Source organism: Fibrisoma montanum, from assembly GCF_003583365.1.
GTDB lineage: Bacteria > Bacteroidota > Bacteroidia > Cytophagales > Spirosomataceae > Fibrisoma > Fibrisoma montanum.
The window spans coordinates 343,794-401,184 of sequence record NZ_QXED01000007.1 but is presented as its reverse complement, the minus strand read 5'-3'; the positions used below and the strand labels follow the sequence as shown (position 1 = coordinate 401,184).

Here is a 57,391-nt window from a genome sequence, read left to right as displayed (position 1 = left end):
TAAAGTCGCTTAAGAATGGGCTTTCCAGGTCGCGTAACCGAATGGCGTATCGGTTGCCGCGCTTGATGACAAACCACCGCAGCGGCCCGTGCGATAACACCGGGCCGGGTTTCTGGTCGGGAACAAACAAGGGTTTCTCGCCTAAGACCGGCTGCCTGTCTTCATCCTGCACAACAACGCCCGGGGCAGCCGTAAACGTGACCGTATCGCCCCGGAGCCGGAACGTACCGAGTTGGTCGGGAGCTTTCCCGGCCGGAAACATCAGCAGGTTGTTTGGATCACTGCCCGCCGGGTTAGCGCCCGGCTGCAGCCAGAACAGGCCCGCCAGGTTGAGCCAGCCGCTTTCGCTTTTAAGGGATTCGATCCGTTTCTGATGCCACCGTTCCAACTGCTCGCGGTACGCCGGGTTTTCGGCCCGGAACCCCACCGTGACCAGCAAAGCCAGGCCCCAGAAACAGAAGAAAGCGAGGGCGTACCGGTTTAGTGGCTCAGGTCTCTGATGCAACGTGTTCATGATTATTAATTGATCTGTGTGATACTCACTAAACCTTTGACTGATTGTAGTCGTCTGGTAATCAGTAGAAAATGCTGCTGGTCATTGGTCTGTACGGTCAGGTGGCCGAACGCCCGCACACCATCCGCTTCGAACGACAGATTCAGGATGCGGCAATGCTCATCCTGCGGTATGGCGTTGGTTACGTCGCCCACGAAGTTCAACCGGTCAAAGCCCGTAATCTGAAAGACGGTCTGCCAACTGGGCAAGGTCGGTAGGTCTGGCTGCGGCTGTTCGTACATGATTAAACCAAGATTTACTATAAACCCCCAAAACCCTGTTATTAGATAGACTATTAGTACTTATAATCTATTGATTTAGTAGGTTTTGCAAATAAAGTGCATATTTGTGCTAGCTTCCAAATTTTACTGAAAAAATAGTAGTGGCAGCTGCGTTACAGGAAGCGATTCGTAGCGGCTTGACATCAAACGATAAGTCTCACTGAATCAATAAGAAGCAAGTAGCGGTATGATCTCAAAAAAAGCAAAATACGCGCTTAAAGCCATGACCCGCTTAGCGGAGCAGTACGGTCGGGGACCCGTTTTGACTCATCAGCTTGCCAAAGAAGGCGGAATCCCAAAGCGGTTTTTAGAATCGATTTTATTCGATCTGCGCAATCATGGTTTATTACAAAGTCGGAAAGGGAAAGACGGCGGGTACCAGCTGCGGATTGAGCCGGATAAGATCACGCTGGCGCAGATTCTGCGGATCATCGACGGACCGATTGCTCCCACGCCCTGCGTTTCCAAAAATTTCTACGTTCGCTGCGACGACTGCGAAGATGAGCAAACCTGCCACATTCGGCCCATCATGGAGCGCGTTCGGGATGCGAACCTGGCCATTTATGAAACGACGACCCTGGCTGGAATCAGAACGTGTCAGACCGGCAACGAAGCGGACCCTCGTCTGTAGATACGTGGGTCGCAGATGCCGCAGACAGGCCCGGTCGACGCTACGCGAACAGGGGAAGAGCCGGTAAACTCAGCCGAACGGATGTGCCGTCGCCGGGGCGGGAACTGAGTTGCAGGGTACCCTGGTGCATGTCAACGATCTTTTTGGCCAGCGTCAGGCCGAGGCCGAACCCGTGGATGTTGCCCACGTTGCCGGCCCGCATCATTGGCAGAAACACGTCGGTTACCTGCGTTGCCGGAATGCCGATGCCCCGGTCGGTAACGCTGATAATAACCCACGACGGTTCATACTGCACCTGGACATCGACGGGCTGGAAAGCTGAATATTTGCAGGCATTGTCGATGATGTTGATCAGGGCTGTCCGCAGCAGATTGGCGTTGCCCACCACACGGATGGTCGAACTAAGCTCGGTAAACTCATCGGTGAGCTGCAGATCAATCTGTTGCTCGGGGTACTTCTCGCCAAAGTACGTAACCGTATCCAGAATGGTATCCACTACGTTGAGGTCATCGATCAGCCGCGACGGCTTCAGGCCTTCAACCTCCGCCAGCCGTAGCAGCGCATTGGCCAGTTCGATGGCTTCTTCCAGCCGATGCAGCGCTTTGGTCATGCTTTGCTGAGTGGCCGGCAGCGTTTGATCGTAGGCCAGCGACGTTTCCAGCATGCCTTTCACAACCGTCAGCGGTGTGCGGATTTCGTGCGATGCGTAGGCAACGAAGTTTTCCTGACTCTGGGCGAGCTTCTGCAACTGGCTCAGCAGCTCATTGAATGAGCCGGCCAGGTAACTGGCTTCGTCCCGGTTGGACGCGTGGTTTAGCCGAAACGAAAAATCGTTGACCGTCGCGGAATTGATCTGGCTGATCAGCTGATCGAAGGGGCGCATGGCCCGCCGGGCGAACAGAAATCCCGCGAGCGCGATCACCACGAGGGAGAACACATTGCCCACACCCAGAATGAAGAGGAGGTTCCGGCTCGTCTGACGACCGCTCAGGTCGTAGGCCGTTACCACCGCTACGTACCGTTTGCCCTGATCCATAAACGACAGGGCAACGCCTTCCTTGGGCGATTCCCAGTCCGGGCTAACGTAAGTAAAATACACTTCCTGCCGGTGAGCTTCGTCCAGCTGCGCCGGGGTAGGGGTGTAGTCGTCGGGGCCGGACGATGAGTAGATGCGGTGGTGTTCGGCGTCGTACAGGACTTCGTGCTGTTCGGGCAGGGTCAGGTAGCTCGACTGAAAAAACTCGTTCCGGTTGCGAAAAAACGCCTGAGCCGAGAGGGCCCGCCGTTGCAGGCGCGTCTGCATCAGCGATCGGCGGTACGACTCATACGTCTGGTAGATGAAAAACGAGAACAACAGCAGTAACGTAGCAACCAGCAGTCCGAATCCAATGGTGATGCGCTGCTTGATACTCATGGCTCTGCCCGGAGCATATACCCTACGCCAAATACCGTATGCAGTAGTTTCGGCTCGGTAGTGTCGATTTTCCGGCGCAGGTAATTGATGTACACATCGACCACGTTCGTGTTGGTGTTGAAATGCACATCCCAGACGTTTTCCAGCAGATCCACCCGGTTAACGACCCGGCCCTGGTGGGTCATCAGATACTCCAGCAGCGCGTATTCGCGGGCGGTGAGGCTGATGCGCTGGCCACCCCGCCACACCTGATGCGATTCGGTGTCGACCGCCAGGTCGAGCAGTTCGAGCCGCTTCGGCAGCGGGGCACGGGACGGATGCCGACGGGCCAGGGCTTTCAGCCGGAACAATAACTCTTTAAAGGCAAATGGTTTGGTCAGGTAATCATCGGCGCCCGATTCAAACCCGATCACTTTGTTATCCAGGCTACCCAGCGCGGTCAGGAGGATAACGGGAATGGCCGGCCAGTTCTGTTTGATGTACCGGCACAGATCGTAGCCATTCAGCCCCGGCAGATTCACGTCGAGTACTACTACGTCGAACTGGCGTTCGTTGACCATACTGCGGCCGATAACGCCATCGAAGGCAGCCGATACGCTGATGCCTTCCGACTGTAACCCTTTCTGAATGAACTGTGCCAGTTCTACATCATCTTCAATGATTAACACATGCATGCGTCGCAAACCAGTCTGTTTGTCAGGATAAAAGTACCAACAAAGCCGCAAACGTATACCGGCCCGAACGGCTCTAACCAGATTCTAATAACTCTCTCAGAGGGCTCTAATGACCTCGGTAGTTATTTTGATGATGACCACCGATCAGAACCTGAATGAACCCATACGCTCATTTGACCGTGTTTCTGGCTGATGACGACGAGGACGACGCCTATTTTTTCCAAAGAGCAGTCGAACGGACGTACCCCGGCTGCCGGCTTCGGCGGTTCGACAACGGAACGGACTTAGTCCTGACTCTTCAGGAAGCCGGGGCGGCTCTTAATGTGGTGTTTCTGGATCTGGCTATCCCCAGGCTCGACGGGTTTCAGGTACTCGAACAGATTCGGCAAATCGATACGTTGGCGGATCTGCCGGTGTTTATTCTGACCGTTTCCGAAGCTGACCAGGATATCCGGCGGGCTTACCAACTGAGGGCCAGTGCCTACCTGCTCAAACCCGCAGCGATGACCGAACTAACCCGGCTTGTACAGCCTGCTATCCGCTTTGCTATGAACCAATTTACTCAACGATGAAAAAAAGACAGTGGTTACTCTGTGTTCTGCTGACTGTCGGGTGCCTGCCGTCCGTCTGCGGGCAGGTGCTGACATTGGAAGGGGCCATCGACGCTACGTTTGCCCAGTACCCTACACTGGCCGCGCAACGGTCGGCGCTGGAAGCCATTCAGGCCAATGCCCGCGTTGTGCGCGACAACCGGCTGCCCAACGTGCGGCTTCACGATCAGGTTACGATCGGGACGGCCAATGGTATGTCCGGCTCCTACTTTTCGCTGGGGTTGATCGTACCGACCTCGGGCGCCCGTCGGGCCGAAAATCGCCCCGATCTGGCTACCGGCAACATTGCCCTGGCATCGATGGATTGGGAGGTTTATAACTTCGGGCGCTTTCAGGCCGAAAGCAAACTGGCCGTTGCCGACATCGCCGTCAGTGAAGCCGGGCTCGAACGCGAGCAGTTCGGGCTGCGGCAGGTGGTCATCAATACGTACCTGGATATGCTCTGGCAGGCCCGATACCTCGACATTGAGCAGCGCAACTTTGCCCGCGTCGACACGGTGCGCCGGATCATCACAAACCTGGTCCGCAACGGCATCAAACCGGGGCTGGATTCGTCACTAGCCGCCGTTGAATGGTCAAGGGCCAAAATAACCTACTGGAAAGCGCTGGAAAACTACCGCAAAACGGCCGTTCAGCTGGCAACCCTGACCGGTCGGTCGGCCAATGACCTGCGCGTGGATACTCTGTTTCGGTCGGAGCCTCTGCTGGCCCCCGTAGCCGGCGAAGTGCCGGCGCTGAACCATCCGCTGCTCCGTTTCCGCGACCGGTTCATCAGCCGCCAGGCCGCCGAAATTGACCTGATCCGGAAGTCGGCCCGGCCGCGCGTATCGTTGCTGACGGCCGCCTGGGCGCGTGGGTCGAGCCTGACGGTAGAGAATGCCTTTGGTCCGCTGGGGTCCGGGCTGGCGTATAGCCGAACAAATTTTCTGGTGGGGCTGGCCGCTACCATGAACCTGACCGACCTGCGCCGGGCCCTTCACCGCACGCAGCTTCAGCAGCTACGGGTGCAGGAAGCGACCAATCAGCTGGCCGTTGAACGCGTACAGTTGCAGAATGCGCTGACAACCGCCGACTCGCTGCTGACCATACTGCGGCTGGAACTGGGCGAATTGCCAAACGCCATTCGGTCGGCCAACGATGCGTATCAGCAGCGTCTGGCGCTGTATAACAACGGCCTGGAAACCATTCTGAGCCTGACCGACGCCCTGCAACTGCTGACCTCGGTCGAGAAGGAGTACGTCGAGACGCAGAGCCGGGCGGTGAGGCTCCGGCTGCAGAAAGCCGTTGCGACCAACAACTTCGACGATTTTTATACCATGTTCCGGCGATAACCGAACTCAACGTCAACCGACCTGCTTATGTCGCTCTTATCAACGTCATTAAAACGTCCAATTTCGGTGCTGGTGCTGGTGGCCGGTGTCGTGGTTTTCTCGGTGCTGTCGGCGCTTCGAATCCCGATCGATATCTTCCCGCGACTGAATTCCCCAACCATTTACGTCATCGAGCCGTATGGCGGCATGTCGCCCGCTCAGATGGAAGGGTTTTTCGCGACCCGGATGCAGGATCAGTTTCTGTACGTCGGCGGGATTAAAGAAATTTCCAGCAAAAGCGTGCAGGGGCTGACGGTGGTCAAACTGGTTTTTTACGAAGGAGCCGATATGGCTCAGGCTGCGGCCGAGGTAGCCATTCAGGTGAATCGCGCCATGAAATTCTTTCCGCCGGGGGCGCTGCCTCCGCAGGTAGTGCGGTACGATGCGTCGTCGGTGCCAATCGGCGATCTGGTTTTTTCAAGCAAAACCCGTGAGCTGAAAGAAATTCACGAACTGGCCGTAACCCGTATCCGGCCCCTGTTTTCGACCGTTCCGGGCCTGACGGCACCCCCCCCGATCGGCACCAACTCCCGCACCATCGTTATTAACCTCGATCCCGGTAAAATCCGGAGCATGAACATTTCGCCCGATGAGGTGGTCGAAGCGCTGGCGGCTAATAACACCATGACCCCTTCGGGCAACATCCGGGTCGACAATACGACCTACATCACGACGCTTAATTCGCTGGAAGATCAGGTCGCCGATTTTGGTCGTATTCCCATCGTTACGGAGGGCCACCGAACCGTTTTCCTGGGCGATGTGGCCACGGTGCAGGACGCGTCGGACGTAACGACCGGCTATGCCCTGGTGAACGGCAGCCGGTCGTCGTACATCCCGGTGGTAAAAACTGCCGATGCGTCGACCTGGGATGTCGTAACGCGACTGAAGGCGAAGCTGCCGGAAATGAAGAGTCTGCTGCCCGACGATATTGAGGTGGATTTTGCGTTCGACCAGTCGGTATTCGTGATCAACGCCGTGCATAGTCTGCTGTTCGAAGGTGGGTTAGGGGCCATCCTGACGGGCCTGATGGTGCTGTTGTTTCTGCGCGACTGGCGCTCATCGTTGATCGTTATCATCACCATCCCGGTTTCGGTGATCACGGCCGTACTGCTGCTTAACCTGGCCGGACAAACCATCAACATCATGACCCTGTCGGGGCTGGCGCTGTCGATTGGTATTCTGGTCGATCAGGCGACGGTTACCATTGAGAACATTCACCAGCACCTGGAAATGGGAAAGCCGAAGAAACAGGCCATTTTCGACGCCTGCAAAGAGGTTGCCCTGCCGCTGCTCCTGATTCTGCTGTGCATCCTGGCCGTGTTTGCGCCGTCGTTTATCATGACGGGCGTACCGAGAGCCATGTTTCTGCCCTTGTCGCTGTCGATCGGTTTCGCCATGACGGTGTCGTATTTTCTGGCGCAGAGTCTGGTGCCTGTTCTGTCGAACTGGATCATGAAAGACCATGATCACCCAGCGGATCAGGTTGACGCTGAAGAAACAAAACCGGCGTTTTTCGACCGGATACGGAATGGGTTTGTTGGGCAGACCCGGCGGCTGTTAACCCGCAACCAGCTCATTATCGGCTTCTATTTCGTCAGTATACTGGCACTGGCAGGGGCGGGTTTCGTGCTGATTGGTAAGGACATGCTGCCCCAGATCAACTCCGGGCAGCTGGTAATCCGGATGAAAACCCCCGACGGCACCCGACTCGAACGTACCGAAGAACGGGTGGGTGAGCTGCTGACGCTCGTAGACGAGGTGTCGGGCGGGAATCTGGCCGTTTCGTCGGCTTACGTGGGTGTCGTGCCGACCAACTACGCAACAACGAACCTGTACGTCAGCACCAGCGGGACCAACGACGCGGTGATTAAAGTGGCGCTCGACAAGGCTTATCATACCAACATGCAGGACCTGAAGGAGGCTATCCGCGAGGCTGTACGGGAGCAGATGCCGGACATCACACTGTCGTTCGAACCCGCCGACCTGACCGAGAAGCTCATGAGCCAGGGAGCCTACACGCCCATCGAGGTGCAGGTGGCCGGCCGCGATATGAAGCAGATTGCCCTCTACGCTAACCGGCTGGTCGATAGTTTGTCGACGGTGCCTTACCTGCGCGACGTGCGGATCATTCAGCCCCTGAACTTTCCGGTAATCAACATTAAACTCGACCGCCAGAAACTGGCCATGATGGGCCTGAGCCTGCAGCAGGCCGCCCGCTCCATCACGGCCTCTACGTCGTCGAGCCGGTATACCGAAAAAAACCAGTGGCTCGATCAGAAAGCTGCGTATACCTATCAGGTGCAGGTGCAGATTCCGGCGTACGCCATGCGAAACCTGACCCAGCTGCAGGAAATTCCGCTGGTGGCCGGACGGATGCGGCCCGTGCTGGGGGATGTGGCTACGTTTTCGGTCGATACGCTGCCCGGTGAGTATTCCAGGACGGGTCCGCGCCGGTTCGTGACGGTGTCGGCCAACATCCACCAACGCGATCTGGGTACGGCCACGCAGGCCGTTGAGTCAACCATCGCCCGACTGGGCGAACCACCCAAAGGGCTGGTCACGGAGGTGAAAGGTATGTCGTCGCTGCTGACCGAAACGCTCGACAGCCTGCAACAGGGATTAGGCATCGCCATTCTGGTAATTTTTCTCTTGCTGGCGGCCAATTACCAGTCGTTCAAGCTGTCGTTTGTCGTGCTGTCGACGGTGCCCGCCGTGATCGTTGGGTCCATCGCGCTGCTGCTGCTGACGGGCAGTACGCTGAACCTGCAATCGTACATGGGCATCATCATGTCGACGGGTATTTCGGTGGCCAACGCCATCCTGATTGTGACCAACGCCGAACGGCTGCGGTGGGAGTACCGCGACGTTCGGCGGGCGGCTATCGACAGCGCCGGCCTTCGATTGCGGCCGGTTTTGATGACCAGTTTTGCCATGATTGCCGGTATGATCCCGATGGCCCTCGGTACGGGCGAAGCAGGGGAGCAGGTGGCTCCGCTGGGCCGGGCGGTGATCGGTGGCCTGATCGCGTCTACGCTCGCGGCCCTGTACATCGTGCCACAGGTTTATGTCTGGTTGCAGCGTCGGACAAACTTCAACGAACCGTCGCTGTTGCCCGGTGATGACAAAGCCGCGCAGCCGTCTGTCGAACCAACCGAGTATGTGCATTAATCAGACCAACGGACCGCTATTGACTCAGAATCGTATGAAAACCATTGCCTCTAATTGCATCGTACTCCTGTTGTGGGCCAGCGCGTTGAGCAGCTGTTCGTCGTCGGAGCAGGCCGATGCCAGTCGAAAAAAAGCCGAAAAGCAGCGGCCCGCTAAACCGACGTTTCGCATCGCTGCGGTGTCTCAGCAGCGGGTCGGACAAACGATTCAGCTGCCGGGCGAATTCCGGCCGTATCAGGAAGTCAGCATCTATCCCAAAGCCGATGGGTTTGTTGAAAAGGTGCTGGTCGACCGGGGATCGGCGGTCCGCAAAGGCCAGGTGCTGATGATACTCGACGCGCCCGAAACCGAAGAACGACTCGTTGCGGCCCGTTCGAACACCTTAAAAGCCGAGGCCATGCTGGTGGCCAGCCGCGAACATTACCGCCGGCTGAAGGCGAGCAGCAAAATCCCGGGCTCGGTGTCAGCGCTGGATCTGGAAACGGCCTACGCCCGTATGAAAGCCGACAGCGCATCGGTGTTAGGTGAGCAGGCTAACTACCGGGCACTGGCAAGACTTAAATCGTACCTGACCGTGCGGGCTCCTTTTGACGGGTTTATCACTGAGCGCAACGTACACCCGGGTGCGTTGGTAGGGTCGGGCGCAAAAATGGACCGGCCGATGCTGGTGCTGCAGCAACAGAACCGTCTGCGTCTGGTAGCCGATATTCCCGAAGCCTACAGCGTTGGCCTGCGCGAAGGCGAAACCGTGGCCTTCATGGTCAGTGCGATGCCCGGCAAAGAGTTTAAAGGCAAAATCAGCCGGCGGTCGGGAAGTATGAACCAGCAGTTTCGTTCTGAAACGGTCGAGATCGACGTAAACAACGCATCCCGCACCTTACGTCCCGGCATGTTCGCCGAAATCATCCTGTCGGCAGAGGGGACGCCCGGCGCCCTGGCAGTACCCAACACGGCCGTCATCACCTCAACCGAACGGCAGTACGTGATCCGGGTGCAAAACGGGCGGGCTCAGTACGTGGAGGTAAAGCAGGGACAAAAATCCGGCGATATGACCGAGGTATTCGGCAACCTGCGGCCCGACGATAAAATCATCGTCAATGCCCGCGAAGACATCCGGGAAGGCGTCGCCGTGTTGTAGCCGATGTCAAAGCGGCATCGCCATCCGATTATACGGAATAGTGCCTTTGTAAAACAGCGCTCCGTCGGTATGCATACCAAAACGCCGGTAGAAATCAGCCGCATCGAGCCGGGCGTCGCACCAGAGGGTGGTGGCCCCCAAACGCCGGGCCTCAGCAATCACGTGATGTAACAGCTGCGTGCCGATGCCCTGGCGTTGCCGGGACGGGTTTGTTGCAAATTTGCGGAACCGGGCGTCGTGGTCGTTAACAAACAACGAAATGACGGCCACCAGCTCATCATGCAGGAATGCACCGTAGTGATAGCCCTCGGCATCGTTGTCGACTTTAACGTAGGCCAGCGGCTTGTCGGGCCAGAGCACCGCGTGACGAAGCGGATACGTCTGCTCAGGTGAAATGGGTTGAATCGTAAGCATGAAACACGACTGCATTCAGGGCTACTAATGTACAGCCCTGGTGAGAATGGATGACCGGCGTATACGTATAAACGTACTACCGTTTGGCGGGCGAACCGCTCTGCTGACATAGGGCTGTCACAGGCCGGAGCTATCTTTACGCAGTCAATCGTGGGGATTCCTCTCAAAAATCAATGGCTACAGATCCTTTCCTGCTCCGCCGGTTAGCGAATCAGCAACTGGATAATTCCTCCCGGAACTCGGTTCCGAAACTTGTAAGCTGGCTGGGGGCCGTGCAGTCGCAGGAATTTCATGACGCAACCTGGTCAATCGCCCAGCGCATAGAGAGTCTGACCCGCGATGCCTTTATGCAGGCGTTTAATGCGGGTACTGTTTTGCGAACGCACGTGCTACGTCCAACCTGGCATTTTGTAACGCCCGCCGATATCCGGTGGATGCTGATGCTTACGGCTCCGCGTATCAAGGCGTTCCTGCGAACCAACGACCGTAAGCTTGGCTTGGATGAGGCCGTGTTTACGCGGAGCAATGCCCTCATTGAGCAGGCGCTGGTAAAAGCTGGTCGGCACCTGACCCGAACGGAACTGGCCGAAGTCCTCAGACAGAACGCTATTCCGCTGGGGGCTAATGCCCTGGCTCACTTGTTAACCCGTGCTGAACTGGAGGGGATTGTTTGCAGCGGAGCCATGCGCGGTAAGCACCATACGTTTGCGTTGATGGCCGAACGGGTTCCTATTGCCAAAGCGTTTTCACGGGAGGAAGCTCTGGCTGAATTAGCAACCCGGTATTTCGCCAGCCACGGACCGGCCACGGTGCAGGATTTCAGCTGGTGGTCGGGGCTAACCCTGACCGATGCCCGAGCCGGACTGGAATCCATCAAATCGCAGGTGGTACGTGAGGGAACAGGAGAGAAAACCTACTGGTACGTACCAACATCCATACCGAACCGGTTGCCAACGAAAGCGCTGTTGCTTCCCAACTTTGATGAATACGTAGTTGGATACGCCGACCGGACTACGCTGCTGGAACCGACGTACACGGGCGAACTGCACCGGCAAGGGAACATCTTGTTTCACAAAACCATTGTGCTGAACGGGCAGATTGCGGGTACCTGGACGATGTGCCGGCAAAAGGGCAAAAACAGAGTAGAACTGCATCCGTTACGCGTTTTGACTGAGCAAGAGGAAGCTCAGATCGGAGAGGCTGTTCAGCACTACGTTCGGTTTACTGAACACGCAGGTTTGTAGGGTAAGACCCGTCTGGAATACGTTAAAGAATAGTATAGGTGACCGGTTTTTATGAGTAGAAGTATATTGATATGTAAGGACTTATGTTATCTTCTCAACCTTTAATGCCTTAGACTATGAAACTTAAACATACTATCCTGACTGTATTGATCGGTTGTTTTGCGGGTTGTTTTATTGGATGTAACAAGGCCAGTAATGGCATTCCTCCAGCACCGACTGCTAATAAATTTCTCAACGGAGCAGATGGTCCATCTCTTTGGTTGGTTGATAACGTTGAAGTAGCCAATCCACAAGAGAAGGGCAGCTTTAAGGTTAGACCTGATGACATTCAGAATGTGACTGTTCTTTCACCGGCCTCAAACAGCGACTTAGTTAGCCGATACGGGATGAAAGGCAAAAATGGTGTCGTGCTTATAACAACGAAAAAAGCAAGCAGATAACTGAATATGACTTATCAGGTATCAAGATACCGTACAAAATGTCGTTGTGGCCAGCATAGTAGTGTGCTCTTGGGTTTATACAAAAACGGGTAGCGTCTCAGTTTGAATTCTGGCTTGTTCTGTCATTAAAAGAGAAGTTGTCAACGGCTGTTATTTTATAACTATTTAGAACTTATTGTGACATAATATTAGATTATACAACAAACAAGGAGAGTACGTTATGAACAATATAGTTGCTTGGATTACGGACAAGTGGGTAACAAACAGTGCCACTGAGGGCCAAGGATTTGTAGTTTAGTATTACGTTGCTAGATACAGTCACGTCGAAGAGGTACACATCAGACTTCGCTTTTATGAATCTTCTTTTCAACGCGAACATCACCCTCTTATATCTAAGGCTGATATAGAGTTTAGAATAAGAGCTGGTCTATCAGGCGAACGGGATAGCTATCACTTATTTTAGAAAGAAGAAAATGGGCTAAAGCCTATTCGGTCCTTCACCAAGGACATTGATCTATTGACTCATTTAGATACCGCTGAGAGATGAGTATTATCTAATTAGTTTAACATAAAAGCAGTGGCTGTTGCAAAGACCATTTACTAAGTCAATGGACGCAGCAACAGGAAAATAGCGATCTTGAAGAAACAATTCGAGAGCTGAGTTGCTCCGGAAAAAGTGTCAAAACACAGTTAGCTTCTATCTCCAGCTGACATGAAGTACTATTCACTCATCCTCTTCATTTGGCAGCTATCTATACAAACCCAATCATGGGCTCAGAAGACCGATTCACTCGTGCTCAATAATGCGGTTTTGTACTATCATACCTATGGAACCGGTACGCCAATCGTGGTATTAAGTGGCGGCCCTGGCATTAGTGCAGAGCAAGAGTCAGATGTCGTTGACAGCTTGGCTAAGTCCTATCGCGTCATCCTCTTCGAGCAGCGCGGGACGGGTCGCTCCTGGACCAAACCTATGGATAGCACCACGATCAATATTCATTCAGCCATCAATGATCTGGATGTACTGCGTAAGCGGTTAGGGGTCACTAAACTAAACATCTATGGCCATTCCTGGGGCGGCATGTTAGCCGCAGCTTATGCGGCTAGCTATCCTAACCGGGTTGGCCTGCTTATCTTGAATGGGAGTGGCGAAATTAACCTAGCACACACTCCTATTATTGACGCAAGTACCAAAAGAGGTTACCAACTTTCAGATACAAGTGCAATCAATTATTGGCTGGATTCCCCGATGGGCAAACAAAACCCTCAACTGGCCACCAGAGAACTAAGACGAATACGAGTCGCTAATTCCGTTTATGATCGATCGAAAGCCGCTCTTGTTTTTGCTCAGGTGGAAAAAGGAGTTAGAAATCAAGCTATGAATTCGCTGATGTGGCGTAGTTTACGACGGGAAGGCTTTAATTTAGAATCGACACTAAAAGCTTATAAGGGCCCAGCTCTGATTATTTATGGCTGGCAAGATCCCACTGGCGCAACCACCTTCTATCAACTAAGTCGCTCACTACCTCAAGCCGAGGTAAAGGGAATAAATGAAGCGGGCCATTTTGTCAACGTGGAACAGCCCACACTATTTTTCAGCGCGGTGAATGACTTTTTGAAGCGTCATTTATCCGACTCAAAGTCACATTAGGATAGCCATTAGTTAAGAAGCAACTGATTTGGATTAATCTGCTAACTCTGACTTAATTCGCTTTACATAAAATCTGTGGCTGTTGCAAAAGTCGATCCACCCGCCAATTTCTGGAAACTGACCAACTGAAAATGGCCGGTTCAGAGAGGCACCGTAAGCGAGTATCGACTTTTGCAACAGCCACAGCACTTATACAACAGATTTATAGTAAAAGATGGAAGATATTAGCCAAGCTCTGATCAACTACGAGACATTTATCCAAACTGAAGGTAATAAAGGGGAAAGAACGCAATTAGATAGAAAGAGCGTTAAAAATATTACAATCGAGAACCTTAATCTTTCATGTATAGGAAGTGCATACGCTACTTTTCAAAATGTCACTTTAAGAAAGGTAGATTTGTATAGCGCTCATTTAAATGAATCAGTTTTTAACTTATGTGTGTTCCAAGATATTACATTGATAAAGACTGTAATGCACGGTGCTATTTTCAATAATTGCCAGTTTAAGAATTGTGATTTTACTAGAGCCGAAGTTATCGAAGCTAAAATTTACGGCAGCCTATTTGAAGAATGTAATTTCAGTGGCATTATATTTTGTGAGTCAACGACGAAAGATTCTAGATTTATAAATATAAAAACAAATGAAGATAGCGTAATAGTTAACAATGAAGAGATAAATGTAGTTTGGGCTTAAAATCTTTCTTTTGAGACTTTTCTAATTTTGTTCATTTAACATTATTTTTCAATTTATAAGATTAGTCCCTTTACATAACATCAGTCACAGAACTTGTTTGAAAAAAAGGCAAATTTCAACCTGTCTGCTTGGTTGTATTCTGACTAGGTTGATTGCAACTGCCAACAGACCATACAGGAAATGCCGAAGTGATTGGCATTCAGACAGAGACACTACCCAAAAACGAATGTTTATTCAGGGTAAAATCGCAGATCCGTACGTATTATTTTTTGCCCTGTACGATCAGCTATATGCTGAGTACTCTGCCACCGATACACATGAAATTTGATTCCATTAGCGATCAAATAAGGCTTATCAAACTTCACTTCTGTACTTTGACAAGACGTGGCATACTTTAACGACTCAATACTTTTCTGCACCCAGTAAAACTGGACCTCCGTAGCAGGCAAGCTCGTGATTTCTTCTTTCAGGATGGTAAAGTGTTCGTCTGTTTCTGAATGATAATATTGATCCTTGTACAGCTGGTAAAGAACAGGACAAGGAGGGTAAAGATAAACGTAAGTTTTATAGTCTGTCTGTTGTATAAATTCCGTGACTATTGCCGAAGGCTCAGAACTACATGTTCAGGCAGCTACCCGGTTATAGACGGGTATTGTTGGGTTATTTGAAGGCCGCTGGAGCTGGAATGGCTCGGTTAAGTGGCTGACGGACTTTTACAACAGCCACTGCCGGAAGGTTCGGTCAGATTGACGATGATCCGGAGCTTGTTTTTTCAATCAGCGTACTAAGCCCGGTTAAACTGAGAGAAACGAGTAGAGAAGCTCCGTAGGCCCAATCTGGAAAGTAATCGGGTTGGAACCAACTCCATAAGGCTATGATAGCAAAGGGGGCAGCTGCATACCGAACGATGAGAGCAAAGCGGGATTTAGTCATAACAAACGCAGTTGAGCTGGTATTCGATCTGGTACAGGGTCTGTAGCCACTAATATAACTCGCACAACCCTGACCTACAAATCGGGGTGCCCGCTAAAACGGGGTTTTATTTATGGACAGTTGGTGCGCCTTCAGCATCCTGACATAGCGGCCATGCCCGTAAACGAAACAACATAGTTCAACCCGGCACCGCCGGGACTTCGACTTTCAGGTTTCCACTTCCCCGGGCAAAGCTGAGATTGAGCAGCACCGTACACTCGTAAGATCCGTTAGAGGGAAGGGGCTGGGCGTCTTCCAACTGAATTAGCTGTTGTAAATCAGTATGCAACGCCTGAATCTGATCGGCGGGGACTTCAATCACGAAGCTGGTTGCCAGATCCGAAAAGAAGTTGCTGTTAACCAGTGCTCCATGTTGATTAATGATTCGGGCAATCTGAGGAGTTGCCCTGAGCCGATCTTCTTCACAGTAGCCCACCCAATAGAATCGTTTCATTCAAGCTGAATTTTGCGGTAGCCTGGCCAAAGGCTAATCGGTCAGGTTACCGTAAAGATAGGTTACTTTTTTTGGGGAGGGGCATATGTAACCAGGTCAATGCCGATGCCGTTGGGGTCTTCAATGGCAAAGTGCCGATCGCCCCAGGGCTCGCTCCGTAAAGCTATTTTGATCGGAATGCCTTTCTGTTTCAGTTCCTGATACAGATTGTCGACGTCGTCTACTTCAATCGTCAGGTACAGGCCCTGACCGGTGAATGGTTTGTGAAACAGGGGCTGCTGGCTGGGGTGATTGGGTAGCAGAAAACTGAGTTCAGCCTGATGGTTTGGGGTGTGCATCAGCAGATAAAAATCATTCTCGAAGGTCGTACCGAAGCCCAGTACATTGGTGTAGAAGGCTTTCGTTTCTTTCAGTTTGGGCGTAATAATGCCCGCGTTCAGTTTCATCGTTTTTTGTTGTTTAATGCCGGTCGTTCCCTGGGCGTATACGTCCAGAACCAGCAGTGATAGACAGACTAAAACCAGGTGCTTTTTCATACCGGACTAGATCCGCTGTTACGTAACGAGTGGTACAAAAGTAGCCACCCCAATCCGGCCGGTATTGTAAAAATTGGACATTCGAAGGGAGAACAGGGGAGAGGTCAGGAACGCTTTATATCGACGTTTGACGCGTTGCTAGGTGTCTGCCCGTACAACGTCTTAAACTCTTTGATGAAATGCGCCTGATCGTAGTAACCCAGGTCGTAGAACACCTTGTCGTGGTGCAGCGCCTGAACTGAGGGCCTAGCAGCCAGCAATTGCTGAAAACGGACAATCCGGCTAAATACTTTAGGCGTATCACCCACGTATTGCTGAAACAGCCGGCTCAACTGCCGATGGCTGATGGCCACGTCCAGTTCCCTCAATACGTTCAGCGTTCCGCCAGCGGTCAGAATAGTCGCAAGAGCCTGCATGAGTCGGCGGTCTGGGTCAGGGTTGGTCGTTGCAAACTGCTGCGTGAAGTGGTTGTCTAACAGCGGTTTGATGGTTTCCAGTGCGGTATGGCCGGCAATCAGGCTGGTTAGCTGCCGGGCAGCCGTTGAGGCAACATCCCGGAAGGCTTCAACCTGATTGGTCAGTTCAGACGCATCGATGCGGTAGAGCAGGGGGAAGGCCGTGGGCAGGAACCGGACGCCGGCGTAGTTGAAGCGCCCGGCCAAAGGGAACTCTGTGTACGTAGTGGCTAAGCCCATGACGAAGCTGTCGTCGGGCACCATCAGATCGAAAAAAAGATCGATACACCCATCGGCAACCACCCGGTACACAAAAGGCTGGTTCAGCGGCTGGTTGGTAGCCAGCTGCCAGTAGCAGTGAATCCATGGGGCCAGGGTAGGGGCAGGTGGCTGCTCTATGTAACGTACCGCTCCCGTCTCACCGCTTACGGTCGGCTGAAGCGGTTTGAAAAGCTGATGGATCGTCGTGAAAGCCGGGGTTGACAGCAAGGCCATAGTGTTCACGCTCATTTATGCAGCCGGTCGGTCAGCTCCCGCCGGAACGTGATACCAACCGGCAGTTCTGAGCCGCCGATGTGCAGGGTGTTGCCGCTCAGTCGTTCAATTTTATTACGTGCCACAATATAGGATTTGTGGATGCGGATGAACTGATCCGTCGGGAGTCGGCTCTCCAGTTCGGAGGTCGTTAAGGGAGTGAGCAGCATCCGGCCCGGCAGAAACAGCTTGACGTAATTGCCCCAGCTCTGGACGTAGAGCAACTCGTCCAGCCGGACCCGAATCCAGTCGGCATCTACCTTCACCATAATCGAGTCGGTGGGGATCACCGACGCGGGTGCCGGTACGGCCGGTGCCCCCACCAACGCCGGCTGCTGGGCCAGCACGCGATCGACCGCTTTCAGAAAGCGCGGGAAGGGAATCGGTTTGACTAAGTAATCCGTCACGCCGTAGTCATAGCCCTGCAACGCAAATTCGGTGTAGGCCGTCGTCAGGATCGTACGGGGGGCGTAGCTCAAACTACTGAGCAGCTCCAGACCCGTCAATTCGGGCATGTTGATATCCAGAAACAACAGGTCGACTGGTTGGCGGTGCAGAAAGTTGAGGGCGTCCAGGGCGTTGTAGCACTGTCCGGCCAGCACCAGCCGATCCATGCGGCCAATGTAATTTTCCAGGACGTAGTGAGCGGCTATTTCGTCGTCCACAATCAGACAGCGTAGTGGCTCAGCCATAGGTGTAATGCGTTAAATGAGGGTAGACCACGCTTTCAAGAGTAATGCGTCGAATCAGGCAGCGTTTCGGTGGTTAGGCTTCGACCAGTTCCGTACCGATGGGCTTTCGGTCTGACAATCGCTGGAGCGGCAGCGTCAGATCGACCACGTAACGATCTGGTGAGGACTGAATGTCAAGTTGATACGTACCAGGATACAGCATATCCAGGCGTTGCTGGGTATTATCGAGGCCTACACCCGTCGAAACGGGCGCTTTGGCCCGGCCCGGCACCGAGTTCACTACGTGCAGGTGCAGCTTTTCGTCGCAAACGGTGACCGCTACTTTAACCTCGCATACGTTAATGCCAGCCGTACCGTGCTTAAAGGCGTTTTCGACGAAAGGCATCAGCAGCATCGGGGCTACAACATACCCATCCGGCTCCTGATTCGTCAGGCCGCTGACCTGCACCCGGCAGCGGCTACCGACTCGCTCCGTTTCCAGCGCAATGTAGCTGGTTAAAAAGTCGAGTTCATCGGCCAGCGGTACCCACATCCGACGTGTACTGTCCATCTGATACCGCAGAAGCTGGGAAAGCTGCATAATCAGATCCGGGGTTCGGGTGGGTTCGTGCAGACTGACGCCGTACAGGTTATTCAGCGTATTAAACAGAAAATGCGGGTTCATCTGCGACCGCAGCACACTGAGTTCCATTTCCTGCATGCACCGATTAAACTGCTCCTGCTGCTGACGTTGCTGGTAGAAGCGGTTGACCACCAGCGGAACGTTGAAGAGCAGTAAACTCACGGTTGCGCAGGCTACTGTGTAGAGATAGATAAGCCCCGGCGCAAACTCCTTCTTGATTTCTTCGGTACAAAGCCATTCATTGACCAGCATCAGGATTACCGAGAAAAGCAGCAGAATCAGTACAGACAGCGCGGCATATCGACGCGTTCGGTGTCCATCGAGGAGTTTTGGCAGTATGAAAAATCGCTGAATCTGAGCGTGACCATAGAGCAGACAGAAGTACACGAGCTCCTGCCCCAGCAACGACCGGGAATTGATCAGTTCCCAGGAGGTCAGTGAGTTAAGCGTGAAAAAGCCCAGAAACAGCAAAATTTCCTGAAGCCAGCGCTGTTTGGGGTACGATTGAAGGGATTGTATCATACGCACGGGCGGGTAAAAGCCGGTGAATGAACAAAGTAAGGTTGATCAGGTGTAACTGGCAAGTTTAAATGATCAATTGCATTCGTCCGGCTTTTGACCGACTATGTCATCCAGTACGTCCGGCGTGATTTTTAACATCCGTCACTTACGATTAGTTACACTACGTTCATGGGTATGCTGACGAAAGAAATGCTGTTTGAAATAAAGGCAATCTGTATACTGTTCATAGGTGTCGCGGACACGAGTTGGTTTGGGGTATAATGGGTAATTCGCCTATAACCTGATCTGGCCTGTGTTTGGTTTTGTTTACTCATATTTACTCCTTTGCGCTAAGTAGTCACTAGACTATCTCGTATTCTTACCCCTGGATCATGACTATGCTTTCGGTTATGCTTTTCTGGCTGTTTGGCCTTTCGTCAATAGATTCTTTTCCAGCCGATAAAAGGATACCGGCGGATACCATAACGATCAGCGGAGTATGCTGGGACGTCACTACCGGAATGGATTTAAAAGCCAGTGTAACGGCTTTAGTGAACGGCAAAAGACGGAAGGTTGGTGAGAGTAATGCCGCCGGTCATTTTACGTTCCAGATCTCGGATTCGACTCAGGCGCTGTCGTTTGAGGTTGACGGATATCCTACGAAAACCATACCCGTGACTAGGGTTGGAAAAATGAATGCGAACGCTCAATTCATGATTTCGGTACCGGTGATCAACCGTGATTCGCAGCAGGTAGCCAGGACGTACCAGCTTATTGATAAGCCCGCTGACAAACCGCGCAGCTTGGGCAAAACCCGAAACGTGTATTTCCGGGTACTGCACGCCCGAACGTTCAGACGAATACCCGCAACGATCTGCTTCATGGATTCCCGGCGAGGGCGTACCGAGTGCGTTGAGCTCGACTCGGCAAAAGTGCCATCCTTCGTCAGGCTGAATCCGGGTGAGAAGATGACGTTCGACGTCCGCGCCGATGGCTATCAACCCTACCGTGGGGAACTGGTGGTCGGGCAATCGGGAGCAGCCGACGACTTATACCAGATTAAGTTACTGCCCCTTTATAATGTACTGGCGGTTTCGTACGATATGCCTGCTAACCAAAAATTTCGATATGAATTTCGGTATGCTACCAATAAGCATTTCATGTCTCGCCTGAACGTACCGATCCGCTTCTTTGATTGGGGTACGTTCAAACCGGGGCAGGACTATAAATTTCTGACTACAACGCTGGATGGGCACGTCGTGGCAGATGAAACATTCAGGATGGGGCCAGGCCTAAATCTGGCGATGTTTCGGCTAAATCGTCCCGGGCAGTCACCACTGATCGGGACCGAAGCGCAACCATCAACGTTCTTCGACAGTACCATTTTATACTTTGACCAAAGTGATTACTCGTTGCGCAGTGAGGTTAAGGGTAAACTCGACACCGTTGCCTGGCGAATGATTAACCGGCGTACTATGTTGGGGCGGATTACCGGCTACACGGACAACGTTGGCGAGCGGGGTCTGAACATGACGTTGTCAGAATACCGAACGCGGGTAGTCGCACAGTATTTACGGCAAAAAGGAGTTGGGGCGAATCAGCTTTCTTCGTCGTGGAAAGGCTCCGATGCACCGGCCGCTCCCAACGATACGGAGGAAAACAGGGCTAAGAACCGGCGAGTTGTCATCCGGTTTTTCACCAGATAGCAGACAACCAAACATCGACTTCTGTTGCTTACGGCCAGGCATGGCAGCGCGGTTGATGGTAACGATCTGAGTTTCGGTAAATCGTGTCTTTTTCATGGCAGTCTAAAATTAAGTGTTTCTCTAATTTTAGACTGTCCGAATTTTAGGGACACTTACAACACCCACCGACCACCCCTGGAACACCCATATGTACAGTGCAGTAACCGAATTGCTGGCCCAAAATCTGAACCAACTGCCCGATGTAGAGGCTATTGTATCTCCGGACTATGGCTGGCCGCGCGACTCGACCCTGCTCGAAGGGGTTTCGGCCATCGTGTATTATTCAGGTCGGGCGGGCGATACGCTGATGGAAAAATATCAGGCTCAGTTTGACCGGCTCATGCGGGCGGGCGTCGGGTTTACGGCCCTGCATTACGCCACGGGCGCAACACCCCGGAACGGAGCCCGGTATATGGGTTATGCGGGTGGATGGTGGAACCGGCCACCGGGAGCGCTCAATCTCGACCCGACTAGCCTGCAGTTGGTAAAACCTGGCCACCCGATTTTGCGGGGGCTGGAATCCCGGCCCATCATGGAGGAAATCTACGTCAATCCGCAACTGAGCGAAAAAGCCGAACCGCTGATTCAGGTACCGGTTGGGGACAAGTCCGAGGTGGTAGCCTGGACACTCGTACGACCCAGCGTGGCCGGAGTGCCTTCGGGCCGGAGTTTCGCCAGTACGCTCGGTCATTTTCACGACAACTGGCTGCACGAACCGTTCCGGCGGTTGATGCAGAACGGTATCCTCTGGACCATTCATCACGAGCCGCTAACGGCGCCGGGAGAGGCAAAATAGAAAATGAACGCCTAAATTAGGAGCCGAACAACTCCATAAATTGGGGGAACCATGCACCTGTTTTAATGCTCCTATCAACCTTTTTTATGAAAAATTGGCTTTTCCTGCTCCTCAGTTTTCTTGGTTCACTGCCCAGCGTTGCCCAGCAAACATATTTAGGCATGCCTATTAATTACCAGGAAGAAAACGTTGGCTCCTACACGTTGCTCGCAGTGCTTAAGGCCGACTCCAGACATCCGGTTAAAACGGCGAAAGATTGGGAACGCTATGGCCGACCGGCCACAATGAATTTATTCAGCCAGTGGGTGTATGGAAAAACTCCGCAAACGACTGTTCCGATGCGGTTTGAAGTCCGAAACCAAAACCCTAATGCCCTCAACGGGAAAGCACGCCGAAAGGAGATTGTAGTGCATTTCGGTCAATCATCGAAACACCGAATGACTATCCTGATGTACCTGCCCAAGGCCGCCAAACCGGTTCCGGTTTTTCTGTCTCTGAATTATTTCGGTAACCAGGCGGTCTACCCGGACCCTGAAATCACTATCACCGACCAATGGGTACGGAATGACACCGCCGTTGGGACAAAAGACAACCGGGCTACGGCGGTCACACGGGGCAAGCACGCCCGGCGCTTTCCAGTCGATACCATTCTGGCGCGGGGATACGGCCTTGCCACAATCTACTATGGTGATCTTGACCCCGATAACAATCAGGGGTTTCAGAACGGCATCCACCCGCTTTTTTACAAAAAAGGTCAGACCGAGCCCGACAGCAGCGAGTGGGGCACTATCGGGGCCTGGGCCTGGGGGCTGATGCGGGCGATGGATTATCTCGAACAGGACCAGGAGGTTGATGCTAAACGGGTTGCAGTGATTGGTCACTCCCGGCAGGGCAAAACGGCGCTCTGGGCCGGGGCACAGGACCCCCGCTTTGCCCTGGTCATCGCCAACGATTCGGGTGAAGGGGGAGCGGCTATCTGTCGGCGCAATTTTGGGGAAACGTTCGAGCACGCTCTGACAAGTAACGCCTTCTGGTACTGTAAAAACATGATGCTGTTTAAAAAGGACATCGCGCGCCTGCCCGTTGATTTTCACCAGCTTCTGGCCTGTATAGCTCCCCGGCCCCTGTATATTGCCAGCGCATCGAAAGATTTACTTGCCGATCCAAAAGGCGAATATCTGTCAGCGTACCATGCCAGCGAGGTGTACCGTTTGTACGGATTAAAGGGACTCGATTCAAATAAACCGCCCGCTGTCGAGCAACCCATCACCGGACGGCACATCGGTTACCACCTCCGCAATGGCATACACGACATCCTGCTCTACGATTGGCTTCAGTTCATAGCTTTTGCCGATTTTCATTTTTATGGCAAAGGCCGCTAGCCCGGAAATTGACAATCTGATTCGGAGTCTTTCCAAATCCATGAGCAGTCTGTCGTGTTTGGAGAATTAAATTGAAAATTTGTATACGACACCTGAATTACTTGAAGTGCCCGCAAAGAATTTGGCCGTGCTAAACGGACCTCCAAAAGCGCTGTTGCTCGAAAACATTCATCCCAAAGCCGTTCGGGCTCTGGAGCAGGAAGGATTTGCGGTTGAACTGGTCAAAGGGGCGCTCGATGAATTGGTTCGCGGGCGGCTCAGCAGCAGGGCATTGCCGTTTTTCACGCGCCGTACAGCAACACCCGGTCGAGTTGGCGCTGGGCGAGATGATTCTGCTCATCCGAAATATTCCCGACAAGTCGGCCCGGATGCACCGGGGCATTTGGGCCAAATCGGCCAGCCGCAGCTATGAACTGCGCGGCAAAAAGCTCGGTATTGTCGGGTACGGCAGCATTGGCACCCAGTTGTCGGTCGTAGCCGAAGCCCTCGGCATGGCGGTTTTTTTTTCGTCTCAGTTGGGAGCGTTTAGCGAGATGGGTGGTATCGTAGGTATTGCTTACAAAGCTATACTTGTCGCAATTACCACCCATATTTGGCGTGATCAACAGGTTCCTACTACGACTGATGGCCATAGCTTTGAGAAACCTAAAAAGAACCCTGCAATGCCGGTAAATAAAGAAGTAACTCAATTTTTAGATCAGCTTGATCACCCCCTCCGCCAGCAGATCGAAACATTACGGGGAATAATCGTGCAGGCTGATAATCGACTGGCAGAAAGCATTAAGTGGAACGGCCCCAACTACTCAATTGGCAATGAAGATCGCATAACCATGAAGATTCAGCCCCCTAACCAAATTCAGTTGATCTTTCATCGAGGGGTGAAAGTGACAGAACAACCGAAGCAACAACTAATAAAGGATGAGGCTGGCATTTTAGTATGGCGCGGCAATGATCGAGCTATTGCCAGCTTTGTAAGCCTGTCTTCCATAACCTCAGTTCAGAATACCTTAACTCAACTTGTGCAAACCTGGCTTGTTGCAACAACGGATTGAACCTATTTTAAGGGATCTGTCGGCCTTATGAAACGCCCTGTTTGAAAGGTTGATGCGGCTTACACTGGGAACGTTTTTGCGAGACAGAGATTTTTTAGTATCTGTCCAATGTGATCCGTTGCATACGTGCCATAAATTCTTTTTATCCGAATGGCTTCGCTTAATCAAGTCATTGATTTTCATAACTATAAAATTTGCGTTTACTTCGTAGCGGATTTACAGTGTTGATTACACTGCTAGCGCTACCAAGGATACGCGGTACCGAGTTCAACCTTCGGTACGTGCGTGATGAGTACTTGACGACTGATCAACAAATGGAATGGACACCCCCTTGAAGTTGCTCGTCGTGGAGGACGACATGATCATTGCTGCCAACATCGCCCTGCAACTCACTAAACTTGGCTATGAGGTCAGCGGGATTGTGCCCAGGGGCGAAGAAGCCATCTCAAATGCTGAAACCAACCGCCCTGATCTGATTCTGCTCGATATCAGTCTCAAAGGCTCACTCGATGGTATCGACACAGCCCATGCTATTCACCAGCAGTGGAACATCCCGATTATTTACGTCACGGCCAATACCGACGAGGCCACCTTTGCCCGGGCGAAAAAAACACATCCCTACGCTTACATCGCCAAGCCGATCCGGGCAATTGAGCTACAACGGGCAATCGAACTGGCCGTGAGTCGCCTGGCCGACGAGCCACCCACCTCTGCCAACCCTGCCCCCGACGCGCCCTTTGTGCTCAGTGACCGGATTTTTGTGCGGCATCGGGAAAAGATCGTCAAGATTTTCATCGCCGATATTCTCTACGTGGAAGCCGACCGTAACTACTGTCACCTCTGCACAGCCGGAAAGGAATACCTGCTAACAACGACACTGAAGGTGATGGAAGATAAACTCCCGGCCAACTTTTTTGTACGTGTACACCGCTCCTATCTGGTAAATCTGACGCAGGTCGATGAGGTAGGCGAGGGCCATATCGGGATCCGAGGTAAAGCGATTCCGCTCAGCCACCTCCTGCGCGAGGCATTTCTGAAACGAATTCAGACTATTTGATCCTCATTATCAGCAGCTTGATTAACCCTTTTTCAGTCTGTGCCTCCGGTAAGTAATTCCTGTCCTTCGGACAGTAAACCAGTGTGTTCGTCCTTGAGCACTTGGCCTGAGAATATGTTGGCGATAGTTTAGATCCGTTGTCGGCCCCATCGAGTTGTCGAGTCGATTGGACCAACCATTTCTAATCCACCCCAAAGCGTTCCCAACCATGTGTCTCCATTTTACCATCGTCCCTTCTCAGGTGTTTTTTGCTTCCTGTATATCCTGCCAGCTGCCGTGGCTACGATTACCGCTTACACGAACCACAGCATCAGGGTAAGTTATACGCGCGGTTCAAAACGGACCCCCTCATTTGGCGAATAGAAGCGAGAACTGGTCACCTCCTGCCCGATTGGGCCTATTCGGCTGAGAACTAATTACATCTTCCTTCTTAACCAAATCTGTTCATACCCCATCACCGGGCTATAAATGGCCCGGTGGTTTAAACCCAAACTTTATGCAAACGGTAGGCATCCTTGGCGGAGCTGGCTTCATTGGCAGCTACGTAACCCAAAAATTTCTGAACGAAGGCTATACCGTGAAGGTATCCACTACAGACCTTGCTAAACCCGAAAAATACCAGCATCTGCATCAGCTTCCTCACGCTGAAAACCTGACCATCAGGAAAGTGGACGTAACCAACGAAGCAGATCTTGGCGAGTTTTTAAGGGATTGCAACATTGTGGTTCATAGCGGCACTCCCTTTCAATTAGCCGCCGAGAATCCGCAGGAAGAGGTGTTCGAGCCGACCGTCCGCGGAACCGAAAACTTCCTGAAGGTGGTCAGCCAGACGCCTTCGATACAGAAGGTGGTGTTCGTAGCCTCGGTAGGTGCGCTCAACACCGCCTACCCGATGCCCGTCCCCCACTACCCAGCCGACCACCTGTATACCGAAGCCGACGAGCCGTACCTGGACCCCGAATCCATTCCCTATGCGCAGGCCAAGTACTACGCCGACCAGGCCGTGCGAACATTCGTGGCCGCGTATCCCCAACCCGGTTTCGAGATCGTGAGCGTGTCGCCCACAGGCGTGATGGGTAAACCGCTGTCGGCCCGTGAGGATTCGACGTCGGTGGGCCTGCAATACCTTATCAAGCATAAAATTGCCCCTAATCCGTTCGTGCAGATGATGTTTGACCACGACGTGGAGATGGCCATTGTGTCGGTTTCCGACGTGGCCGAGGGGATTTTCCGGGCCGCAACTACCGCCGGGCTGCATGGCAGAAACTACCTGCTCAACAGCGAAAGCTATAAAATATCGGACATGACGCTTATGCTGAACGGCAAAGTCCCGGTCCACGCTGCCCGAAACGTATATAGCTATGCGTTGGCTGCTCAGGAGCTGGGAATGCAGTTTCAACCCGCCCACGTGCCGCTCAACGAGTGGGCCGACATTTGATATCCTTATACAGGCTTCCAACGTTCGCACCATTTACCAATCAATTCTCTAGCCAATCAAACCAAATCCAAAATCCAATGAAAACGCTAATCGCCTTATTCGCGCTCCTTTTTGGGTGTATTACTACCATCGTGGCACAGGATTTTTATCTACCCGTATCGTCCAAATCTAAAGCGGCCATCGCTGCGTTGCATCGCGCATCGGAACTATACGCCAATGTCCATTTTAAGGATGCCAAAGCGGAACTCGACAAAGCATTGGCCGAAGACTCGAATTTCTTCATGGCTCACGTCTATGCCGTACAGTACGGGTCTAAAGCAGACCGGCCCGCATTGATTGAAAAAACGCTGGCCCTTGATACCAAAAAACTCACGAAAGCCGAGCAAATTATGCATGACTTTATTGTCAACTGGCAGAAAGACCCCAACTACAAACCCGTCGAAGACATGAAAGCGTTAGTGGCGGCCTACCCAAAAACACCACAGGCACTGGAGTGGGCGTCCCTGCATTCGTTTTACACAAACAAAGACGCTGACGCGGGCTTAGACTACGCCCAGAAACTGGCCAAACTGAGTCCGAAGTACGCGCCCAACTACAACACGCTGGGCTATATGTATGTCCAGAAAAAAGACATGGAAAACGCCAAAGCCGCTTTGGAAAAGTACGTCGAACTAGCCCCCAATGAACCGAACGCCTACGACAGCCTGGCTGAGTTCTACATGACCAATAAGGACTACGCCAAATCGGCCGAATACTACGATAAAGCCGCTGCCATGGGCCTTCCTGATGCCAAAGAACGCGCCGACAAGGCGCGGGCCATGATGAAATAACACCATGAAGCCATAGAAATAAAAGTGGCTGTACACAATTAGTTTAAGTTAAGAAACAGTAAACCCCCTTCTCGCTGGGGAGGGGATTTACTTTCCTTAACCGTTCACAAAAATCAGATTCCAAACTCCCATGAAAACCAACCAAGTACCCCTAATGCTGGGTGCACTTGCAGCTACGCTTTTATTCACTGCCAGCTGCAACTCGCCCGCCAAAGACAGTGCCTTAACGGTCGATAATGCCACGCTTAAAAAAGAAATCGAAGCCGCTAATATTGAGTTCGCTGGTTTCATCGCCAAAGGCGACTCGGTGGGCATGGCCAATTTTTATACCGAAGACGCGAAACTGATGTTCGCGAACGCCCCAGCCATTGTGGGCCGCAAAAATATCCAGACGGCCATACACAACGTCCTCGGTTCTGGAATCGCCAAAGCTGAGTTTACAGCCATCGATGTATGGGGAACCGGCGATTTCGTGTCGGAGGAAGGCCAGTCAAGCCTATTCGATAAAGCCGGTACGCAGGTGGTCAAGGACAAGTACATCGTCCTCTGGAAAAAGGAAGCTGGTAAATGGAGGCCCTTCCGCGACATATCCAACTCCGATCTCCCCCTGCCTGCGGCTAAGTAAATCAACACAGTCAATCCACCATCTTTAACAATAGTCCATTGAAAACCAACCAAGTACCCCAGATGCTGGCCGTTGTTACGGCCCTGTTCCTGTTTGCCGCCGGTTGTAACGCCCCCGCAAAGGAAACGGATGCTAAAACAACCGTCGTGTCGGCCATGACACCTGAACAAAAGCAGGCGATTGAACAGGAAATTTCCGGCCTTATCAAAGAATTTTTCCAACAGGTCGAAAAACTGGACATCGAGCGGTGCATGACCTACTTCGAAAATACGCCTGACTTTCAGGCCGTTAATCCCGATGGCACCCTGGGTGACTACGACGCCCTCAAGAAACTGAACGCAGACGGGTTTAGCCAGATGAAGACGTTGAGTGCCGTACCAAACAAGGAAGTGATTCGGGTTTTGACTGACTCGCTGGTGCTTTATACGTTCTCGATGGAACAGAATGCAACGCTCAAAACCGGTCAGAAAATAACGTTTGAGCACGTAGCAGGAACGATGCTCTTCACCAAAATCAACGGCGCGTGGAAAGCGACGTTTTACCAGGAGTCTGCATCGGCACCGGTACCAGTCAAGTAGCCGGTACGGAGCGCCTATAAACCCTGTAATCTCGCAGCTTTTTCTCTATTCGATAGACCCATGAAAATCAACCAATTTATGTCTGCTTTTGCCGCTCTGCTCCTGTTTACCGTCGGCTGCAATACCGTTTCCCAAAAAGCAGATGAGAAACCTGCGGCTCAATCCGATGCACCGGAGTACTTCCTGTTACGGCCCGACGTCGAAAAAGCGTATGGCTACTCTCATGCCGTTCGGATTGGCAATGAACTGAAAATATCGGGGGCGGTCAGTATGGACGAGAAAGGAAACCTGACGGCGAAAGGTGATCTGGGACAACAAATGAAAAATTGCTACGCCGACCTGGACAAAATTCTGAAGCACTATGGCTACACCTGGGACGACGTTGTGGTGGAGAATATTCTGACCACGAACATGTCCGATTTTGTGGAACAGTCGGCTTACCGAAATACGATCTACAAAAAGCAGTTTCCGACCGGGTCGTGGTTTGGCGTAAAGGAATTAGCCTTGCCCGGCCAGTTGATTGAGATCGAGTTAGAAGCCTACAAAGTGCGCTGATTCAGGTAAGCGGATTCGATGATAAGGCTCATCGTTTTTGACAGATTCCTGTCTGAGGTTATCCAAACTATCCAGAACACATAAACGAGTGTTAGCCGCTGGACCGAAATGACTTTTCCGCTCACCCATAAAACGGCAACCGCAGGCTCCCTCAATCCAGCGCCTTCATTCATCAAAAGCCGTATCGAGTCCATCGACGTACTGCGGGGCCTGATTATGGTCATTATGGCGCTGGACCATACACGCGACTTCTTCCACGCTCAGGCCTATACCGACGACCCGCTCAATCTGGATACCACCACGCCGGTCCTGTACGCCACCCGCTGGATTACCCACTTCTGCGCCCCTACGTTTGCTTTGCTATCCGGTACGTCCATCTACCTGCAGGGTTTACGAAAATCGCGCAGCGAGTTGAGTCTGTTCCTGCTGAAACGGGGTCTATGGCTCATTGTAGCCGAGGTACTCCTGATGGCGCCAGCGGATACCTTTACCCTGTTTAATCCCATCACGCTGGTCGTTTTCTGGTCGCTGGGCATCAGTATGGTGTTCATGGCCGGGCTAACGTGGCTGCCGTTCCGGGCCATACTGAGCCTTGGTTTAGCGATTGTTTTAGGCCACAATCTGCTGGATGCGGTGGAACAGGCACCGGGATTTACATCGGGTTTTGGGTGGGCGCTGTTTCATGGTGGCAGTCACCGTGTGTTTGAATACGCTCCCGGTCGGGTCATTGTGGTACTGTACCCATTTCTTCCCTGGCTGGGGCTAATGATGATGGGCTACTGCCTGGGCCGTCTGTTTGCCCCAGCGGTTGCAGCCAGCAAGCGTCAGCAGTGGCTGGTTTACCTCGGTGCCGGAGCCATTGGGTTATTTGTGGGGCTGCGTTTGCTGAATGGATACGGCGACCCCTTCCCCTGGAGCGTCCAGAAAGACGGACTCACAACGTTGTTCTCGTTTCTGAAGGTGCACAAATACCCACCATCGCTGCTGTACATGTGCATTACGGTAGGGCCGGGACTGCTGGGACTGGCGTTGCTGGAGAACGTACACAATCGCGTTACGAGCGTGTTGCGCACCTATGGACGAACGGCCTTTTTTTATTACACGATCCATTTTTATTTCCTGCATACCCTGCGCATGATTGTCTTTTTTGCCGCTGGCCACACCATGACGGAGGCCGATAAATCGCTGCAAATCATACCGATGCGGTTTGTGCTACCCGGAGATGGAGGCTACAATCTCGGGGTGGTTTACCTCATCTGGATAGCCGTTGTCGCGTCCTTGTATCCCCTGTGTCGCTGGTTTGATGCCTACAAGACAACGCATAAAGAGCAGTGGTGGCTTAGCTATCTGTAGAACGTAAACAACCAAAACCTAGTCAAGAAATGGACAAAAGTGAAAAAGTAAAAACAAGAACGGTTGTCATTCCTGATGACCTGGAAGCTGTTAAAAAATTATGGTTTGACTATTTAGTTTGGGGTAACGACAAAATGCAGGAACTCTATGGCGTCCACCCCCATAATCCCAAAGAAGCAGTTGACCAGGACATCCAACAGATTAGCAAGTTTCAACCCCCTTACGGACAGCTAATCCTGGCTATTTACGAAGGTGAAGTATGTGGACTTGGAAGTCTAAAACGTATCAACTCCGATATCGGTGAACTGAAACGAATGTTTGTTGATCCAGCCATCAGACGAATTGGGGCTGGACGAGCGATCCTTAACCGACTTCTACTTGAAGCGAAAAAAGTCGGTTATAAAAAAATTCGGCTCGACAGTCCGAAGTTTATGGAAGCAGCTCATTCCTTATACAGAAGTGTTGGATTTCGGGCTATTGACGCGTATCCAGAAATGGAAATCCCCGCAGAATTTAAAGACTATTTGTTGTTTATGGAATTGGATTTAACCGACGACACTACCTAAATCCGAACTGATAAGCCCATGTAAGCTCAGCCTACGGTGCTGGTGAATCGATCTTAAAACAGTCAAATCAACCAATCAAACCCATGAAACAACTCCTGATTACCCTTTCTGCGCTTTGGCTGCTGATTAGCCTCGGCATGTCGGCCTCTGTACAGGCTCAGCAAACGGCAACGACTCAACTCAAAAGTATCCACCTTTTCGATATGCCGGCCGGTGTAACAGAGGCCCAACTGTCGGCGGTGATTGGCGAGCTGAATACAATCATTAAACGCCTGGGCTACAGTAACGCCGGATATACGCTCTACAAAGTAGATGGAAAAGAAACCGACAAATATCGCTACTTCTTCGAGGGCAATTGGCCCAATGCCAACGCGTACCAGAAAATCCACGACGACAAATCGTTTCAGGAAGCCGATAAAAAACTGGGTACGGTGTACGAGAAAATTAAGGTAGTAGAAATTTACCGGCGTTTGGTCCGTGTACAGTAGCCATCAGTCGCGCCATCAAACCAAAAATATAGTAATGAAGCTACTTTCCATCGTTGCTATGTTGCTCACCACCGCAACGGCCCTCGCACAGACACCTGCAAACTCCTCAGCCGTGCAAAATAAAGTCTGGCATTATTCCCTCAGCGGCTACGAGGTCGATATGACGTACCTGTCGGATACGACGCTACGTTGGCAGGACAAAACGCGGGACGAAACCGACCCCTGCAAAACGCACCGTCTCAGCGACCACACCCTGTTGGTGGGCTGGTACGAGTCCGACAAAACGTTCGTCTCGCTCTACTCCGACTTTGCTACCGGCGAAGCCTATTGCCACGTCTTCCGGCCTGATGGCAAAATCATCCCGATGAAGGGAACACTCGTGCCGAAAAAATGAAACATCCGGACTACACGGTCCACAAACCCGATTGATTTATGAAAACCAAACCATTTACTACCGTCCTGATTGCCTTTGCTGCGCTAATGCTGGTTGTTACCGGTTGCAACGCCCCTGCCCAAAAACAGGAAACTGCAACCGAGCAGGTAGCTGCTAAACCCGATATGGCCGCTATCAAAACGGAAATGCAAGCCATCGAAACCGAATGGGCCAATGCCGCAACAGCTAAGGACATTGACAAGCTAATGTCGTTCTACGCCGACGAGGCCGTGGAAATGAATGACGACGAACCCATGCTTGTTGGCAAAGCCGCCATCCGACAGGCTATGCTCAAAAGCTGGGAAGCGCGCAAGGCCGGGACTACGGTTTACTACGAGACGATGGACGTATACGGCGATGGCAACGTAGTGACCGAAGTCGGGAAGACAACGATTAAAGACGCGGCTGGCAACGTAGTGAGCACCGGCAAATACATGGGCATATTTGAAAAACGCAACGGAAAATTTTTCTGCATCCGCGATATCAACAACGAGGATCAGAAAGACAAGTGAGGCTGAGGTTTCAAAGGGATCGGGTAGCCCTGTGAATGATCTGATACCGATGTGCCTGATATACTGTCGATGCCTAGCCTATTACGCTGAATGAGCCTAAAACGGTTGCTGGTTTCCCAATCCGTTTAAACTTACGTTAATCATGACGCTCACATCCTCCCTACGCATCCTGGCCGTTTTTACGGCCCTTCTCCTGTTTGCCGCCGGTTGTCATTCACCGGCAACGTCAACGCCCGCTACGGCCGAAGACCTGTCGCAGATGAACCGGAATTTTGCCGCTGCGATCAATGCCAAAGATGCCGTGGCGGCTGCGAACTGCTATGCGGATGAGGCTACGTTGTATCCGCCCAGTGAACCTGCCGTTACGGGTAGGGCAAACATCCTTAACTACTGGCAAAGTGCCATTGACGCGGGGGCCACCAATGTATCCGTCAAAACGATTGCTACGGGTAGTGAAGGGAACCTGGGGTGGGAAACGGGTCAGTTCCAGATGGACGTAAAAACGCCCGATGGGAAAGTGGTTGTCGATAAGGGCCGCTATACCGAATTACTCAAACGTAATAATGACGGCAAATGGGTATCTATCATGGGTATGTGGAATGCTGATGCACCACCTGCCCCTTGACAGATCGCGTTCACTGGCCCCGTAACCCTATTTTCGTATCTTGTGAGCTACAGCATTCCGGTTGTCCCAATATGGGTAAATACGTTGTTTTTGGGTGGCTCCTCCTGCTATTGTGCCTGTCCGTACCAGATGGGCAGGCACAATCCACGGTGCTTTACTTCGACGAACCTCCCAAAGAGACGCTGGGCCGCAACCGAAATCAACTAACCATCAATCGATTCTTCACCGACCGCGACGATTTTCTCTGGTTCGTCACTGGCAGTGGCCTGAGCAGGTACGACGGCCATGAGATTGTAACGGTACGCTCTGATCCGGCGAATCTGAACTCCCTCTCCTCGGCGCGGGTGGCGGATATGATTCAGGACGAGCGTGGCACGTTTTGGATAACCACCCGCGACGGGGGCCTGAATGCCTACAATCAGCAAACGGGCAACGTGGCCCATTTTCGACACCTGCCCACCAACAAAACCAGTTTATCGTCGGATAAGCTCCGGTTTCTTCAACGCGATGAATCTGGTTATCTCTGGATCGGCAGCGATTATGGCATGAATCGGTTCGACCCCAAAACAGGTAGCACTGTCCGTTTTTTGCCCAAACCAGGCGAGTCAGGGCAGCTGCAGGGCAATCCGCTGTCGCCTATTCTGGTGACCCCCGACCATATTTACGTTTGCACAACGGCTGGGTTCGAGCAGTTTGACCGAACCAGCAACCGTTGGCGGTGCTTTCCGACAGTAAATAAATCAGGTGCGCCCGTCATCAACGCTACCGATGGTCTCAATGTGATTAACGGCCTCTGCAAAGATCGTCGGGGCCTGATCTGGATGGGTGTTCCGGGCCAAACAGGGCTGCGGGTTTTTGACCCCAAAACAGGGCAGATCAGTTGGTTCGATAAGCGAACGGCCGATGGCAAACCCATTCCGTTTCCAAATGTGATTCTGGAAGATCGGGCGGGGCGGCTTTGGCTTTGCTGCGAAAACGACATCTTCCGCATTTCAGCCGACCGGACCGTCGTGGAGCATTGCACACCCGTAGCCATCAGCAATGGGGAACAACTCAGGGAGCTGGTAACCCTCTACGAAGACCGCCAAGGGTTAATCTGGCTGGAGAGGATAAGCGACAAAAATCCGCTTTTTTTCGACCCCCGTCAGGAACGCCACCCCAACATTCCACTGCCCAAACTGAGCAACACCGCCGGTGCGGTTCCGACCCGGCCTGGATTGGCCCGACCCGTAACGGAGTCCCTCATGCCCGACTCGGAAGGCTTCCTTTGGATCAGTACCGATCTAGGCTTGATTCGCTATAATCCGGGCCAATCCAGGCTGGGCCAATCCAGGCTGGGCCAGTCCAGGCCGGGCCAATCCAGGCAGGCCCTGGATGAGATGAAGGTTGTCTTGAAACAACCCCTTACCTATTTCACCCTCACGCTGCCAGGGTCGACCGGGACTGGCTACGATCCATATCTGCTGGTCGGTGCGGAAGCTGGCCTATTCGTTTACAACAAAAAGACGGGTCGTCTAACACCCGTCCGTTTAAATAAGGCCGGGAGCAATACGATTCCAAATGCCATCGCTTCGGTCATTGACCGGGATGGTGACCTCTGGATTTCGACCTGGGGGCAGGGGCTCTTCCGCATTCTGAAGGGTGGCTTATCGGTCGAGACGGGGCTGGTGAGTACCTATGAACAGTGGAAAAATGATCCCACCAATGCCAACAGCCTATTGTCGAACACGCTGCAAAAGATTGCGGTCGATGCCCAGAACACGGTATGGGTGTGCGGATCCGCTCACGGCCTTAGTCGGGTAAACAAACGAACCCGGCAAGTTCAGCGGTTTGTGCTCCGGCAAGGCGACCCCTACGGACTGGCCAGCAACTACACCTTTGCGCCCATGATTGATAAGCAGGGTGATGTATGGATAACGAGTGGGTATTCGGCTCCCTTACAGAAGCTGTCGGTCAAAACAGGACGATTCAAAAAATATGGTGCAGCAAACGGGTTCACGGATGATTATTTTGCCCACGCTACCCTCGACAGAACCGGCAAAATCTGGTTCAACCAGCATCAGGTGGTCTCCTGTATCGACCCCCTTACGGAGCGCGTAACCACGTTTCCGCAGTTTGTCGGCAACTCGATTTACTCTACGCCCATTACAGCACTGGCTACTACCGGCGAGATTTATTTCGGTTGCCAGAACAACTTACGGCGGTTTGGGCCAACCGATACCATCCACAACATTCCTAAAGCCTCATCACCGCTGCGGTTGGTGGGCGTTTCCTGTTTCGACATAGACGGAACGCAGACCATGCGGCCCATGCCCCCGGATCGCTGGCCAGCCAACGAGCTGGCATTGTCGCACCGGGAAAACACCCTGGAACTGAAATTTGCGCTGCTGGATTACCGCAACACCAGCAGTCGTGCCTATGCCTATTCCCTGACCGGACCGAATGACGAGCCACAATGGGTAAGCATTGGCCTGAAAAACACCGTTGATTTTGCCCAGATGAAGCCGGGAACGTATCTGTTCCACCTGAAAGCCCGTAATAGCGACGGAATATGGACAAATCTGGTACCCCTCCGCATACACATCAGCCCACCCTGGTGGCAAAGCCTTTGGGCCTACGCGACTTATGCGCTGTTGCTGCTACTCGGCTTCTGGTATTTGTTGACGGTCCGTCTGCGTGAACAAGCCCGCGCACTGGCCCTGCAGGAAGCCGTCGTCATTAAACAACAGCGCGACGAGATTGCTCAGAAAAATGCCCAGAACGAACTCCTGCTGAAAGAGATTCACCACCGGGTCAAGAATAATCTGGAAGTGGTGTCAAGTTTGCTGGCCTTGCAATCGGCTAAAGTTACTGACCCCAACGTACAGGAGGCCATACAGGCCAGTCAGAACCGGGTGCAGAGTATGGGCATCATCCACCAGAAACTGTACCAGGGCAAGCAGTTAGGGGCGATTGAGATGCGCGATTATTTTCTTAACCTCAGCGAAAGCATCCTCGATTCGTTCGATGCGGCCGGGCGTATCACCATCAATTGTTCGATGCCCGAGCTGGTACTGGATATTGACACGGCGGTTTCCATAGGACTAATAACGAATGAGTTACTGACTAACTCGCTTAAATATGCCTTTATTGGTAAGGACAACGGCACCATTCGCATCAGCCTGACGCGAATGGGCGACGATTCGTTGCTGTTGATAGTAGCCGACAATGGTGTCGGTAAACAGCCTGTGGAAGCCGTCAGTGAAACGGGCTTCGGCACCCAGTTGGTAGAACTGCTTACCCGCCAGCTCGATGGTATGCTGACCTACGAAAACCAGCATGGGACGTTGGTCAAACTCCGCTTCAACCGGCCAGTCATTGCCTGAGGCCAGTCAAAATCAGAACTCTGTATTCGACCGTTTGCTTATCTGGCAATCAATTTCCGGCTTTCAATAGGTTTTTTTTGTTTTGTAACGAGCCTGTTAATTACCGTACCTTTTCGTCACCACCTTCTGGCCGTTTTCGACCATTAAAAGGGACTAGTTAAGAAGCAGATAAAGGAAAGCCCCTCAATATCAATCAGGAGCGTTTGTTGAAACTGACAAACGAGTGCATATTGTCGGTGCGTAAGCTTTTGACGGGGTTCATCCGGGCGGCATTTGCGAGCTGGCGATTGCCTGACGGGCTACCAGTCAGAACCAAGCAGAAGAGGTAACTTTTGTATTACCTGACGATGGCAAAATCCGCTGTTGCAACCACATCATCCCACATCAACCTGAGTTGCCCGCCTTTGGGCGTTTCTTTCAGTTCAAGGGTAAACTGCTGCTTTATATCGGTTGATTTGCGGACGGGAATACGTACCGCAACGAGTTCTTTTGTCCGGTCGGGATCAGTGGGCCAATGGGTAAGATCAGTGCTAAAAATGAGTACCCATTCAGCCACTTTGGGAATGGTATAGATACTATAGGTGCCTTTGGGGAGTACCCTTTTTTCGATGTGAATATCATTTTCGACCGTGATCGTGGTTGGCCCATTGGCTCCGGTACGCCATAGAGAATCGTAGGGCACCACACCCCCGAAAATCACCCGGCCTCGTTTATAGGGCCGTCCATAGGTGAGCGTAATTGTTGACTGCTGGATGCTGGCCTGTAGGGATTCGGTTGGCGAGGGAATACCAATGCCCGGTGTTTGGGTCATCCGTCTGGCGACCGCATCAACGTCAATGGGCACGTGTTTGGTGACATTGTAATTCCAGGGTGTTCCCATCCCATCCACGCTTTGGATTCGGCCCTCCTGGTTCACGCTGATGGTGGTGTACTCTAAAAAGGGGCCACCAAACAAGATTTTGTCCTTGGTTTGGTAACGAACCCTAATGTCGTACACGCCAATGTTATGATTAATCATTTTTAAGGGGAGCGCCTGCCCCCCAGATTTGGCCAGTCGTCGGCATTGCCATTCCATGAGGGAGATTAAGGGAACCCAACCGCCGACAAAATCCATTTTCCTGGCCGGGTGGCGAAACTGTTTCTCTGAATCCCTGCCGGCTTCTGAGTTATAGTAGGTGCAGGTATCGTTTCGGCAATTCATGTTTAATCGATACTCGAAAGCGCCCGACTTTGCCTCGAAGGGCAGCGAACTGTTGAGCGGATTCATGGCATTTATGTTGAATTCGCGGATGCTGCCATCGGGGTAAAAATGAATGCTGAACTCGCCGATGTAATCTTCCGGAACCCGGATAAACGCTTTACCATAGAGGTGGTTATTGATCATCGTATAGGTTTCAACCAGAACCGTATCCACACCCATTCGTCCAACGAAAGAGGCCGTATAGGGCCGGTTGTTCTGACCGACACAGGTTAAGGTGAAGAGGATCGCCCACACCGTTAGATACACTCGTTTAGGGTACATAGTCATACTGAGCAATTAGTAACAGCAAACAGTCGTCAAGAAGGTATGGTCAGGTGATGTCGTTAGGCGTAAAATTACCGCTGCCCAGTTGAAGCGGATTGTAGAAATGCGACATTTCCCAGGGAGGTATCTGTGAGGCTTTACTACGCAGCTCTTCTGCGGGCTGTGCATAAACCATATCCATCTCCTCGTTGAAGGCATCGAATGCGGAGTTGTTTTTGCGGGCCTGGCGACGGACCCTAAAAATCAGCGTCGCAATAAAACGGCCCTCACATTTTTCGGCGACCGATACGTCAATGTCCGTTTTCTGGTTGATTTCCTCCATTGAGCGCGCCAGCACCGTCTGTTTGAAATTCGACCATCGCGTGTACTGCTGGGCTTCGAGTATTATCTTCAAATCGTCGACACTTACCCGCCAGATGCCCGTATCCAGGAACTTACAAAGCCGGGTGTAGAGCAGCTGAGCATATTGACTGTTGAGGGACAAAGCCGCCTGTAGTATAGCCCTTGCTCAGGTCAATCATATAGGGCACCAGGTGCTTGTTCACCTCAACGGTTAATACACCTTTGCTGTAGCGGGCTATTGGAAACACAACAACGGATGTAAACTCATGCTGAGCGGGTGAGTCCGGATAAAGCTGCCGGGAAGTTAACCGCTGTGCCACCCGTTTATACGTAGAGTAATTGACCTCGGCTGATGAATTCGGTAGCTGAAGGTCAGAAATAGGAATCTTAAAAGCTGGAAATTCACTGGGCAGCGTATCAGTCTCCCCGGGCTTCATAGTTTGAAGCTGCTTGATGTATTTAAGTATCAACCAGTAAACGGGCTGTTTTCAATCTCTTCCACTTACCCTGTTACCATTCAGAAAAACGTCCGACTACAATCAGTAACATACGATTGGCGATGGTATGCTTTCTTTCAACGAAAGCGTATTGATTGATTACCTATTAAGCAGAGCTTCGCTTTGCAGGTAGAAAGCAATTGGCCTGAAAACGAACACATTTGGCCTGAATCAAAACGACCGTTTATCAGAATTAAAGGAATTTTGTTCAGCGGCCATCAATGCCAACCTCTTATATACCAGTACAAGATTTGCGCATTTCATGAGACCTGGATGGTAGGCTTGGTTAGTTGAGCAAGCAAGTAATCGCCTGCTTCATATAGCTAATGAACGGTTGCATTCATTAAATGGACAGCATGAAGATGATCGTTTACCCAAGATTCGGGGCTTCTTAGATCTGTGATTGCTTATTTGTTGATAATCATTATTTTAGCTTGACCCTTTCACTCACTACTTACTAAATTTTAAAAAAGATGCCATCTCCTCCTACTCCCGCTGAAATTGAATTGATGTTTACCATCTTTAACAATAAAGATGGCATATGGCCATTCTTAGAACCAGAACAACCAGAAGAAATAAAAAAACCGGACTTGGCTGACCTCAAGAATTTGACGGACCAATTCGATGAGGAAATTACTCGAATCAGCCAGCTCTCCATTGACCGTAACATGGTTAGAGCCACTAACCTCACGCCTATTCGCTTACAACAAATCAGGAGTATTTCGCAAGATACCTTTACTATTCAGCCTGTTTCTATTGACAGTCTTCAGAGCTTTATTAACTCATTGGATCCTTCATTCAGCCATTTAGGTATCTATTATGGCTTTGACCTGACCATCAGAAAGATGGTTTTGGTTATGCAGGGAATCCGATTGGATGGCAGTGATAATGGGAGCCGATTGGCTAATAAGCTGCTTGAGAACCAGGTATCCTCGACCCAAATTACAACAATGGATTTAACCCCCCGTCCGCGGGATTTTACCCTTGTTAGGCAATTCAGAGAACTGTTTGGCCACATTCACGGAAAGGGGAACTTTGTGTGGGGCGCCTATATGAAACGTGCCCGGTTGCTGGAGGTTCTCGCCGAATTTGAAGCTGAGCAATGCAATAAGGTAAAGATTACGTTTGGGTTTCAAAAAACGCTTGCCGTACGAATCAGTACGCTTGATCGAACTTGTTTTCACTTGATTTTCAAGGGAGAAAAACGGGATGGTACAGCTTCAGCAAAAACGTTCTCGACATTTGATGGGGAACCTGGGTATGTTGCGCCAAAACCAAGCTGCCCGCCTTTCGGCAGTTTCGACGAATAATAGGAAGTAACTCCATTTAACGTACTGCTGATGAAACTGGTTGATGTGGCTATGTATCTGGTATACATAGCCACTTACGGCGTTATCGTTCCGGTTGGAATTGGGCTTTACTTGGTCAGGCATCTGAACAAACCGCTAAAAATTGCATTAGCGGGTCTATGCCTGTCTCTGGTACTTGATTTAGGTCTGCTGGCCGTCAACTTCAAGATTACCAATACCTTTTATTATCTTTTTTCAGGTTTCGATTTGCTGATAATGGCCTGGCTCTATTCATCAGTCATTACGCATAAAACGTTCAGTAACGTCATTCAGTGGAGCGGTATCTTCTTTATTCCTCTGATTGGTCTGGATGCTTTTTTCATCTCAGGGCTCACAAACAATGGGTTTAGCAATGCGGTAGAGAAATTCTATGTCATGGTCATCGCTATCTATTATCTGACCCAATTGCTTCTGGAGAAGATTGACGATGATATACGTCGGCAACCGCTGTTCTGGATAAGTGCCGGGATCGTGATCGCCAACTTAGTGGGTTCATTTGACATTTTTAGCCGACCTGTCATTAACTACTCACAAACAATCTATTTACAGTACTTCATGTTCTGGTCCTTCGTGACCATCCTGATGTTCGGGGCCTATTCCTATGCTTTCTGGCTTAGTCAACGCGACCGGTAAATAAACCCATTTTATGAACTATGCTACGTTCCTACTCCTTTTAACAGGCCAATTGGCACTGGCTCAAACCAGCCGTCCACTGGTTAAAATTATCAGTGTGGAAGCAGGCAATAATCAGATGGACTCGGCCTTTTTTCCCATCAATCCACAGTCTGGAAAACCGGTTACCCTCGCTTACAATCACAACTATCTGCATTTCCGGTTTATTAATTCGCGCAATCCCACCCAAAAATCCTTCGCCTATAAACTCACCGGTCTGGATTATACCTGGGTCGACTGCACCGATTGTTCACAAGTGCAGTATGCTCATCTCGACGGTGGAGATTATACCTTTCTCGTAAAGACTACGCAAAGTGGCGATGTGCCGGCTCAATTCAGTTTTACGGTCGAAGGTAATCTGTTGCATAAATGGTGGTTTGTGCCTACGCTTTTCCTGTACCTTCTTCTCTTTGCCGGCGTTATTATCTACTTCTTTATCTTGTTTCAGTTCAGGCAAAAACTTAAGGAGCAGCGGCTAATCCATAAAGAAAAAATGGCATCTATGGCCGAACTAACGGCGGGTATTGCTCACGAGATTCAGAATCCCCTCAACTTCGTCAATAACTTTTCCGAACTTGGTACCGAACTGACGGATGAACTCAAGCAAGCTGTTACCGCTGGCGATACCGAGGAGGTGCTTATTCTCACCGACGAGCTATCCGAAAGTCTGCAAAAGATTACCCATCATGGCAGTCGGGCTTCGGCTATCATTAAAGGCATGCTCGAGCACTCCCGGACCAGTACTGGCCAGAAGGAGCCTGCTAACCTGAATACGCTTGCCACTGACTATCTACAGATCGCCTACCAGGGGTTTCGGTCCAGGGACAAAGCCTTCAGCTGCGAGTTGATCATTGACTTAGCTCCTCATGTACCACCCGTTACTGTAGTGGCTCAGGATCTGGGACGCGTCTTCCTGAATCTGTTTAATAACGCCTTCTACACGGTTCAACAAAAGCAGAAGACAGGCCAGCCTGATTATCAACCGACCGTTTGGCTGAATAGCCATCGGTTGACCAATACGATTGAAATTCGGATAAAGGATAACGGCACCGGCATTCCCGAAGCGGTGAAGACTAAAATCTTCCAGCCTTTCTTCACCACCAAACCAACAGGCGAAGGCACGGGCTTAGGCCTGTCATTGAGTTATGACATCATCACCAAAGGGCATGGTGGATCTCTGGAGGTAAATACCGCTCCGGGCGAATTCGCAGAATTCATCATCGTGTTACCAATTAGCTAACCAACCTCATGCCAGGGTTGTCAGCTACCTAGTGGACCCCGTCGGTAACTTCGAGAAACAAACTCCGTTTTGGTGAGCAGTTAAATTAAAACTTACCATCAGTTTGGTTATTTCAGGAGTAAATCATTTACTTTGTTGCACAAAGTACTTTCAGATGTTAGGCAGTTCCTGGTTCGCCTGGTAAAGGCTTGCAGGATGTGTCAGCGACAATGGGTGAGAGGCCAATGCCTAAAACGTCAATCCGTACTGTTCACCTGACCGGTTGTCCATTCAATGAAGGAAAAAATTTTTACTTTATACTTTGTTTTACAAAGTACTTTTTAGAATAATTTAAAAGTGAACGTATCGTATTTTTAACTACAAATCACATGAATCTCAGAACTACGGGCCAATACAGGCAGACGTCCGTCTCACTCCTGGCAGCATCGGTGTTCATAGCCTTGCTTACCGGTACGGCCGCTTTGGCACAGGACAAAACGAGTGAAATCGACAAGATCTTCAGTTGGGCAACGCCCACCTCACCTGGTTGTATATGCGCCGTTTCCCGGCAGGGGAACGTGATTGCGAAAACGGCGTACGGCTCTGCGGATCTGGAACGCGACGTATTACTGAACACGCAGTCAGTCCTCGATGCCGGATCGGTAGTCAAACAGTTTGTTGCCGCAGCGACCCTGCTCCTCGTCGAAGAGGGTAAACTTTCCCTTTCCGACGACGTCCGCAAACACATTCCGCAATTGCCCAACTACGGCCACAAGATTACCATCGACCATCTGCTCACCCACACCAGCGGCATCCGGGATTGGACCGGTATCCTGCCGCTGACGGCCGGGAATGAGGATGCCCTGACCCTGATTCTCCGCCAGCGCAGTCTTAATTTCGTCCCCGGCGCTGAGTTTTCGTATTCAAACAGCGGTTACGTACTGCTAAAGGAGATTGTTGCCCGCACGAGCGGGATGTCGTTCGAGGACTTCACGCGAAAGCGCCTGTTTGAGCCGCTCGGCATGAAAAATACTGCCTACCACACCAACCTGCGCAAAACCATCAGAAACCGCTCAATGGCTTATGAAAAGGATGGTGCCGGCTGGAAGTTGGCCATGAAACTGGATAATGACCGGGGCGGTGGTGGCGCTATGCTCAGTACCGCCGACGACCTCCTGATCTGGAACGACGCGCTGACGAACGGCCGTCTTGGTAAATACGTCACCGAAACGCTTCACAAACCGGCAACGCTGAACAACGGCAGAAAGCTGGGCTATGCCCGTGGGCTGTTTCTCGATACGTACCGCGGTACCAGGGAGATCTGGCATTCCGGCGGGGCGGGCGGCTACAGTACGTGGCTGGGCCGCTATCCTGAACATGGCCTGTCGATCGCTGTTATGTGCAATACAGACGCCATGAGTACGACGGCGCTCGCCCATCGCATCTACGCACTATACGTGCCCGCAACCAGCGATCAGGGCAACGAAAACGCCTTGCCACCGATCGCGGCCGAAGGCGTCGACCCGGCGGGTCTTGAGGTAAGCAGCAGAGCAGGGATGTTCTTCAGCGAGAGTACCGGCGAACCACTCCGCCTGGTTGTGGATCGTGGCAGGCTGCGTGTGGCGGGTGGCCCCGCCCTCGTGGCCCAGTCGAACGACCGCTTCAAACGCTGGGGGTCCGTATTGACTTTTATGTCGGGCGATGAGTTTGAATTACAGTACCTGTCGAAGGACCAGGTTGAACTGAAGTCCATGGAAGGCAAAACAACACGGTATCGCCGGGCACAGGCATATACCCCCAAAGCCGACGATCTTCAGGCGTTTACCGGCCGGTTTGGCAGCGATGAACTTGGCAGCGTGCTGCAGATTGAACCTAAAGGCGACGGTCTGTTGATGCGCCTTGACCATGCGCCGGCGAAAAGTCTGGAGTTCAAAGCAATTGACACCGATACGTTTCAGTTCAGTGGGATTATCGTACGCTTTCGTCGGGACAAAACCGGCAAGGTTGTGGCCCTCGACTTAAGCAATCCGGTGGTTCCAAATATTAAATTTACCCGTTTAAACGCTCCCGCCAATCGCAGTTAGAACGAAAGAGACCTACAACCTATGCCTATTTCTTCGACGCTTGACCGGCTTCATGCGCAGGCCAGACAAAACAGATGGCTTTGGCTTTTTTCAATCTTTAACCGGCTGGCGCTGGCAGCGGGCTTTATTCCGGCGGGCATCGTAAAGCTCATGGACGAACGCTTTGCCAGTGGCTTATCCGCCAATCATCCGATGGGGAGTTACCTGGTGGCCTTACATCACACGGGTTATTACTACACCTTTATCGGCGTTGTACAGGTATTGGCGGCTATCCTGCTGCTGATTCCGCGTACGGTTACCCTTGGTGCGTTCCTCTATTTCCCGATCATCCTGAATATTTGCATGCTGACGTATGCGGTGCGGTTCGACGGCTCGCTTTTCACGGCTCCGCTGATGACGCTGGCTACTCTGTATCTGATCTGCTGGAATTACGAGAAATGGAAATACATCCTGCCCTTTAATCGCTTACCCGCTTCAGTTACCGCAACCGGAAATACCCGAATGAGCAACAAATTCCCGACGCTGTTCTTCACGGGCGTGTTTGCCGCTGTGGTGATTTGTGTGGTGGGTATTCCGAGCCTTTACAGCATCAAGCCCCGCAATACGTTGCCACAATGCATTCGGCAATTCAAGAACACAAACCGCACCGTGGCCGGGGAAAACTTCTGTAATTGTATTCACAAAACCGGTACGCCCCTCAACCAGTGTATGACCGACTATTACAACAGTCCGGACGATCCGGTTCGGGTTCCGTAAAGTCCTCAGTGCATTCTTCTATAATTACCTGCTGATCGATCTGGAGAACACTATCCAAGGGTGAAGGTCCAGCCGTAAAGACATATCTCTCAACTGTACAATGACATGCGGAAGCATGTCATTGTTATATTATCAAATACAGGCCATTCAAGCCCATGCAGGCTGGATGGTGATAGAACGTACTGATTCTGATCGGTTGTCTGCCCGGCCAAGGTCGGTACGTATCCCCGCAAAAAATAAACAACCGGTCATCTGGTATTGCCGAAACGGGAGAGCTAAGCTCCTGCCGGAAGGTATGCTTTAGTCCGTTCTGGGGACCCTACCGTATTGTTCAGATCTGCTTCCGGGGGGCTACACACGCTACTGGCGCGTCTTTCTGACAAAAGGCTAAGCCAAAAATTCAGGACCAATTGCATTCGTCCTGCCATTACCGACATACGTCATCTATACTTGCCCTGCCTGTGTGTAGGCATCTCCTTTGCATCGTCAACGGCCATCGATGGCCCATCGTCTCCGCTATGCAAGCTGTACAAACTAAGGGACTGCTCCGACAAACCAGCCTCTTTACACACCCAAAACAACAAATCATAATGAAACAGGTCAACAGCCTAATCCGTCCAATTAGTAGTCAAGCCACACGGTTCATCCTTCCCGTTTTATTTCTTTTGGGCTGTAGCTCGGCGGCAGAGCAAAGCCAGACGGCCGCTGTCCAGGCGCCAACGCTGCCCGTCGTTCAGGTGCAGACCGCTTCCATGACCACCTACCAGGAGTTTCCGGCTACGCTGGAAGGTAAAGTCAACATTGATATTCGTCCGCAAGTAGAGGGGTATCTGCAGAAAATCTACGTCGACGAAGGTGCGGCCGTTCGCAAAGGGCAACCGCTGTTCCGCATTGACGAACGCAGCTACCGCGAACAGCTCAGCAACGCCAGCGCCAGTTTGCTGGCGGCCAAAGCCAATATGGACAAAGCCGCCATCGAAGTGGCCCGGCTGGCACCTTTGGTTCAGAACAAGGTTATTTCGGAAGTGCAGCTCAAAGCGGCTCAGTCAGCCTACGACGCAGCCAAAGCGAGCGTTGAGCAGGCGAAGGCCACGGTCAGTACGGCCCAGACAAACCTGAGCCGCACGTTGATTACGGCCCCCGTTAATGGCTACATTGGCCGGTTGCCCTACAAACCGGGCAGTCTGGTGGGTCGCGCGGAACCGCAACCGCTGACAACCATTTCGGACGTTCGCGAACTGTACGCATACTTCTCGATGAGCGAGGTTGACTTCCTACAATTCACCCAGCAGGCACCGGGTCGCAGCATGGCCGAGAAAATCAAGCGGTTCCCGGCGGTAGATCTGCTGCTGGCCGACAACAGCCCGTACAGCCAGAAAGGCCGGATCGAAATGGTGTCTGGTCAGTTCGACAAGTCGATGGGGGCCATCAGCTTCCGGGCGGTGTTTCCCAACGGGCAGGGTCTGCTACGTTCGGGCATAACGGGCCGCGTTCGGATTCCGCAGCCGCACGGCCAAACCGTCGTCGTACCGCAGGAAGCCACCTTTGAACGCCAGGACCGGGTGTTTGTCTTCGCCGTGGCCGACAGCAACAAGGTGGAGAGCCGTCCGATTCAGATTGCCGGGAAAAGCGGCAATTTCTACCTCATCCGGCAGGGAGTTAATCCCGGCGAACGGATTGTGCGCGATGGACTGGACCGCCTGCACGACGGCGACGTGATTACACCCAGGCTTGTCACGAAAGATACCAATCAGCTAACCTCAGCTCTGTAATTCATCTCATTTAACGAAAGGTTGCCGGGGCATCAGCTACCCCGGCAACCGCAATCCGCTATGCTTAAACTATTCATTGAACGACCGGTTCTGGCGACGGTCATCTCTATTCTATTGGTCATTCTGGGGATTATTTCCTTAGTGACCATGCCAGTTGCGCAGTTTCCCGACATTGCTCCACCGAGTGTTCAGGTGACGGCTTCGTACCCCGGCGCGAACTCCGAAGTAGTGGCTCGTTCCGTAGCAACGCCGTTGGAAGAAGCCATCAACGGGGTCGAAAATATGACCTACATGACCTCGTCGGCGGGTAACGACGGGTCGGTGGCAATCAACGTGTTCTTCGAGCTGGGTACCAATCCCGACCTGGCAGCCGTGAACGTACAGAACCGCGTCGCGAAGGCTACCAGCCTGTTGCCCGCCGAAGTGGTGCAGGCCGGTATATCAACCCAGAAGCTACAAAACAGCCTGATTATGTTCCTCGACCTGATCAGCACCGAGGCCGTTTACGACGAGACGTTCCTGCAGAACTACGCCAAGATCAACATCATTCCGGAGTTGCAGCGGGTCAAGGGAGTCGGTCAGGCGGTTGTGTTTGGGGTGAAGGACTACGCCATGCGCGTGTGGCTGAAACCTGATCGATTGGTGGCTTACGGACTGTCGCCCCAGGAGGTATTGGCCGCGATTCGTGATCAGAACCTCGAAGCTGCTCCGGGCCGGATTGGCGAAAGCAGCGCGGAGTCCTTCGAGTATGTGATCAAATACAAGGGTAAGTTCACGCAGCCCGAAGAGTTCGACCAGATCGTGTTGCGGGCCAATACCGATGGCTCGACCATCCTGCTGAAAGACGTAGCCCGTCTCGAATTTGGCTCCTTCACCTACAGCGGAAACACGAAGGTGAACGGGAAGGCCGCTACCGGCATTGCGATCTATCAGACGGCGGGTTCCAACGCAAACGACATTCAGGTGGCAATGCTGGAAATCATGGACAAAGCCACCAAATCGTTTCCGAAAGGCATTCACTACGCGGTTGAATACAGTACCAAAACGTTCCTCGACGAAGCCATCGACCAGGTGTCGCACACGCTGATTGAGGCTTTTGTGCTGGTCTTTATCGTCGTGTTCCTGTTTTTGCAGGATTTCCGCTCGACGCTGATTCCGGCCATTGCCGTGCCGGTCGCGATTATCGGTACGTTCTTTTTCATGCAGCTGTTCGGCTTTACGATCAATCTGCTGACCCTGTTTGCATTGGTGTTGGCGATTGGTATTGTCGTGGACGACGCCATTCTGGTGGTAGAAGCTGTACACACACGGATGGAGCAGGGCAAGCAATCGGCCAAGACCGCTACGTTACGTTCGATGCAGGAAATATCGGGTGCCATCGTGTCGATCACGCTCATTATGGCGGCCGTATTCGTGCCGGTTGGCTTCATGAAAGGCCCGGCCGGGGTATTTTACCAGCAATTTGCTTTTACGCTGGCCATTGCGATCTTCATTTCGGCGGTCAACGCCCTGACGCTGAGTCCGGCCTTGTGTGCATTGATCCTGACGAATAAGCACACCGATAGTGAGCACCAGACCGGTAAAAAGGGCTTGGCGAGTCGTTTCTTTACGGCTTTCAACGCGGGCTTTACAGCCACAACTAAACGGTACGTCAGCATTACTCGTATGCTGATTCGGCACAAATGGGTTGGTTTAAGCGGTCTGGCGCTGGTCATCGTCACGACGGTCTGGATCATGCGCAAAACACCCACCGGGTTCATTCCGTCCGAGGACCAGGGGTTCATTGTCTACTCGCTGAAATTACCGGCGGGGGCTTCGCAGCAGCGCACGCAGAAAGTAGCCGACCGCGTTGAGCAGATTATGAATCAGATGCCCGCTGTTCACAGCCACTACGGCATCAGCGGCTTCAACATCATTGCCAATTCGGTTAGTCCGTCGTATGCCGTCGGCTTTATCAACCTCAAACCCTACGCCGAACGCGGACCGATTCAGAATCTTGACGCGGTGATGGGGGCCATCAATGGGGAGCTGGCCAAGGTCAGTGAAGGTCACGTTGATGTGTTTACCTTCCCGACAGTGCCCGGCTTCGGTAGCGTCGATGGGTTCGAGATGGTGCTGCAGGACCGGACGGCCGGGAAGCTCGACAAGCTTAACAGCACGGCTACTCAGTTCCTCGCCGAACTGGGAAAACGCCCGGAAATTGCCGCGGCTTTCACCACCTTCGATACGGGTACACCGCAGTATTCGCTGGAGATTGACGCCAAAAAAGCCAAGCAGTTAGGCGTATCGACGGGGGATATTCTGCAAACGATGCAGGTCTACTACGGCAGTACGTTCGCGTCCGACTTCAACCGGTTCGGCAAGTTCTACCGCGTAATTGCGCAGGCCGACAGTCCGTACCGGGCCGATCCTTCGTCACTGAACGGGGTGTATGTCAAAAATACGACCGGGCAGATGGTACCGCTGACCACGGTGGCGTCGCTGAAGCGCGTTTACGGTCCTGAAGTGGTCACGCGCAACAACCTGTTTAACGCCGTTGTCATCAACGGGATACCCAAACCCGGCTACAGTTCAGGGGATGCGATTCGGGCGGTGGAGGAAGTTGCCGCCAGGCACCTGCCCAATGGTTATACCTACGAGTGGACGGGCATCACCCGCGAGGAGATTTCGGCCGGTAACCAGTCGGGTCTGATCTTCCTGCTCAGCCTGGTGTTCATCTACTTCCTGCTGGCGGCTCAGTACGAGAGCTACCTGCTGCCGCTGGCCGTCATTCTGTCCGTACCGACGGGTGTGCTGGGTGTCTTCTGGGCGATCAATCTGGCGGGTATCGACAACAACATCTACGTGCAGGTCGGGTTGATCATGCTTATCGGTCTGCTGGCCAAGAACGCCATTCTGATCGTTGAGTACGCCGTTCAGCGACGCCGGGCGGGTATGGCTCTAATGGCATCGGCGCTGGAAGCTGCCCAACTACGACTACGGCCAATTCTGATGACGTCGTTCGCCTTTATCGTGGGACTTATTCCGCTGATGAGCGCCACGGGTTCGTCGGCTAAGGGGAACCATTCGATCAGCATCGGTACGGCCGGGGGCATGCTGACGGGCGTAGTGCTGGGTGTCTTTATCGTCCCGGTGCTGTACGTCATTTTCCAGAAATTACAGGAGAGAATCAGCGGTCGTACGCAGCGGACTCAGCCCGAACTGGAGGAGGAACTGGCCGATACTCATGCATCGATTTAATGAAACACGAACCTTCTACCGGATTGGTGGAGGGTTACGTGAAGACTAATCTTCCATATAATGAAACTCATTCACTTTTCAAGGAGCCTGCCTTACCTAAGCTTTGTGCTCCTGACGTTATTCATCTCGGCCTGCAAAGTCGGGCAGAATTACCAGCGCCCCGGCGTTGCCGTACCAACGCAATACCGGTCGGCCGCAACGACTGATTCGGCAACGGTAGCCCGGGTGCCCTGGCGCGACTTTTTCAGCCATCCTGACTTGCAGCAACTCATCAGCACGGCGCTGACGGGCAACTTTGATCTACAACTCGCTATGAAGCGTATCGAGGAAAGCCGGGCTTACGTCCGGCAGACCCGCTACGCCTTTTTACCAGCCGTGAACGGCCAGATCACCGCTTCGACCATTACTCCGTCGAAGAACAGCCTGAACGGACTCAGTCTGGAAACATTCCTGGGCAGCAGGCATTTGGAGGACTATTCGGCGAACATTGTCCTATCGTGGGAAGCCGACATCTGGGGGAAGATCCGGCGGCAAAACGAAGCAACGCGGGCTACGTACCTGCAAACGGAAGAAGCTGCCAAAGCCGTACAGACCAACCTGATTGCTAACGTAGCCAATGGGTATTTTAACCTGCTGCTGCTCGATGCGCAGCTGGCCATTGCGAAACGGAACCTGGCCCTTAGCGACACGATCGTGCGGGTCATTCAGCTCCAGAAGGATGGGGGCGAAGTGACCGAACTGGCTGTCGAGCAAGCGCAGGCACAACGGCAAACGGCGGCATTACTCCAGACGCAGTTGGAGCAGGCTATCGTGATTGAAGAGAACGGTCTGCGGCAGTTGCTGGGCGACATGCCGGGCAGCGTTCCCCGCTCGACCGGCCTGGATGCTTTTCCAGTGGCCGATACCTTGTTGTCGGGCGTTCCGACTCAACTGCTGGCTAATCGCCCCGACGTCCGGGCCAGCGAGTTAGGCCTGGTTGCGGCCAATGCCCGGATTGGCGTGGCCCAGGCGAACCTGTACCCTGCGCTGGTCATTACGGCCGGTGGCGGATTGAACGCGTTTCGGGCCAGCAACTGGTTTTTACTGCCATCCTCGTTGTTCTACACCGTGGCAGGTGGCCTGACGCAGCCCATCTTCCAGCGTCGACAACTTAAAACGCAACTGGAAGTGGCTATGATTCAGGAGGAAGAGGCCGTTATTCAATTCCGGCAGGCCATCACCAACGGCGTGCGGGACGTGTCGGACGCGCTTGTTCAGGTAGACAAGTTGAAACAGCAGGAACAGGTGGCTGCAGCCCGGGTTATTACCCTGAAGGGGGCCATCGCCAACGCCCGGCTGTTGTTTACCAGCGGTCTGGCAAACTACCTGGAAGTGATCACCGCCCAGAGCAATGTGTTGCAGGCTGAATTGACGTTGGCCGAAATTAGGCAACAGCGCCTAAGGGCCATGGTCAGTGTGTACCGGGCCCTGGGTGGGGGCTGGCAATAAGTGGGTTTTTAGGGCCGGTAATGCGCTCAGGTTAAGGAAGTAGGCAATCGGTTGGTAAGCCAGAGAATAAGGATGGCCTGGAAGATCAACGTAAAGGGAATGACTGAAATGTTTTTGAAGAACAGAATCAAAACCCACTCTGAACTGTGCTCCGAAAGCAGCTGGCGACTCTGTAGGGTAATGTACAGGCAGGTTTCGTAAGCAATGTGGTTGATCAGCGCATTGAACAGCCACGCAATGAGCAGAAAGGCAACGAAGTTAATCAGCATGGTGAGCCAGCGCTCTCGTAGATTTTTGACCGCTAAGCGCCAGCCTGCGCTTCGCCCTGCTTTGTCTTTGACGAACTGAGCAAGTTTGGTAAAGCCCGTTCGCACGTTTGTCAGCCCAAGCGCATAGAAAAAAAGCAGGATGCGGGCGCTCTCAATCACAACCTCCAGCGACGTATGGGTCAGGGGGCTGATCGGACCGAATGCTTTCAGCTGAATAGCCCGGCCAAAGGCCGCGACAAGTCCTAAGCCGAAGATAGGCAGGAAATTAACTTTGATAAACTGAAAAGCGTACACTGTGCAGCCTAATGATCTCAGTACGTTTGTAGCCGTGTTCATAGCAGAGAGGGGTTCAGTTTTGACTACAGCTAACCTATTGTATAACAAGGTTCTATGCAAAGTATACTACGTAAAAGGTTCCGTCAATGGATAAGTGGAGGCTGAGCCGGCAAAAACCCTGCTGACATAGGGCTGTCACAAGGGGGCCGTATCTTTATTGTACAACAAGCTTCAAGGACATGGCCCAACTTAATCCGTTTACGATTCAGGTTTCCCAGGACGTACTGGACGATCTTCAACAGCGATTGCAGCGTACCCGGTGGGCTGATGAGCCACAGAATGCGGACTGGAATTATGGCACTAACCCGCAGTACCTGCGCGAACTGGTCGACTACTGGCAAAACGGTTACGACTGGCGCAAGCAGGAAGCCGCCCTGAATGAACTGCCGCAGTTTAAAACCGCCATCGATGGCGTTGGTATTCACTTCATTCACGTAAAGGGCAAAGGTGAAAATTCTAAACCGCTGATCCTGAGTCACGGATGGCCGGATAGCTTCTACCGTTTCTATAAAGTTATTCCGATGTTGACGGACCCGGCAAGCCACGGCGGTGACCCGGCCCAATCGTTTGATGTTGTGGTGCCTTCCATTCCGGGCTTTGGTTTCTCCGATCCAGTGGCCCTGACCGATGATCAGACGGCGGACCTTTGGGCCAAACTGATGACCGATGTGCTGGGTTACCAGACGTTTGTAGCCGCGGGCGGTGATCTGGGATCGGGCATTACGAAAGCATTGGCAAACAGTTTCCCGGATCGTGTGCAGGCCATTCACCTCACCGATGTCGGCTACCCCGATGGGTCGGAGGACTGGTCAGCGATGTCGCCCGCCGAGCAGGAATTTGGGCAGTATATTCAGCAGTGGTGGTATACCGAAGGAGCGTACAACATGATTCAGTCGACCAAACCACAGACGCTTGGCTACGCACTGAACGACTCGCCGGTGGGACTGGCATCCTGGATCGTTGAAAAATTCTACGGCTGGAGCGATACGCAGGGTAACATTGAGAACAGCTTCACCAAGGATGAACTGCTGACCAACATCATGATTTACTGGGTCACCCAGACCATCAACACATCCATCCGAACGTACCGGGAAGGGATGCTGGCCGCTTATTCAACCGAAGGCGGACTCAAATCAGCCCGGTACGTCGATGTGCCGACCGGCGTGGCAACCTTCCCGGCCGACGCGCCGACTCCCGAAGAATGGGCCAGGCGCAAGGCAAACGTCAGGCGGTTTACGAACATGCCCAGGGGAGGGCACTTCGCTGCGCTGGAACAACCGGCCTTGTGGGTAGCCGATGTCAGTGCGTTCTTCCAGGAGGCTTAGGTGAAGTAATGCGTGATTATCCCGTTCGTGAAAAAAGTGTAAAGGATTGTAGCGTTTGATGAATGTCCCACGTCATGACTAATTCAACATGGCGGGAGGCTTTCATCAAACGCTTTTCGTTAAAAAATAAATATGGTACTGGTTTTCAGAACGTCGCTACAAACAAAGGGGGATTGTCAGCGATTGGCCCAGTGGCTCGACCGACAACCTGCCATCGAGCGCTGGACGATCGATCTGGACGACTGCGACAAGGTGCTGCGGGTGGTTGCAACGGCCATTCCAGTGTCGGCCATTGAGACGCTGGTGCAATCGGCCGGTTTTGACTGTAGTGAATTGCCGGACTAAACGCTACGTAAGAAAAAATAGGTTCTCCTGTAGCGTTTGTCCAGCGCTCAGCGTCATGGCTATGAAACTAAATCTTTACATCGTCATGAAAACGCTTTTTGTTCCGGTTCGCTCTCGCAGTCGCCTTATCAATCGTCTGGCTTACTCACTAACTGCCCTGCTCGTTGCGGGTATGCTATGGGCTTGCAATAAAAACGATACTGTGGCACCCAGTTCGGTGGATACGGTAGCGCTGAAAAACATGCGGGCCAGTTTTAACGCCCTGGAAGGGGAGTGGCTGCTTACTAATTTCAGGAGAACACCGCTGACACCTGATCTACAGAATAAAGCGACGCTGATTCTAACCAAAAAGGCTGAGGACGCTCTCCAGATTGGTGGTAGAAGTTTTGTCAACTGGTACGGTGGTTCGTTTCGTCTGGATGAAACAAAAGGATTGGTCGTATCCACCGAACCGATCATTTCGACACTCATGGCCGGTACGCCCGAACAGATGGATGCCGAGAGCCGTCATGTGAACGGCCTTGAACAGATTACTTACTTTGAGTTGACCGCCGACAATCAGCTCAACCTATATCTCGGGGATCGAAACGACCCAGCTACTGAGGTAATTATCTGCACAAAGAAATAGTGCTTCTAAACGGGAGACTTCGAATTGGGGTCTCCCGTTCGACTCGCCGAGTAACCTTGCCTCTGTTACGACGTAGCGCCTACCGGTTTGCCAGTCGGCCCCGGACGTGCGCTCAATGTGAACAGGGACGCCCAAACCCGCTGGCATGGTCCCAGACAGTACGCCTTTCGAGAGAGAGCTGATTAGCGGATGCCAACAAGGCAACGCCAAACATCAGGAAATGCTTTACAAGCATTTTTTCGGCTTTGCTATGGGAACGGCGCTCCGGTACACGGCCTCCCGGCAGGAAGCCATGAGCATCGTTAACGACAGTTTTCTGAAGGTATTCGGCCACATCAGCCGCTATACGTTCGAGACGACCTTCAAGGGCTGGCTACGCCGGATCGTGGTCAATACGGCCCTGGATCATTACCGCCGAACCAGCCGGGAACTGCCCGTTATTGACCCGGACGGGCCTGAGGGGCAACTGGCCGAAAGCGATGCGAACATCATTAGCCAACTGACGGCGGAAGATATTCTGAACTTATTGAATCAACTACCCCCGCAATACCGCTTAGTGTTTAATTTATACGAAATCGAAGGGTATTCGCACGAAGAGATTGCCCAGCAATTAGGTCTATCCGTCAGCTCATCACGGGTGTACCTGGTACGGGCAAAGGAGCAATTGAGTCGTTTGGTCAAGCACCATTTCCACCAAGTCAATGAAAGATCCTGTCGATAAAACCTTGGCCGACCATATTCGCCAGACGCTGGATGACTACCAGACGCCTTACATGCTGGGTGCCTGGGAGCAGTTCGACCAGCAACGCCGGGCGTCGAAACAACGGCTGATGGGTTGGTATCGGTATGCCGTAGCGGCCTGTCTGCTGGGTGGAATGCTGGTGGTGCCCCTGTGGCTGGCGGATGGTCCGTTGCCTACTGTTTCATCGTCGGACCTGGTTGATGCCCACCGGTCCGCTAATCCGATGATGAATGAGGAGGCAACTGCTCGGTCACAGTCCACGAGAGTTGATGCGCCGATCTCGACTAAAGAGCCAAAAACGACGCTGCTAATGCCTGAACGTACGAAGCGTACGCAGTTGGCAGAATGGTCATCATCCCGCGTTAGGTTACCAGATTCTGACGGGAATATCGGGCGACTTTCAGCGCCTTTGCATACGTCGCCGGAGCCGAATCCACCACCAAATCCACCAATTACGGATTTACCAAACCCGAACCATATTGACATCAACCGTTTACCGATTCGTTCAGTCGAGCCGATCACTGGCCTGTCCTTACTTACTCCGGTATGGCCCCCCGTAACTCCAGCAACGCCCACGCCGGTTACGCAGATCGAACAGGCTACGGCTTCCACTTTGCCGATTGACCGGACGCGCCGACGGCAGGTTACGTGGAGTGTCGCCCTGGCTCCGCAGTCGACTTATGCGCAGAATAGTAGCCCATCGGTGGGAATAGGCGGAGGGGTTTTCTCCGAAATTGCGCTTAACCGACGCATGAGTGTGGCCACCGGGCTGTCTCTGGCCTCCCAGGCCCTGAACGTAAGGGCGCCCGCCGACATGCCCATACCCTTGTCGGGCAAACAGTTGGCCACGACGGGAGTTCAGTTGCTGGCATTTGACGTACCCGTTAACCTCAAATACCGGTTTGGTAAACTAAACAAGCCGTTGTTCCACCTGAGTGCCGGCCTATCGTCACTGGCTTTCCTGCGCGAAAACTATGCTGAGACGTACCAAATCCAGCAAATGGTTCCGGTAATCGTTTCCGGGTCAGATGGTCAACCACGACCAGGGTGGCGAAACGAAACGATTAATGAAACGGAGTTTAGATCGGCTGATGCCTTCAGCAGCATTTACTGGGGGCGGCTGCTGAATATAGCCGTTGGCGTTGAGCGACCGCTGAGCCAGCGATTATTGTTCTCGGTAGAGCCTTACCTAAAATATCCGCTGGGTTCGCTGACCCAACAGAACCTGCGCCTTGGCTCGGCGGGCGTTAGTCTACGCGTCGTCATCCGATGATCCAATACCTGCAATCAATTACTCACCAATTCGTTAACGTACTGCTCAAGGGTGGTTTTGCCACGTATTGGAGAGGTTGGTAATTCGTACGCTTTGTTTCGGACGATCTCGGTCATGGCCGCCATCGACTCGGCCGCCAACGGCGAGAAGCCCACCGCCATCAGGGCTGATCGCCACTGCTCAGGGGGCGTTTCGACAGCGGTCACCGGCTTGCCCAGCGCGTTGGCAAAAGCATTCGCCACATCCGTCGACGAATACGGTTCCGGTCCTTCCACGTAGTGCAGGCCGGTCTGGCTGAGCGGCTCCATCATCAGGTCGGCAACTACCTGGCCGATGTCGCCCGGGCTTACCATCGGCAGTTTTAGATCAGGCGGATAGAATGTATGAACAACGCCGTCCTGCCGCGCCGTTTGCAGCGACATATCCCAGTTGCTCATGAAATAAGCGGCCCGTATCGTACTGACCGGTAATGGCATACTCCGCAGAGCCTGTTCCATCTCATATAGTACACCCAGGTCACCGACGTGCTTACCGGGTTGAGCGCCGTACGTGGATTGGGCCACTACTTTTTCAATGCCCGATCCATCTAAAGCCTGTAGGATTGAAGCCAGGGTTTTTCGTTCCTCGGTGGCCGTATCCGTGGCTGGAGCCGCCGGAGGATTCAGCAAAAACAGACGTTTGCCAGTCCTGAAAACGTCGTGTAAGGCCTGAGTGTGCAGCACATTCACGACGACTGTGTTGGCGCCCCGCTGCTGCCAATGGTCAACGTTTTTTGGCTTGCTGGTAATGATCGTAACCGACTCCCCGCGCTCAAGGAGCGTCTGGGCTGCTGCGGAGCCCACATGCCCCGTACCACCTAACAGAATGTGCATACCAAGTGAGGTTTTGTACCAGGCGCAAACGTAATGAGGGCGTGCGACAGCCCTATGTCAGGGGTCTTAAAATTAGTTTCCCAGTGTTCTGAAATACTCGCTAAGCGTGAGTTTGTGGGGTTCAAACGTATCGGACAACACCGTTATGGCTGCAATCCGGTCGAGCCGGAAGATGCGGTAGGCGGTTCGAAGACGGCACCAGGCCACC

Annotated in this window: 55 protein-coding genes and 1 pseudogene (2 of these 56 only partly in view); 40 read left to right on the top strand and 16 right to left on the bottom strand. The window is 52.4% G+C overall.

Annotation, left to right across the window (positions count from 1 at the left end):
* Nucleotides 1–514: the 5' portion of a DUF1684 domain-containing protein gene (locus DYU11_RS24295; RefSeq protein WP_119670316.1), read on the bottom strand. Its footprint begins 422 nt before the window's first position; 514 of the gene's 936 nt are visible here — the first part of the coding sequence; the start codon lies at nt 512–514; its stop codon lies beyond the left edge, outside the window.
* Between the two features lie 5 nt (nt 515–519).
* Nucleotides 520–795 carry an ACT domain-containing protein gene (locus DYU11_RS24290; protein ID WP_119670315.1) on the bottom strand — a complete coding sequence of 92 codons (276 nt, stop codon included), beginning with the start codon at nt 793–795 and terminating at the stop codon, nt 520–522.
* A 226-nt stretch (nt 796–1,021) separates the two neighbouring features.
* Here DYU11_RS24290 and DYU11_RS24285 point away from each other — a divergent pair, with 226 nt between their 5' ends.
* Nucleotides 1,022–1,465: an RrF2 family transcriptional regulator gene (locus DYU11_RS24285; protein WP_119670314.1), complete on the top strand. Its 444-nt coding sequence runs from the start codon at nt 1,022–1,024 to the stop codon at nt 1,463–1,465.
* 40 nt (nt 1,466–1,505) lie between these two features.
* On the opposite strand, the gene DYU11_RS24280 is transcribed toward DYU11_RS24285, so the two are convergent.
* Entirely contained in the window at nt 1,506–2,879 is a 1,374-nt protein-coding gene (locus DYU11_RS24280; protein WP_119670313.1) for a sensor histidine kinase, read from the bottom strand.
* Nucleotides 2,876–3,553, bottom strand: coding sequence for a response regulator transcription factor (locus tag DYU11_RS24275; protein ID WP_119670312.1), 678 nt, complete (start codon nt 3,551–3,553; stop codon nt 2,876–2,878). The genes DYU11_RS24280 and DYU11_RS24275 overlap by 4 nt, the downstream gene beginning before the upstream one ends.
* A gap of 155 nt (nt 3,554–3,708) precedes the next feature.
* Here DYU11_RS24275 and DYU11_RS24270 point away from each other — a divergent pair, with 155 nt between their 5' ends.
* Genes DYU11_RS24270 through DYU11_RS33705 form a run of 4 tightly spaced genes read left to right on the top strand, consistent with a single transcriptional unit; the run spans nt 3,709 to nt 9,840 of the window.
* Entirely contained in the window at nt 3,709–4,125 is a 417-nt protein-coding gene (locus DYU11_RS24270) for a response regulator (RefSeq protein ID WP_119670311.1), read from the top strand.
* A complete protein-coding gene (locus DYU11_RS24265; protein WP_119670310.1) occupies nt 4,122–5,495 on the top strand; it encodes a TolC family protein in 1,374 nt (457 codons plus the stop codon). Before DYU11_RS24270 ends, DYU11_RS24265 begins: the two co-directional genes overlap by 4 nt.
* A gap of 27 nt (nt 5,496–5,522) precedes the next feature.
* Nucleotides 5,523–8,702, top strand: a complete 3,180-nt coding sequence (locus DYU11_RS24260) for an efflux RND transporter permease subunit (RefSeq protein ID WP_119670309.1) — start codon at nt 5,523–5,525, stop codon at nt 8,700–8,702.
* Nucleotides 8,703–8,736: 34 nt separating this feature from the next.
* Nucleotides 8,737–9,840 (top strand): efflux RND transporter periplasmic adaptor subunit, encoded by a 1,104-nt coding sequence (locus DYU11_RS33705; RefSeq protein WP_158600355.1) that lies wholly within the window; start codon nt 8,737–8,739, stop codon nt 9,838–9,840.
* 6 nt (nt 9,841–9,846) lie between these two features.
* On the opposite strand, the gene DYU11_RS24250 is transcribed toward DYU11_RS33705, so the two are convergent.
* Nucleotides 9,847–10,254, bottom strand: a complete 408-nt coding sequence (locus tag DYU11_RS24250; RefSeq protein ID WP_119670358.1) for a GNAT family N-acetyltransferase — start codon at nt 10,252–10,254, stop codon at nt 9,847–9,849.
* Nucleotides 10,255–10,427: 173 nt separating this feature from the next.
* On the opposite strand from DYU11_RS24250, the gene DYU11_RS24245 reads away from it, so the two are divergent.
* From DYU11_RS24245 to DYU11_RS24230, 4 genes are all read left to right on the top strand, one after another.
* Nucleotides 10,428–11,498, top strand: coding sequence for a winged helix DNA-binding domain-containing protein (locus tag DYU11_RS24245; RefSeq protein ID WP_119670307.1), 1,071 nt, complete (start codon nt 10,428–10,430; stop codon nt 11,496–11,498).
* A 116-nt stretch (nt 11,499–11,614) separates the two neighbouring features.
* The gene (locus DYU11_RS24240) at nt 11,615–11,938 is read left to right on the top strand and encodes a hypothetical protein (RefSeq protein WP_119670306.1); all 324 of its coding nucleotides are present in this window, start codon (nt 11,615–11,617) and stop codon (nt 11,936–11,938) included.
* A gap of 712 nt (nt 11,939–12,650) precedes the next feature.
* Complete coding sequence (locus DYU11_RS24235) at nt 12,651–13,589, top strand: alpha/beta fold hydrolase (RefSeq protein ID WP_119670305.1); 939 nt, start codon at nt 12,651–12,653, stop codon at nt 13,587–13,589.
* Between the two features lie 214 nt (nt 13,590–13,803).
* Nucleotides 13,804–14,283: a pentapeptide repeat-containing protein gene (locus tag DYU11_RS24230; RefSeq protein WP_119670304.1), complete on the top strand. Its 480-nt coding sequence runs from the start codon at nt 13,804–13,806 to the stop codon at nt 14,281–14,283.
* Between the two features lie 1,111 nt (nt 14,284–15,394).
* On the opposite strand, the gene DYU11_RS24225 is transcribed toward DYU11_RS24230, so the two are convergent.
* From DYU11_RS24225 to DYU11_RS24205, 5 genes are all read right to left on the bottom strand, one after another.
* Nucleotides 15,395–15,709, bottom strand: coding sequence for a hypothetical protein (locus DYU11_RS24225; protein WP_119670303.1), 315 nt, complete (start codon nt 15,707–15,709; stop codon nt 15,395–15,397).
* Nucleotides 15,710–15,771: 62 nt separating this feature from the next.
* Nucleotides 15,772–16,245 carry a VOC family protein gene (locus DYU11_RS24220; protein WP_199736776.1) on the bottom strand — a complete coding sequence of 158 codons (474 nt, stop codon included), beginning with the start codon at nt 16,243–16,245 and terminating at the stop codon, nt 15,772–15,774.
* 104 nt (nt 16,246–16,349) lie between these two features.
* The gene (locus tag DYU11_RS24215) at nt 16,350–17,210 is read right to left on the bottom strand and encodes an AraC family transcriptional regulator (RefSeq protein ID WP_119670302.1); all 861 of its coding nucleotides are present in this window, start codon (nt 17,208–17,210) and stop codon (nt 16,350–16,352) included.
* On the bottom strand, nt 17,207–17,926 hold the full coding sequence (locus DYU11_RS24210) for a LytR/AlgR family response regulator transcription factor (protein WP_119670301.1): 720 nt from the start codon (nt 17,924–17,926) through the stop codon (nt 17,207–17,209). Before DYU11_RS24210 ends, DYU11_RS24215 begins: the two co-directional genes overlap by 4 nt.
* Nucleotides 17,927–17,999: 73 nt before the next feature.
* Nucleotides 18,000–19,070 (bottom strand): sensor histidine kinase, encoded by a 1,071-nt coding sequence (locus DYU11_RS24205; protein WP_119670300.1) that lies wholly within the window; start codon nt 19,068–19,070, stop codon nt 18,000–18,002.
* A gap of 500 nt (nt 19,071–19,570) precedes the next feature.
* Here DYU11_RS24205 and DYU11_RS24200 point away from each other — a divergent pair, with 500 nt between their 5' ends.
* From DYU11_RS24200 to DYU11_RS24115, 18 genes and pseudogenes are all read left to right on the top strand, one after another.
* Complete coding sequence (locus DYU11_RS24200) at nt 19,571–20,755, top strand: OmpA family protein (protein ID WP_158600354.1); 1,185 nt, start codon at nt 19,571–19,573, stop codon at nt 20,753–20,755.
* 187 nt (nt 20,756–20,942) lie between these two features.
* Entirely contained in the window at nt 20,943–21,590 is a 648-nt protein-coding gene (locus tag DYU11_RS24195) for a ThuA domain-containing protein (protein WP_119670298.1), read from the top strand.
* A gap of 86 nt (nt 21,591–21,676) precedes the next feature.
* Entirely contained in the window at nt 21,677–22,972 is a 1,296-nt protein-coding gene (locus DYU11_RS24190; protein ID WP_119670297.1) for an alpha/beta hydrolase, read from the top strand.
* Between the two features lie 145 nt (nt 22,973–23,117).
* A pseudogene (locus DYU11_RS33515) lies at nt 23,118–23,478 on the top strand (NAD(P)-dependent oxidoreductase); the annotation flags it as partial.
* Nucleotides 23,464–24,024, top strand: a complete 561-nt coding sequence (locus DYU11_RS24180; protein ID WP_310589500.1) for a DUF1801 domain-containing protein — start codon at nt 23,464–23,466, stop codon at nt 24,022–24,024. The pseudogene DYU11_RS33515 and the gene DYU11_RS24180, both read left to right, overlap by 15 nt.
* Before the next feature lie 319 nt (nt 24,025–24,343).
* Nucleotides 24,344–25,081 carry a LytR/AlgR family response regulator transcription factor gene (locus DYU11_RS24175; RefSeq protein WP_119670296.1) on the top strand — a complete coding sequence of 246 codons (738 nt, stop codon included), beginning with the start codon at nt 24,344–24,346 and terminating at the stop codon, nt 25,079–25,081.
* A gap of 496 nt (nt 25,082–25,577) precedes the next feature.
* The gene (locus DYU11_RS24170; RefSeq protein WP_119670295.1) at nt 25,578–26,519 is read left to right on the top strand and encodes an NAD-dependent epimerase/dehydratase family protein; all 942 of its coding nucleotides are present in this window, start codon (nt 25,578–25,580) and stop codon (nt 26,517–26,519) included.
* 77 nt (nt 26,520–26,596) lie between these two features.
* Nucleotides 26,597–27,349, top strand: a complete 753-nt coding sequence (locus tag DYU11_RS24165; protein ID WP_119670294.1) for a tetratricopeptide repeat protein — start codon at nt 26,597–26,599, stop codon at nt 27,347–27,349.
* A 130-nt stretch (nt 27,350–27,479) separates the two neighbouring features.
* Nucleotides 27,480–27,974, top strand: a complete 495-nt coding sequence (locus tag DYU11_RS24160; protein ID WP_119670293.1) for a YybH family protein — start codon at nt 27,480–27,482, stop codon at nt 27,972–27,974.
* A 38-nt stretch (nt 27,975–28,012) separates the two neighbouring features.
* Entirely contained in the window at nt 28,013–28,552 is a 540-nt protein-coding gene (locus DYU11_RS24155; RefSeq protein WP_229366008.1) for a nuclear transport factor 2 family protein, read from the top strand.
* 60 nt (nt 28,553–28,612) lie between these two features.
* Entirely contained in the window at nt 28,613–29,107 is a 495-nt protein-coding gene (locus DYU11_RS24150) for a RidA family protein (protein ID WP_119670291.1), read from the top strand.
* A 108-nt stretch (nt 29,108–29,215) separates the two neighbouring features.
* Nucleotides 29,216–30,460, top strand: coding sequence for an acetyltransferase domain-containing protein (locus DYU11_RS24145; RefSeq protein ID WP_119670290.1), 1,245 nt, complete (start codon nt 29,216–29,218; stop codon nt 30,458–30,460).
* A 29-nt stretch (nt 30,461–30,489) separates the two neighbouring features.
* The gene (locus tag DYU11_RS24140) at nt 30,490–31,026 is read left to right on the top strand and encodes a GNAT family N-acetyltransferase (RefSeq protein ID WP_119670289.1); all 537 of its coding nucleotides are present in this window, start codon (nt 30,490–30,492) and stop codon (nt 31,024–31,026) included.
* An 83-nt stretch (nt 31,027–31,109) separates the two neighbouring features.
* On the top strand, nt 31,110–31,514 hold the full coding sequence (locus DYU11_RS24135; protein ID WP_119670288.1) for a hypothetical protein: 405 nt from the start codon (nt 31,110–31,112) through the stop codon (nt 31,512–31,514).
* Nucleotides 31,515–31,548: 34 nt separating this feature from the next.
* Nucleotides 31,549–31,908, top strand: a complete 360-nt coding sequence (locus tag DYU11_RS24130) for a MoaF-related domain-containing protein (RefSeq protein WP_119670287.1) — start codon at nt 31,549–31,551, stop codon at nt 31,906–31,908.
* A 38-nt stretch (nt 31,909–31,946) separates the two neighbouring features.
* On the top strand, nt 31,947–32,459 hold the full coding sequence (locus DYU11_RS24125) for a YybH family protein (protein WP_119670286.1): 513 nt from the start codon (nt 31,947–31,949) through the stop codon (nt 32,457–32,459).
* A 142-nt stretch (nt 32,460–32,601) separates the two neighbouring features.
* A complete protein-coding gene (locus tag DYU11_RS24120; RefSeq protein ID WP_119670285.1) occupies nt 32,602–33,084 on the top strand; it encodes a YybH family protein in 483 nt (160 codons plus the stop codon).
* A gap of 71 nt (nt 33,085–33,155) precedes the next feature.
* Entirely contained in the window at nt 33,156–36,449 is a 3,294-nt protein-coding gene (locus DYU11_RS24115; RefSeq protein ID WP_119670284.1) for a histidine kinase dimerization/phosphoacceptor domain -containing protein, read from the top strand.
* A 337-nt stretch (nt 36,450–36,786) separates the two neighbouring features.
* On the opposite strand, the gene DYU11_RS24110 is transcribed toward DYU11_RS24115, so the two are convergent.
* From DYU11_RS24110 to DYU11_RS33980, 3 genes are read right to left on the bottom strand one after another with little or no spacing between them, the layout of a single operon-like run.
* Complete coding sequence (locus tag DYU11_RS24110; protein WP_119670283.1) at nt 36,787–37,971, bottom strand: DUF2911 domain-containing protein; 1,185 nt, start codon at nt 37,969–37,971, stop codon at nt 36,787–36,789.
* 49 nt (nt 37,972–38,020) lie between these two features.
* Nucleotides 38,021–38,458, bottom strand: coding sequence for a replication initiation protein (locus tag DYU11_RS33985; RefSeq protein WP_374756000.1), 438 nt, complete (start codon nt 38,456–38,458; stop codon nt 38,021–38,023).
* The gene (locus DYU11_RS33980) at nt 38,409–38,753 is read right to left on the bottom strand and encodes a replication initiation protein (RefSeq protein ID WP_374755999.1); all 345 of its coding nucleotides are present in this window, start codon (nt 38,751–38,753) and stop codon (nt 38,409–38,411) included. The genes DYU11_RS33985 and DYU11_RS33980 overlap by 50 nt, the downstream gene beginning before the upstream one ends.
* A gap of 533 nt (nt 38,754–39,286) precedes the next feature.
* Between DYU11_RS33980 and DYU11_RS24100 the strand changes: the two genes are divergently transcribed.
* The 8 genes from DYU11_RS24100 to DYU11_RS24065 all read left to right on the top strand — a co-directional run bounded on the left by DYU11_RS24100 (nt 39,287) and on the right by DYU11_RS24065 (nt 51,393).
* Complete coding sequence (locus DYU11_RS24100; RefSeq protein ID WP_119670282.1) at nt 39,287–40,123, top strand: hypothetical protein; 837 nt, start codon at nt 39,287–39,289, stop codon at nt 40,121–40,123.
* Between the two features lie 30 nt (nt 40,124–40,153).
* Entirely contained in the window at nt 40,154–40,795 is a 642-nt protein-coding gene (locus tag DYU11_RS24095) for a hypothetical protein (protein ID WP_119670281.1), read from the top strand.
* A gap of 13 nt (nt 40,796–40,808) precedes the next feature.
* The gene (locus DYU11_RS33920) at nt 40,809–42,074 is read left to right on the top strand and encodes an ATP-binding protein (protein ID WP_119670280.1); all 1,266 of its coding nucleotides are present in this window, start codon (nt 40,809–40,811) and stop codon (nt 42,072–42,074) included.
* A gap of 368 nt (nt 42,075–42,442) precedes the next feature.
* The gene (locus DYU11_RS24085) at nt 42,443–44,137 is read left to right on the top strand and encodes a serine hydrolase (protein WP_119670279.1); all 1,695 of its coding nucleotides are present in this window, start codon (nt 42,443–42,445) and stop codon (nt 44,135–44,137) included.
* Nucleotides 44,138–44,158: 21 nt separating this feature from the next.
* Nucleotides 44,159–44,893 carry a DoxX family protein gene (locus DYU11_RS24080; protein ID WP_119670278.1) on the top strand — a complete coding sequence of 245 codons (735 nt, stop codon included), beginning with the start codon at nt 44,159–44,161 and terminating at the stop codon, nt 44,891–44,893.
* Between the two features lie 665 nt (nt 44,894–45,558).
* Complete coding sequence (locus tag DYU11_RS24075) at nt 45,559–46,665, top strand: efflux RND transporter periplasmic adaptor subunit (protein ID WP_229366006.1); 1,107 nt, start codon at nt 45,559–45,561, stop codon at nt 46,663–46,665.
* Between the two features lie 60 nt (nt 46,666–46,725).
* Nucleotides 46,726–49,905: an efflux RND transporter permease subunit gene (locus DYU11_RS24070; protein ID WP_119670276.1), complete on the top strand. Its 3,180-nt coding sequence runs from the start codon at nt 46,726–46,728 to the stop codon at nt 49,903–49,905.
* A 60-nt stretch (nt 49,906–49,965) separates the two neighbouring features.
* The gene (locus DYU11_RS24065) at nt 49,966–51,393 is read left to right on the top strand and encodes an efflux transporter outer membrane subunit (protein WP_199736774.1); all 1,428 of its coding nucleotides are present in this window, start codon (nt 49,966–49,968) and stop codon (nt 51,391–51,393) included.
* Nucleotides 51,394–51,419: 26 nt separating this feature from the next.
* Here the strand turns inward: DYU11_RS24065 and DYU11_RS24060 are convergent, their stop codons facing one another.
* Nucleotides 51,420–51,998 carry a hypothetical protein gene (locus tag DYU11_RS24060; protein ID WP_119670275.1) on the bottom strand — a complete coding sequence of 193 codons (579 nt, stop codon included), beginning with the start codon at nt 51,996–51,998 and terminating at the stop codon, nt 51,420–51,422.
* Between the two features lie 179 nt (nt 51,999–52,177).
* Here DYU11_RS24060 and DYU11_RS24055 point away from each other — a divergent pair, with 179 nt between their 5' ends.
* The 5 genes from DYU11_RS24055 (at nt 52,178) to DYU11_RS24035 (ending at nt 56,311) form a co-directional block, all read left to right on the top strand.
* Nucleotides 52,178–53,323, top strand: coding sequence for an epoxide hydrolase family protein (locus DYU11_RS24055; RefSeq protein WP_119670274.1), 1,146 nt, complete (start codon nt 52,178–52,180; stop codon nt 53,321–53,323).
* A gap of 132 nt (nt 53,324–53,455) precedes the next feature.
* Complete coding sequence (locus DYU11_RS24050) at nt 53,456–53,668, top strand: hypothetical protein (RefSeq protein WP_119670273.1); 213 nt, start codon at nt 53,456–53,458, stop codon at nt 53,666–53,668.
* 85 nt (nt 53,669–53,753) lie between these two features.
* Nucleotides 53,754–54,296 (top strand): META domain-containing protein, encoded by a 543-nt coding sequence (locus DYU11_RS24045; RefSeq protein WP_158600353.1) that lies wholly within the window; start codon nt 53,754–53,756, stop codon nt 54,294–54,296.
* A gap of 145 nt (nt 54,297–54,441) precedes the next feature.
* Complete coding sequence (locus tag DYU11_RS24040) at nt 54,442–55,017, top strand: RNA polymerase sigma factor (RefSeq protein ID WP_119670271.1); 576 nt, start codon at nt 54,442–54,444, stop codon at nt 55,015–55,017.
* Nucleotides 54,998–56,311 (top strand): outer membrane beta-barrel protein, encoded by a 1,314-nt coding sequence (locus tag DYU11_RS24035; protein ID WP_119670270.1) that lies wholly within the window; start codon nt 54,998–55,000, stop codon nt 56,309–56,311. The genes DYU11_RS24040 and DYU11_RS24035 overlap by 20 nt, the downstream gene beginning before the upstream one ends.
* 14 nt (nt 56,312–56,325) lie before the next feature.
* On the opposite strand, the gene DYU11_RS24030 is transcribed toward DYU11_RS24035, so the two are convergent.
* Nucleotides 56,326–57,183: an NmrA family NAD(P)-binding protein gene (locus tag DYU11_RS24030; protein ID WP_119670269.1), complete on the bottom strand. Its 858-nt coding sequence runs from the start codon at nt 57,181–57,183 to the stop codon at nt 56,326–56,328.
* A gap of 72 nt (nt 57,184–57,255) precedes the next feature.
* Nucleotides 57,256–57,391, bottom strand: partial view of a helix-turn-helix transcriptional regulator gene (locus tag DYU11_RS24025; protein WP_119670268.1) — the final stretch only. Its footprint extends 560 nt past the window's final position; only the last 136 of its 696 coding nucleotides appear in the window; its start codon lies beyond the right edge, outside the window; the stop codon is at nt 57,256–57,258.

What these genes read in the sequence shown, in the direction of transcription:
- DYU11_RS24085 (WP_119670279.1), top strand. Translation starts at nt 42,443, where the DNA reads ATGAATCTCAGAACTACGGGCCAATACAGGCAGACGTCCGTCTCACTC.
- DYU11_RS24030 (WP_119670269.1), bottom strand. Translation starts at nt 57,183, where the DNA reads ATGCACATTCTGTTAGGTGGTACGGGGCATGTGGGCTCCGCAGCAGCC.
- DYU11_RS24120 (WP_119670285.1), top strand. Translation starts at nt 32,602, where the DNA reads ATGACGCTCACATCCTCCCTACGCATCCTGGCCGTTTTTACGGCCCTT.
- DYU11_RS24050 (WP_119670273.1), top strand. Translation starts at nt 53,456, where the DNA reads ATGGTACTGGTTTTCAGAACGTCGCTACAAACAAAGGGGGATTGTCAG.
- DYU11_RS24265 (WP_119670310.1), top strand. Translation starts at nt 4,122, where the DNA reads ATGAAAAAAAGACAGTGGTTACTCTGTGTTCTGCTGACTGTCGGGTGC.
- DYU11_RS24200 (WP_158600354.1), top strand. Translation starts at nt 19,571, where the DNA reads ATGGATTTAAAAGCCAGTGTAACGGCTTTAGTGAACGGCAAAAGACGG.
- DYU11_RS24100 (WP_119670282.1), top strand. Translation starts at nt 39,287, where the DNA reads ATGCCATCTCCTCCTACTCCCGCTGAAATTGAATTGATGTTTACCATC.
- DYU11_RS24275 (WP_119670312.1), bottom strand. Translation starts at nt 3,553, where the DNA reads ATGCATGTGTTAATCATTGAAGATGATGTAGAACTGGCACAGTTCATT.
- DYU11_RS24060 (WP_119670275.1), bottom strand. Translation starts at nt 51,998, where the DNA reads ATGAACACGGCTACAAACGTACTGAGATCATTAGGCTGCACAGTGTAC.
- DYU11_RS24165 (WP_119670294.1), top strand. Translation starts at nt 26,597, where the DNA reads ATGAAAACGCTAATCGCCTTATTCGCGCTCCTTTTTGGGTGTATTACT.
- DYU11_RS24045 (WP_158600353.1), top strand. Translation starts at nt 53,754, where the DNA reads ATGAAAACGCTTTTTGTTCCGGTTCGCTCTCGCAGTCGCCTTATCAAT.
- DYU11_RS24240 (WP_119670306.1), top strand. Translation starts at nt 11,615, where the DNA reads ATGAAACTTAAACATACTATCCTGACTGTATTGATCGGTTGTTTTGCG.
- DYU11_RS33920 (WP_119670280.1), top strand. Translation starts at nt 40,809, where the DNA reads ATGAACTATGCTACGTTCCTACTCCTTTTAACAGGCCAATTGGCACTG.
- DYU11_RS24285 (WP_119670314.1), top strand. Translation starts at nt 1,022, where the DNA reads ATGATCTCAAAAAAAGCAAAATACGCGCTTAAAGCCATGACCCGCTTA.
- DYU11_RS24170 (WP_119670295.1), top strand. Translation starts at nt 25,578, where the DNA reads ATGCAAACGGTAGGCATCCTTGGCGGAGCTGGCTTCATTGGCAGCTAC.
- DYU11_RS33980 (WP_374755999.1), bottom strand. Translation starts at nt 38,753, where the DNA reads ATGAAGCCCGGGGAGACTGATACGCTGCCCAGTGAATTTCCAGCTTTT.
- DYU11_RS24035 (WP_119670270.1), top strand. Translation starts at nt 54,998, where the DNA reads ATGAAAGATCCTGTCGATAAAACCTTGGCCGACCATATTCGCCAGACG.
- DYU11_RS24290 (WP_119670315.1), bottom strand. Translation starts at nt 795, where the DNA reads ATGTACGAACAGCCGCAGCCAGACCTACCGACCTTGCCCAGTTGGCAG.
- DYU11_RS24150 (WP_119670291.1), top strand. Translation starts at nt 28,613, where the DNA reads ATGAAAATCAACCAATTTATGTCTGCTTTTGCCGCTCTGCTCCTGTTT.
- DYU11_RS24070 (WP_119670276.1), top strand. Translation starts at nt 46,726, where the DNA reads ATGCTTAAACTATTCATTGAACGACCGGTTCTGGCGACGGTCATCTCT.
- DYU11_RS24140 (WP_119670289.1), top strand. Translation starts at nt 30,490, where the DNA reads ATGGACAAAAGTGAAAAAGTAAAAACAAGAACGGTTGTCATTCCTGAT.
- DYU11_RS24160 (WP_119670293.1), top strand. Translation starts at nt 27,480, where the DNA reads ATGAAAACCAACCAAGTACCCCTAATGCTGGGTGCACTTGCAGCTACG.
- DYU11_RS24175 (WP_119670296.1), top strand. Translation starts at nt 24,344, where the DNA reads ATGGACACCCCCTTGAAGTTGCTCGTCGTGGAGGACGACATGATCATT.
- DYU11_RS24040 (WP_119670271.1), top strand. Translation starts at nt 54,442, where the DNA reads ATGGTCCCAGACAGTACGCCTTTCGAGAGAGAGCTGATTAGCGGATGC.
- DYU11_RS24180 (WP_310589500.1), top strand. Translation starts at nt 23,464, where the DNA reads ATGGCGGTTTTTTTTTCGTCTCAGTTGGGAGCGTTTAGCGAGATGGGT.
- DYU11_RS24135 (WP_119670288.1), top strand. Translation starts at nt 31,110, where the DNA reads ATGAAACAACTCCTGATTACCCTTTCTGCGCTTTGGCTGCTGATTAGC.
- DYU11_RS24220 (WP_199736776.1), bottom strand. Translation starts at nt 16,245, where the DNA reads ATGAAAAAGCACCTGGTTTTAGTCTGTCTATCACTGCTGGTTCTGGAC.
- DYU11_RS24205 (WP_119670300.1), bottom strand. Translation starts at nt 19,070, where the DNA reads ATGATACAATCCCTTCAATCGTACCCCAAACAGCGCTGGCTTCAGGAA.
- DYU11_RS24270 (WP_119670311.1), top strand. Translation starts at nt 3,709, where the DNA reads ATGAACCCATACGCTCATTTGACCGTGTTTCTGGCTGATGACGACGAG.
- DYU11_RS24125 (WP_119670286.1), top strand. Translation starts at nt 31,947, where the DNA reads ATGAAAACCAAACCATTTACTACCGTCCTGATTGCCTTTGCTGCGCTA.
- DYU11_RS24055 (WP_119670274.1), top strand. Translation starts at nt 52,178, where the DNA reads ATGGCCCAACTTAATCCGTTTACGATTCAGGTTTCCCAGGACGTACTG.
- DYU11_RS24110 (WP_119670283.1), bottom strand. Translation starts at nt 37,971, where the DNA reads ATGTACCCTAAACGAGTGTATCTAACGGTGTGGGCGATCCTCTTCACC.
- DYU11_RS24250 (WP_119670358.1), bottom strand. Translation starts at nt 10,254, where the DNA reads ATGCTTACGATTCAACCCATTTCACCTGAGCAGACGTATCCGCTTCGT.
- DYU11_RS24235 (WP_119670305.1), top strand. Translation starts at nt 12,651, where the DNA reads ATGAAGTACTATTCACTCATCCTCTTCATTTGGCAGCTATCTATACAA.
- DYU11_RS24230 (WP_119670304.1), top strand. Translation starts at nt 13,804, where the DNA reads ATGGAAGATATTAGCCAAGCTCTGATCAACTACGAGACATTTATCCAA.
- DYU11_RS24225 (WP_119670303.1), bottom strand. Translation starts at nt 15,709, where the DNA reads ATGAAACGATTCTATTGGGTGGGCTACTGTGAAGAAGATCGGCTCAGG.
- DYU11_RS33705 (WP_158600355.1), top strand. Translation starts at nt 8,737, where the DNA reads ATGAAAACCATTGCCTCTAATTGCATCGTACTCCTGTTGTGGGCCAGC.
- DYU11_RS24065 (WP_199736774.1), top strand. Translation starts at nt 49,966, where the DNA reads ATGAAACTCATTCACTTTTCAAGGAGCCTGCCTTACCTAAGCTTTGTG.
- DYU11_RS24245 (WP_119670307.1), top strand. Translation starts at nt 10,428, where the DNA reads ATGGCTACAGATCCTTTCCTGCTCCGCCGGTTAGCGAATCAGCAACTG.
- DYU11_RS24280 (WP_119670313.1), bottom strand. Translation starts at nt 2,879, where the DNA reads ATGAGTATCAAGCAGCGCATCACCATTGGATTCGGACTGCTGGTTGCT.
- DYU11_RS24210 (WP_119670301.1), bottom strand. Translation starts at nt 17,926, where the DNA reads ATGGCTGAGCCACTACGCTGTCTGATTGTGGACGACGAAATAGCCGCT.
- DYU11_RS24130 (WP_119670287.1), top strand. Translation starts at nt 31,549, where the DNA reads ATGAAGCTACTTTCCATCGTTGCTATGTTGCTCACCACCGCAACGGCC.
- DYU11_RS24260 (WP_119670309.1), top strand. Translation starts at nt 5,523, where the DNA reads ATGTCGCTCTTATCAACGTCATTAAAACGTCCAATTTCGGTGCTGGTG.
- DYU11_RS24095 (WP_119670281.1), top strand. Translation starts at nt 40,154, where the DNA reads ATGAAACTGGTTGATGTGGCTATGTATCTGGTATACATAGCCACTTAC.
- DYU11_RS24195 (WP_119670298.1), top strand. Translation starts at nt 20,943, where the DNA reads ATGTACAGTGCAGTAACCGAATTGCTGGCCCAAAATCTGAACCAACTG.
- DYU11_RS24145 (WP_119670290.1), top strand. Translation starts at nt 29,216, where the DNA reads ATGACTTTTCCGCTCACCCATAAAACGGCAACCGCAGGCTCCCTCAAT.
- DYU11_RS24215 (WP_119670302.1), bottom strand. Translation starts at nt 17,210, where the DNA reads ATGAGCGTGAACACTATGGCCTTGCTGTCAACCCCGGCTTTCACGACG.
- DYU11_RS24115 (WP_119670284.1), top strand. Translation starts at nt 33,156, where the DNA reads ATGGGTAAATACGTTGTTTTTGGGTGGCTCCTCCTGCTATTGTGCCTG.
- DYU11_RS24080 (WP_119670278.1), top strand. Translation starts at nt 44,159, where the DNA reads ATGCCTATTTCTTCGACGCTTGACCGGCTTCATGCGCAGGCCAGACAA.
- DYU11_RS24190 (WP_119670297.1), top strand. Translation starts at nt 21,677, where the DNA reads ATGAAAAATTGGCTTTTCCTGCTCCTCAGTTTTCTTGGTTCACTGCCC.